This is a genomic window from Pseudonocardia yuanmonensis (assembly GCF_039542425.1).
Taxonomy (GTDB): Bacteria; Actinomycetota; Actinomycetes; order Mycobacteriales; family Pseudonocardiaceae; genus Pseudonocardia; species Pseudonocardia yuanmonensis.
In genome coordinates, this window is record NZ_BAABIC010000039.1 from 1 (window position 1) to 43,054 (window position 43,054).

Annotated in this window: 41 protein-coding genes and 1 tRNA gene; 12 read left to right on the forward strand and 30 right to left on the reverse strand. The window is 74.2% G+C overall.

All coding sequences use genetic code 11. The features are described from left to right. Nucleotides 1–301 precede the first annotated feature (301 nt). The 3 genes from ABD990_RS33010 to ABD990_RS33020 form a co-directional block, all read right to left on the reverse strand. Nucleotides 302–784 (reverse strand): SDR family oxidoreductase, encoded by a 483-nt coding sequence (locus ABD990_RS33010; protein ID WP_345384740.1) that lies wholly within the window; start codon nt 782–784, stop codon nt 302–304. 139 nt (nt 785–923) lie between these two features. Beyond that, nucleotides 924–3,356, reverse strand: coding sequence for an AAA family ATPase (locus ABD990_RS33015; RefSeq protein WP_345384741.1), 2,433 nt, complete (start codon nt 3,354–3,356; stop codon nt 924–926). Beyond that, entirely contained in the window at nt 3,353–4,048 is a 696-nt protein-coding gene (locus tag ABD990_RS33020; RefSeq protein ID WP_345384742.1) for a hypothetical protein, read from the reverse strand. The genes ABD990_RS33015 and ABD990_RS33020 overlap by 4 nt, the downstream gene beginning before the upstream one ends. A 425-nt stretch (nt 4,049–4,473) precedes the next feature. Here ABD990_RS33020 and ABD990_RS33025 point away from each other — a divergent pair, with 425 nt between their 5' ends. The 3 genes from ABD990_RS33025 (at nt 4,474) to ABD990_RS33035 (ending at nt 8,329) form a co-directional block, all read left to right on the forward strand. Beyond that, nucleotides 4,474–5,811: a ferredoxin reductase family protein gene (locus ABD990_RS33025; protein WP_345384743.1), complete on the forward strand. Its 1,338-nt coding sequence runs from the start codon at nt 4,474–4,476 to the stop codon at nt 5,809–5,811. 152 nt (nt 5,812–5,963) lie between these two features. Next, nucleotides 5,964–7,310, forward strand: coding sequence for a DUF4142 domain-containing protein (locus ABD990_RS33030; protein WP_345384744.1), 1,347 nt, complete (start codon nt 5,964–5,966; stop codon nt 7,308–7,310). Then, nucleotides 7,310–8,329: a hypothetical protein gene (locus ABD990_RS33035; RefSeq protein WP_345384745.1), complete on the forward strand. Its 1,020-nt coding sequence runs from the start codon at nt 7,310–7,312 to the stop codon at nt 8,327–8,329. The genes ABD990_RS33030 and ABD990_RS33035 overlap by 1 nt, the downstream gene beginning before the upstream one ends. A 90-nt stretch (nt 8,330–8,419) precedes the next feature. Here ABD990_RS33035 and pyrE read toward each other — a convergent pair whose 3' ends face one another. The 7 genes from pyrE to clpB form a co-directional block, all read right to left on the reverse strand. Beyond that, the gene (pyrE, locus tag ABD990_RS33040) at nt 8,420–9,004 is read right to left on the reverse strand and encodes an orotate phosphoribosyltransferase (protein WP_345384746.1); all 585 of its coding nucleotides are present in this window, start codon (nt 9,002–9,004) and stop codon (nt 8,420–8,422) included. Between the two features lie 3 nt (nt 9,005–9,007). After that, nucleotides 9,008–9,778: an SDR family NAD(P)-dependent oxidoreductase gene (locus ABD990_RS33045; RefSeq protein WP_345384747.1), complete on the reverse strand. Its 771-nt coding sequence runs from the start codon at nt 9,776–9,778 to the stop codon at nt 9,008–9,010. A gap of 27 nt (nt 9,779–9,805) precedes the next feature. Then, entirely contained in the window at nt 9,806–10,483 is a 678-nt protein-coding gene (locus tag ABD990_RS33050) for a type III secretion system chaperone family protein (RefSeq protein WP_345384748.1), read from the reverse strand. A gap of 120 nt (nt 10,484–10,603) precedes the next feature. Continuing rightward, nucleotides 10,604–11,524, reverse strand: coding sequence for a hypothetical protein (locus ABD990_RS33055; protein WP_345384749.1), 921 nt, complete (start codon nt 11,522–11,524; stop codon nt 10,604–10,606). Continuing rightward, nucleotides 11,521–11,844: a type VII secretion target gene (locus ABD990_RS33060; RefSeq protein ID WP_345384750.1), complete on the reverse strand. Its 324-nt coding sequence runs from the start codon at nt 11,842–11,844 to the stop codon at nt 11,521–11,523. Before ABD990_RS33060 ends, ABD990_RS33055 begins: the two co-directional genes overlap by 4 nt. Further along, a complete protein-coding gene (locus ABD990_RS33065; protein WP_345384751.1) occupies nt 11,841–12,167 on the reverse strand; it encodes a YbaB/EbfC family nucleoid-associated protein in 327 nt (108 codons plus the stop codon). The genes ABD990_RS33060 and ABD990_RS33065 overlap by 4 nt, the downstream gene beginning before the upstream one ends. A 78-nt stretch (nt 12,168–12,245) precedes the next feature. Then, nucleotides 12,246–14,858, reverse strand: coding sequence for an ATP-dependent chaperone ClpB (gene clpB, locus ABD990_RS33070; RefSeq protein ID WP_345384752.1), 2,613 nt, complete (start codon nt 14,856–14,858; stop codon nt 12,246–12,248). 184 nt (nt 14,859–15,042) lie between these two features. Between clpB and ABD990_RS33075 the strand changes: the two genes are divergently transcribed. Next, on the forward strand, nt 15,043–15,519 hold the full coding sequence (locus tag ABD990_RS33075; protein ID WP_345384753.1) for a hypothetical protein: 477 nt from the start codon (nt 15,043–15,045) through the stop codon (nt 15,517–15,519). A 38-nt stretch (nt 15,520–15,557) separates the two neighbouring features. Here ABD990_RS33075 and ABD990_RS33080 read toward each other — a convergent pair whose 3' ends face one another. The 11 genes from ABD990_RS33080 to ABD990_RS33130 all read right to left on the reverse strand — a co-directional run bounded on the left by ABD990_RS33080 (nt 15,558) and on the right by ABD990_RS33130 (nt 28,200). Continuing rightward, complete coding sequence (locus tag ABD990_RS33080; protein WP_345384754.1) at nt 15,558–16,037, reverse strand: heat shock protein transcriptional repressor HspR; 480 nt, start codon at nt 16,035–16,037, stop codon at nt 15,558–15,560. A gap of 16 nt (nt 16,038–16,053) precedes the next feature. After that, entirely contained in the window at nt 16,054–17,262 is a 1,209-nt protein-coding gene (gene dnaJ / locus ABD990_RS33085; RefSeq protein ID WP_345384755.1) for a molecular chaperone DnaJ, read from the reverse strand. A 46-nt stretch (nt 17,263–17,308) separates the two neighbouring features. Beyond that, nucleotides 17,309–18,043 carry a nucleotide exchange factor GrpE gene (grpE, locus tag ABD990_RS33090; protein WP_345384756.1) on the reverse strand — a complete coding sequence of 245 codons (735 nt, stop codon included), beginning with the start codon at nt 18,041–18,043 and terminating at the stop codon, nt 17,309–17,311. Beyond that, nucleotides 18,040–19,911, reverse strand: a complete 1,872-nt coding sequence (gene dnaK, locus ABD990_RS33095) for a molecular chaperone DnaK (RefSeq protein WP_345384757.1) — start codon at nt 19,909–19,911, stop codon at nt 18,040–18,042. Before dnaK ends, grpE begins: the two co-directional genes overlap by 4 nt. A 286-nt stretch (nt 19,912–20,197) precedes the next feature. Next, the gene (locus ABD990_RS33100) at nt 20,198–20,638 is read right to left on the reverse strand and encodes a hypothetical protein (protein WP_345384758.1); all 441 of its coding nucleotides are present in this window, start codon (nt 20,636–20,638) and stop codon (nt 20,198–20,200) included. Between the two features lie 22 nt (nt 20,639–20,660). Next, a complete protein-coding gene (locus ABD990_RS33105; RefSeq protein WP_345384759.1) occupies nt 20,661–21,671 on the reverse strand; it encodes a C40 family peptidase in 1,011 nt (336 codons plus the stop codon). A gap of 4 nt (nt 21,672–21,675) precedes the next feature. After that, nucleotides 21,676–22,266, reverse strand: coding sequence for a hypothetical protein (locus ABD990_RS33110; protein WP_345384760.1), 591 nt, complete (start codon nt 22,264–22,266; stop codon nt 21,676–21,678). Continuing rightward, nucleotides 22,256–24,142 carry a hypothetical protein gene (locus ABD990_RS33115; protein WP_345384761.1) on the reverse strand — a complete coding sequence of 629 codons (1,887 nt, stop codon included), beginning with the start codon at nt 24,140–24,142 and terminating at the stop codon, nt 22,256–22,258. Before ABD990_RS33115 ends, ABD990_RS33110 begins: the two co-directional genes overlap by 11 nt. Before the next feature lie 29 nt (nt 24,143–24,171). Continuing rightward, nucleotides 24,172–27,264 carry an ATP-binding protein gene (locus ABD990_RS33120; RefSeq protein ID WP_345384762.1) on the reverse strand — a complete coding sequence of 1,031 codons (3,093 nt, stop codon included), beginning with the start codon at nt 27,262–27,264 and terminating at the stop codon, nt 24,172–24,174. Then, nucleotides 27,251–27,934 (reverse strand): hypothetical protein, encoded by a 684-nt coding sequence (locus ABD990_RS33125; protein ID WP_345384763.1) that lies wholly within the window; start codon nt 27,932–27,934, stop codon nt 27,251–27,253. Before ABD990_RS33125 ends, ABD990_RS33120 begins: the two co-directional genes overlap by 14 nt. A 2-nt stretch (nt 27,935–27,936) precedes the next feature. Continuing rightward, nucleotides 27,937–28,200 (reverse strand): hypothetical protein, encoded by a 264-nt coding sequence (locus tag ABD990_RS33130; RefSeq protein WP_345384764.1) that lies wholly within the window; start codon nt 28,198–28,200, stop codon nt 27,937–27,939. 529 nt (nt 28,201–28,729) lie between these two features. Between ABD990_RS33130 and ABD990_RS33135 the strand changes: the two genes are divergently transcribed. After that, nucleotides 28,730–31,429, forward strand: coding sequence for a heterodisulfide reductase-related iron-sulfur binding cluster (locus ABD990_RS33135; protein WP_345384765.1), 2,700 nt, complete (start codon nt 28,730–28,732; stop codon nt 31,427–31,429). A 560-nt stretch (nt 31,430–31,989) separates the two neighbouring features. Here the strand turns inward: ABD990_RS33135 and ABD990_RS33140 are convergent. The 3 genes from ABD990_RS33140 to ABD990_RS33150 all read right to left on the reverse strand — a co-directional run bounded on the left by ABD990_RS33140 (nt 31,990) and on the right by ABD990_RS33150 (nt 35,256). Continuing rightward, a complete protein-coding gene (locus tag ABD990_RS33140; RefSeq protein ID WP_345384766.1) occupies nt 31,990–32,802 on the reverse strand; it encodes a hypothetical protein in 813 nt (270 codons plus the stop codon). 514 nt (nt 32,803–33,316) lie between these two features. Continuing rightward, nucleotides 33,317–33,931, reverse strand: coding sequence for a response regulator transcription factor (locus tag ABD990_RS33145; protein WP_345384767.1), 615 nt, complete (start codon nt 33,929–33,931; stop codon nt 33,317–33,319). Next, nucleotides 33,928–35,256 carry a sensor histidine kinase gene (locus tag ABD990_RS33150; RefSeq protein WP_345384768.1) on the reverse strand — a complete coding sequence of 443 codons (1,329 nt, stop codon included), beginning with the start codon at nt 35,254–35,256 and terminating at the stop codon, nt 33,928–33,930. Before ABD990_RS33150 ends, ABD990_RS33145 begins: the two co-directional genes overlap by 4 nt. A gap of 147 nt (nt 35,257–35,403) precedes the next feature. Here ABD990_RS33150 and ABD990_RS33155 point away from each other — a divergent pair, with 147 nt between their 5' ends. Together ABD990_RS33155 and ABD990_RS33160 are read left to right on the forward strand one after the other, a co-directional pair. After that, on the forward strand, nt 35,404–36,387 hold the full coding sequence (locus ABD990_RS33155; RefSeq protein WP_345384769.1) for an ABC transporter ATP-binding protein: 984 nt from the start codon (nt 35,404–35,406) through the stop codon (nt 36,385–36,387). Continuing rightward, nucleotides 36,387–37,100 carry an ABC transporter permease gene (locus tag ABD990_RS33160; protein ID WP_345384770.1) on the forward strand — a complete coding sequence of 238 codons (714 nt, stop codon included), beginning with the start codon at nt 36,387–36,389 and terminating at the stop codon, nt 37,098–37,100. The genes ABD990_RS33155 and ABD990_RS33160 overlap by 1 nt, the downstream gene beginning before the upstream one ends. Before the next feature lie 2 nt (nt 37,101–37,102). Here ABD990_RS33160 and dcd read toward each other — a convergent pair whose 3' ends face one another. Further along, complete coding sequence (gene dcd, locus ABD990_RS33165) at nt 37,103–37,684, reverse strand: dCTP deaminase (RefSeq protein WP_345384771.1); 582 nt, start codon at nt 37,682–37,684, stop codon at nt 37,103–37,105. Nucleotides 37,685–37,797: 113 nt separating this feature from the next. Here dcd and ABD990_RS33170 point away from each other — a divergent pair. From ABD990_RS33170 to ABD990_RS33185, 4 genes are all read left to right on the forward strand, one after another. Beyond that, nucleotides 37,798–37,868 (forward strand) — tRNA-Gly (locus ABD990_RS33170). A gap of 209 nt (nt 37,869–38,077) precedes the next feature. Next, a complete protein-coding gene (locus ABD990_RS33175; RefSeq protein ID WP_345384772.1) occupies nt 38,078–38,329 on the forward strand; it encodes a hypothetical protein in 252 nt (83 codons plus the stop codon). A 28-nt stretch (nt 38,330–38,357) separates the two neighbouring features. After that, a complete protein-coding gene (locus ABD990_RS33180) occupies nt 38,358–38,831 on the forward strand; it encodes a GNAT family N-acetyltransferase (protein ID WP_345384773.1) in 474 nt (157 codons plus the stop codon). Then, entirely contained in the window at nt 38,828–39,571 is a 744-nt protein-coding gene (locus ABD990_RS33185) for a MerR family transcriptional regulator (RefSeq protein WP_345384774.1), read from the forward strand. The genes ABD990_RS33180 and ABD990_RS33185 overlap by 4 nt, the downstream gene beginning before the upstream one ends. Nucleotides 39,572–39,575: 4 nt before the next feature. Here ABD990_RS33185 and ABD990_RS33190 read toward each other — a convergent pair whose 3' ends face one another. Next, complete coding sequence (locus tag ABD990_RS33190) at nt 39,576–39,869, reverse strand: hypothetical protein (RefSeq protein ID WP_345384775.1); 294 nt, start codon at nt 39,867–39,869, stop codon at nt 39,576–39,578. Nucleotides 39,870–39,959: 90 nt separating this feature from the next. Between ABD990_RS33190 and ABD990_RS33195 the strand changes: the two genes are divergently transcribed. Further along, nucleotides 39,960–40,511 (forward strand): dihydrofolate reductase family protein, encoded by a 552-nt coding sequence (locus ABD990_RS33195; protein ID WP_345384776.1) that lies wholly within the window; start codon nt 39,960–39,962, stop codon nt 40,509–40,511. Between the two features lie 36 nt (nt 40,512–40,547). Here ABD990_RS33195 and ABD990_RS33200 read toward each other — a convergent pair whose 3' ends face one another. The 4 genes from ABD990_RS33200 to ABD990_RS33215 all read right to left on the reverse strand — a co-directional run. Then, a complete protein-coding gene (locus ABD990_RS33200) occupies nt 40,548–41,261 on the reverse strand; it encodes an alpha/beta fold hydrolase (RefSeq protein WP_345384777.1) in 714 nt (237 codons plus the stop codon). Nucleotides 41,262–41,276: 15 nt separating this feature from the next. Then, the gene (locus ABD990_RS33205; RefSeq protein ID WP_345384778.1) at nt 41,277–42,110 is read right to left on the reverse strand and encodes a hypothetical protein; all 834 of its coding nucleotides are present in this window, start codon (nt 42,108–42,110) and stop codon (nt 41,277–41,279) included. Between the two features lie 56 nt (nt 42,111–42,166). Next, nucleotides 42,167–42,448: a hypothetical protein gene (locus ABD990_RS33210; RefSeq protein WP_345384779.1), complete on the reverse strand. Its 282-nt coding sequence runs from the start codon at nt 42,446–42,448 to the stop codon at nt 42,167–42,169. A gap of 212 nt (nt 42,449–42,660) precedes the next feature. Then, a partial coding sequence (locus ABD990_RS33215; RefSeq protein WP_345384780.1) for a hypothetical protein occupies nt 42,661–43,054 on the reverse strand: 394 nt, incomplete at its 5' end.

Below are 43,054 nucleotides of genomic sequence, written 5' to 3' on the forward strand. Positions count from 1 at the left end.
GCGGAGCAAGGCATGAACAGCACGTCCACCCTCAGAGCCGAACTCGACGCCACCCACCGGACCAGCCGGGATGCGCATGCAACCCGAGAACCCCGAGCCGATCAAGTCCCGGAGCTACTTACATGAGTCGCGAAGCCGGAGCGCGACTCGCGCTCTCGGCTTCGGGGCCCTCGGCTTCGGGAGTTTCCGCTTCGAGAGTTTCCGCGGAAGGCCGACGCGTTCTGCGCCGCCCAGTCCGCGAAGGTGGTGGCGGGCCGGCCGGTGATCTCCTCGACGGCCGGCGAGACCTGTACGGGCCAGGTCACCGAGCCGGCGAGGATCGTGTCGACGTACCACTCCGCCTCCGCGCCCATCGTCGGCGCGAGCGTCGAGACCGCCTCGTCCCGGCTGACCTTCTCGAACCGCACCGGGTGACCGAGGGCCGCGCCGATCCGCACGCCAGGTCGACGCGGGAGAGGACCTCCGGACCGGTGAGCGTGTACGACCGGCCCTCGTGGCCCTCGGAGGTCAGGGCCGCGGCGGCCACCCGCGCGATGTCGTCCATCGCGATCGGGGTGCTCCGGCCCTCCGGGTACGGCTCGTGCACCGCGCCCGTGGCGATGATCTCCGGCGCCCAGGTGAGCGTGTTCTCCATCGGCCTGCGCAGGTATCCCCGCACGACCTCGACCCCGGCCGGCAGCGCGGCCCTCGCCGGGTTCACGGTGAGTGCACGGACCTCCGGCGCCCCGGCCGCCACCAGGTGGTCGACGACCTTCCGCCCGATGTTCCCCGTCGCGCCCGTCACCAGGATCGTGATGACCTCCCCCAGTCTCGGTACGGCGGACGGAGATGTTTATCAGTACACCGTACGGAGTTCCACCCCCGAGAACGCGAACGGCACCCTGCCCGTCCGTGCGAGCGAGGGTGCCGTCCGTTCGTGCCGGTCAGGCGGGCGGGGGCGTGGCCGCCGCCGAGCTGCCCTCCTCCCGGTCCCGGATCGCCGGCAGCGCCAGCCGGACGGGTGCGTGGGCGCGGTGCGCGCCCGCCGCCGCGGCGTGGTACTCCTCCAGCTGGGCCAGGAAGTCCGGGTCGGCGTAGATGCGGCCGTCGATCGTGGGGCCCTGGCGCCCGGTCAGCACCGCCTCGACGTCCTCGCCGGTGAGCGTCTTGTGCGTCTCCAGCGCGTGCGCGATGGCGAGCACCGCCGAGCGGTTCTCGGCGAGGATCTCCGCGGCCTTGTCGAGCAGCGTGTCGAGGTGGTCCTCGATCCGGTCGGCGAGCGCCCGGCGGAGCACCTCCTCGGTGCTGCCGTCCTTGCCCGGGGCGCCCCTGCCGCCGCCCGGCGCGCCGACCTCGAGCCGCCGGGCCGAGGAGTACGACGACACCGTCGACCCCATGCCCCAGAAACCCTCCATGAACGAGGCCACCGTGGTCGCGGACTCGAGGTCGCCGGACACGCCCGACGAGCTGTCGCCGTCGAAGAACATCCGCTCGCCCGCCAGCGAGGCCAGGGACACGAGGATGTCGGCCTCGTACTCCGAGCGCCACCGGGTGAACTGGTCCTCCGGCGGGATGCTCGCGACCATGCCCAGGTAGTCGCTGCCCTTCTCGATCGTCGCCAGGTCGATCTCCATGTGCTCGCGCACCCGGAAGGCGACGACGGCGTGGCAGCCCTCGTGCACGGCGACGGCGTGCCGCTCCCGCTCGATGTACTCGACGTCCTCGGGCGGGCCGAGCTCCTTGAGCTGCTTGGCCTTCATCAGGTCGCGGTAGGTGATGACCTCGCGGCCGTCCCGGATCGCGGTGATCAGGGCCTCGTTGACCAGGTCCTTGATCGTGGCGCCGGTGGCGTACGGGGTGATCGTCGCGAGCTTGTCGAGGTGCTCGTCCGTGATCTCGTGCGGCACCCTGTCCAGGTAGCCCTGGTAGGTGCGGATCCGGCCGGCCTTCGACGGGTAGCCGACCCGGTAGATCCGGTCGATGCGGCCCGGCCGCAGCAGCGCCTCGTCGAGCGACTCCGGCATGTTCGTGGCCATCATGACCAGGATCCGGTACTTGGGCGGCGGCTTCGGCCGCATGCCCAGCGCCCGCCGGCCCCACCGGTTGAGCAGGCCGCGCGGCTTCTTCAGGCCGGAGAGCTCGGTGAGCAGCGCCTGCAGCGTGCCCATGCCGCCCCCGCCGCCGCCGTTCATCGCGCCGCCCATGACGAACCGGCTGCGCCGCTCCTCGACCGGGGGCGCCGACGCCAGTTCGGTCCGCAGGGACTCGCGGAACAGCATCGACCGGGTGTCCCGCGACAGGTAGGAGAAGCCGTGACAGCCCGTGCCGTGGAAGGGCGCCGGGCCGAACCCGCGCCCGCCGCCCCCGCCCGGACCGATCGACGCCAGCGTGCCGCGGTTGCCCAGCGCGTCGGCCTCGTCGAAGAAGACGATGACGCCGCCGTAGCGCAGCGAGAGCTTGCGCAGCTTCCGGAACAGCGACTTCACCTTGAGGATGCCGACGCCCATGAACATGTTGATGAAGGCGCCGGGGTCGACGAAGACGTAGGGCTTGCCGGTCTCGCCCGCGACCGCCTCGGCCATCAGTGTCTTACCGGTGCCGGGCGGGCCCCAGAGCAGGAGACCGCCGGGGACGTAGCCGCCCTTGGCCTCGATCTCGTCCGGCTTCTCCAGGAACATGATGTTCTCGCGGATCCGCTGGACCACGTGGTCCTGGCCCCAGACGTCGGAGAACCTGGTCTTGATGTCGTCCGGGTAGTAGGTGTCGACGCCGCCCCGGGACAGCAACCAGAACAGGCCGATGAACTGGAACGCGATGAAGAAGAACGCGAAGGCCAGCTGGAAGATGAACGGCAGCGCCTGCCAGATCAGCGCGGGCGCCTGGAAGATCGCGAGGAAGGGCGAGGTGCCCAGCGCGGCCCCGGCGACCAGGGCGACCAGCACGATCAGCGCGGCCCACTTGAGGACGCGCGCGAGCCGGAAGCGGGTCCAGTCCGAGAAGCGTCTCTTCAGTGCCCGGTCGGTGCCGCCGAAGACCTTCCGCGTCCAGAAGACGTGGTAGGCCGACCACCGCTCGGAGACGAGGTAGTGGAGCTGGCGCAGCAGCTCCAGCCCGGCGAGCCAGAGCAGCCACTGCGACTCGACGGTCTCGATGCGGAACGCGTCGGCGAAGGTGATCAGCGGGTTGTCCGCGACCTGCGACCACACGATCACCAGGAACGCGAGCACGAACAGCAGCAGCAGCTTGCCGCGGTCCCACAGCGCCATCTTCTTGCGGCGCGGCTCGACCCTCTCCGCCGGCGGCACGTGGGCCGCCGGCGGCTCCGGGGGCGGACCCTCCGGCTGCCCCGGTGACCCGAGGTCGTCGACGATGGTCATGGGCCCTCCCGAACCGTGAACGAGGAGACGACGCCGTCGATCTCGGACTGCCGCTTCTCGAAGCAGTCCGCCGAGCAGCGGGCCAGCGCGAGATACAGCTTGCTGGCGTCGTCGTTGAGGTAGCCGGTCTGGTCGAAGATCTGCGGCTCACCGCCGTTCACCCGGTACGAGAACACCGTGTGCACGCCGCGGATCCCGTCGCCCGGGGTGAGCACCTCGTCCCCGAGCAGCGTGAACCCGGTGAGGCCGCTCTGCTGGCCGCCCAGCTGCATCGTCTGGCGGGCCGTGTCGGAGACCGGGTAGATGAAGTCACGGACCGTGTCGAGGGAGATCTGCCCGCGCGACTTCTCCGGGATCGGCTGGACCGTCACCAGGATTGCCGGCGACTCCGCGGACTCGCCGATGATGTGGTCGAGCGAGGGGCGCGCGTCGGAGTCGTACGCCTGGATCCACACCCCCTCGGTGGAGTCCTTCGCGGGGGTGACCCCGAGCTGGCTCTCCAGCTCCGCGGGGTCGACCTGCTTCCACGACGTCGGCACCTTCAGATAGGTACGGTCGGTCGAGTTGGTGACGTAGGTCCAGGAGGGCGCCCCGCAGCCGGCGAGGAGTGCGACCACCATCCCCGTCGCCAGCAGCACCGGCGCGAGCAGCGCGGGACCACGCCGTGCCCGGCGCCCCGCTCGTCCTGACATGGAAGCCCTCCCCCCGCCGTGACTCTTCCGTGACCTTCGAGTATGCGGCACGAAACGTCCCCGACATTGCACCGTTCAGGTTGCGAAGACGTTTCCCCGCCGCCCGAAGTGTGACCTCTGCGTTCGTCGCGGGTCACGCTAGGGGCGGCATGGTCAACGGGCGGTGAGGGGGCGGGCGCACGGCCCGTCGCGCGCGCCCTGCGCCGTGTGGCCACGGTCGGTCTGCGAGCGGTGGCGGTGGGCGACCGTCCGGCCTGCGCGCGGCCCGAATCTGAGGGGGTTGCTCGGCGTTCGGAGCAATTGGGTCGGCGTTCGGGGCAACTTCGCGCCCGTCGTCGACCGCCGGGCCCGCACCGGGCGCCGTCGCCCGGCGGGCCCTTAAGCTTCCGTTTCCCTCGGGCGGGCCTTGCCTACCGTCCTTCGCCGTGGACAGGACGACGGTCTCGGCGGCCCCGGCGGCGGGCGCCCGCGCGGCATGGGTGACGGCACTGCTGGTGGTGCTGGCCGGACCCGCGCTCGCGCACCTGCTGACCTCCGAGCCCATGGGCATGTGGCGGCAGCTGTCCTCCGTGACCGGGATCGTGGCGGCCTCCGCACTCGTGTGCACCGCCGCGCTGCCCTCCCGGCTGCGCGGGCTGACCCGGGCCTTCGGCATCGAGACGGTCGTCGGGCTGCACCGCCAGCTCGGCGTCCTCTCCGCGGTCCTGATCCTCGTGCACCTGGCGGCCGTGATCGCCGCCAACCCCACCCAGGTCGCGCTGCTGATGGTGCCGACCGCGCCGAACCGGGCCCGCGCCGCCGTCGCCGCGACCGTGTCGATCGTCCTGCTGGTCGTGCTGGCGGTCTGGAAGCGGAAGTTCAACCTCCGCTACGAGGTCTGGCGCTGGCTGCACGTGATGCTGGCGGTGTTCGTGCTGGGCGGCACCACGCTGCACGTGCTCTGGCTGCAGCACCTGGTCCTCGACGCCGTGATGGGGCCGATCCTCACCGCGCTCGGCATGCTCGTGCTGGTCGTGTTCGCGATGCGGTGGTGGGGCCGGGCGGTCCTCGACCAGGGCGGCGAGTTCGCCGTCCAGGCGGTGCGCGCGGAGAACCCGACGGTGACCACGCTCGTGCTGTCCCCGCGCGACGGCGGCGAGGGGCTGCGTTTCTCGCCCGGCCAGTTCGCCTGGGTGCGGTTGCAGCGCTCGGCCGTCGAGGAACACCCCTTCACGATCGCCAGCAGCGCGCACGACCCGCGCTACACCGAGTTCACCATCCGCGGCACCGGCGACTTCGCGACCGGCGTGCGCGACCTGCGCCCCGGCGAGTCGGTGTGGGTCGACGGCCCGTACGGCTCGTTCACCTGCGACGACGTGCCCGCCGCCGGGCTGGTCCTGATCGCCGGCGGCGTGGGCATCACCCCGATGATGAGCATGCTGCGCACCGCCGCGGACCGCGGCGACCAGCGGCCCCACCGACTGATCTACGTCGCCCGCGACACCGGTGACCTGCTGTTCCGTGACGAGCTCGCGATGCTGCGCCGCTATCTCGACCTGGAGGTCACCGAGGTCCTCCGCCGGCCCTCCGCGACCTGGACGGGCGCGACCGGCGAGATCGACGTCGCGCTGCTGACCACCGTGCTGAACACCCTCGACGTGAGCGCGCGCAACGACTACTTCCTGTGCGGGCCACCGTCGATGGTCTCCGACGTGCACGGCGCCCTGACCGTCATGGGCGTCGACGACGAGCACATCCACACCGAGCAGTTCGACATGGCCTGACCCCGACCACCCGCCGGCCGGTGCCGCCCGGCGGAGAACCCACCCCGCACGACCCGCACGATCCGACGGTCGCTCCGCTCCACCCGGCCACGCTTCCCCTCGCAGCCGGCACGCACCCGCTCCCCACGGGCCGCTCCCCGAAAGGTCCACCGATGTTGCACCGCATCCCGCGCTCCGTGCGCTGGGCCCTGCTCGTCGCCGTCCTCGGCGCCGTCACGGTGTCCGTCCTGCAGTCCTGGACGACCGGCGCGCCCGGCACCGGCGGCTGGCAGCAGACCCAGTGGGGCCCGCTCGGGCCCGCCGACCGCGACCTGCTGATCAAGGTCCGGCAGGCCGGCCTCTGGGAGGCGCCGACCGGACAGCAGATGTCCCAGCAGGCGACCAACCAGCAGGTCCGCGAGACCGGGCAGCACCTGGCCGAGCAGCACGCCGTGCTGGACCAGATCGACCGCGAGACCGCGGACAAGCTGGGCGTGCAGCTGCCGAGCCGGCCGACGGACCAGCAGATCGGCTGGATGAACCAGATCACGAACACCACCGGCACGGACTACGACCGGGTCGCGGTGCAGATCGTGCGCGAGGCCCACGGGAACGTGCTGCCGGTCATCGCCGAGGTGCGGGTCAGCACCCGCAACGAGCTCGTCCGGCAGTTCGCCGACACCGCGTTCCAGTACGTGACCGGGCACATCGCGATGCTGGAGGCCACCGGCCTCGTCGACTACTCGGCCCTGCCCGAGCCCCCCTCGCCCGGCCTGCTGAGCGGCGCCACCTCGCCCGCCGACATGATCGTCCCCGCGATCGTGTTCGTGGCCTGCGCCGCCGCCGCGATCGGCCTGCTGATCACCCTCCGCCGCGGCCGGAAGAAGGCGCCCGCGCCCGCCGCCCCGGCCACCGGCCGTCAGCTCGCGGCCCTGCACTCCGCCCCGGTGCTCACGATCCCGGCCCCGCGGGAGGCGTCCTCGGGCCGGCGCGGCAAGCGCGCCCCGCTGCCGGTGGGCGGCGCCGCGCAGGCCGCGGGCGCGACCTCGACCGGCGGCCACCGCGCCGCCCGGCGCCGCGGCTCGAACAGCGGGGGGTTCCGGATCGACGACTCGGGCGGCTTCCGCACGGCCGACGCCGAGCAGGCCGACGCGTCCGACACCGGCGCCTTCCGCCGCGCCGACACGGGTGGGCACCGGCTCACCCGCTCGGCGTCCGCCACCGGTGGCCACCGCGCCCGCAACGCGGCCGACTCCGGTGGCTTCCCGACGGCCCGCACCGCGACCGCCGTCAGCGACTCCGGCGGCTACCCGTCCGTCTCGGACACCGGCCCGCACCGGCGGCGCCGCGCCGGTGACTCCGGCGGGTTCCGCTTCGACGACCTGCTCGGTTCCGACCGGGCCGACACGACCGGCGGCCACCGCGTGCCGCGCACGACCGACACCGGCGGCCACCGGCTCGACGAGTACGACCCGGCCGCCCGCTCCCCCCGCTCCACGACCCGAGGAATGACCCGCTGATGGCAACCCGGACCGACACCCCAGACACCCCCGAGACCCCGCGCGTCGGGCGCACCGCCCGGGCCGCCCGGCTCCGTCGCGTCCTGCTGACCACCGCGGCCGCCGCCCTGGTCATGGTCCCGACGGCCTGCGGGTACGCGGCTGCCGCGGACCGGATCACCACCGGTGGCAGCCAGGGCGCGCAGGCCGCCGCGCCGGTCGCCGACCAGGAGGACCAAGAGGACCAGCAGGGTTCGGCCGAGGCGACCGCCGAGGACGAGGCCGCCGGCGCCGAGGCCGAGGCCGAGGGCGGTGCCGGGGCCGGGGCGCCGCAGCAGGGCCGCGGCGGGGAGAACCGCGCGGACCAGGCCGAGGTCAACGCCCGCGACGGGCAGGACAACGCGCAGAACGGGAACGGGCAGGACGCGGCCCAGGAGGACGCTCCCGCCGAGGAGCAGGCCGCCGGCGAGGGCGACGCGGCCGGCGGCGAGAAGATCAACGGCCTGGACGTCCTGGCCCGCGACTGCTCGGAGAGCGACCTGCCGCCGCACGACGGGTTCCAGAAGGGCGACCGCTGCGTCTCCACGGCGTTCGGCGAGGTCGGCGACGCGAACCAGAACCCGTCCCTGCTGATCACCGAGTTCCCGCAGCAGGTGGCCGAGGGCCAGCCCTTCAGCATCGACGTGACCACCCGCAACCTGAAGCGCGACCGCTTCCTCGGCGCGGCGGCGGGCGGCTACTACCTGGAGAGCTCGCTGCTCGACGAGAACGGCATCCAGCGCGGCCACTTCCACACCGCCTGCCGGATGATCTCGGTCGACGGGGCGCCCGCCCCGGGCGACAAGCCGGCCTTCTTCGTGGCCACCCAGGACAACAAGGGCGGCGCCGGCGAGAGCACGGTGACCATCGACGTCACGGGGCTGCCCAAGGGCATCGCCCAGTGCAGCTCCTGGGCCGGTGACGGCTCGCACCGCATCCCGATGATGGAGCGGGCCGACCAGACCCCGGCCTTCGACTCGGTCCGCATCCGGGTCGTCTGACCCCGGCGGGGGCCGGTTCCGGTCCCCGGCCGACCCGAAGACCCGGTACGACGGCCGGGAATGGGGCGGGTCGGGCGGGGATCGGGACCTCTACAGCCCCAGGTCGGCGAGGCCGAGGAGCGCGCGGTACGGCGCGCCCTCGGCCTCGATCGCCTCCCGGGCCCCGGTGGCGCGGTCGACGACGGTCGCCACGCCGACGACGGTGGCCCCGGCCTCGCGCACCGCGCGCACGGCCTGCAGCACCGAGCCCCCGGTGGTGGAGGTGTCCTCGACGACGAGGACGGGCCGGCCCGTGATGTCCGGGCCCTCGATCAGCCGCTGGAGCCCGTGCTCCTTGGTCGACTTGCGGACCACGAACGCGTCGACCGGCGGGACCGCGGGATCGGCGGCCCGCTCGGCCGCGGCGGCGTGCAGCACCGCGTCGGCCACCGGGTCCGCGCCCAGGGTCAGCCCGCCGACGGCGTCGTACCCCCAGTCCGCGGTGAGCGTGCGCAGCAGCCGGCCGACCAACGGGGCGGCCTCGTGGTGCAGCGTGACCCGGCGCAGGTCGACGTAGTAGTCGGCCTCGCGGCCCGAGGACAGCACGACCTTCCCGTGCACGACCCCGAGCTCGCGCACGAGCTCGGCCAGCCGCAGGCGGTCGGTGTCGTCGGTGGGGTCGGTGGCGGTGCTCATGGTTCAGCGCTCCCGGTCGAAGGTGGCGACCAGCCGGCGGACGACGCGGCGCGGCAGCACGCCCACCACCGACGAGATCGCCTTGTACTGCAGGCTCGGGACGGACACGACGCGGCCGCCGGCGAGGTCGGCGAGGCACTCGTCGACCACCCGGGCGGCGTCGAGCCACAGCGGCCCGGTGCGCGCGCCGACGTCGATGCCGGCCCGCTCGTGGAACTCCGTGCGGACGAACCCGGGGCAGAGCGCGAGCGCCCGCACCCCGGTGCCGGCCAGCGACGCGGCCACGCCCTCGGTGAACGCCGTCACCCACGCCTTGTCCGCGGTGTAGGTCGAGCCGCTGCCCGGCAGGAACCCGGCCACGCTCGAGACGTTGACGACCGCGCCGCGGCCCCGGTCGACCATCCCCGGCACGACCGCGCGGGTCAGCTGCAGCACCGCGGTGACGTTGAGGTCGTGCTGGGTCTGCAGGTCCTCGGGCGAGGTGGCCAGGAAGCTCCCGCGCTGGCCCATGCCGGCGTTGTTGACCAGCAGGTCCACCGGCGAGCGGTCGGGGTCGGCGAGCCGGCGCACGACGCGGGCGCGCTCGTCCGGGGCGGTCAGGTCGGCGGGCAGGACCTCCACCGACACACCCGCCTCGCGGTACCGCGCGGCCGCCTCCTCGAGCCGGTCGACGGTGCGGGCGACGAGCACGAGGTCGCGCCCCTCGGCGGCGAGCCGGTCGGCGAACGCGGCACCGATGCCGGAGGTGGCGCCGGTGATCAGGACGGAGGGCACGCGGGCGACACTAGTCGGCCCGGGGGCTCAGCTGCCCGTCGTGTGGCGTGTGCCGTCGAGCGCGTGCTCGAGGGCGGTCGCGACCTCGGCGAGGTCGGCGAGCAGGTCCTGGCCGCGCTCCGGCGTGACGTCGGCCGGCGCCGCCGCGAGGACCCAGGTGTCCTCGGCCCAGAGCAGCTCGATGTCGTCGCCCACCGCGTCGGCGGCGTCGGCCACCCGGTCGGTGAGCAGCGGGCGGATGGCCTCGGCGTCGGAGACGAAGGAGTACCGCTCGCCGACGGGCTCGAGCAGGTCCAGGCCGGCGCCGTCGGCCTCGGGGAGCGGGGCCGACGGCAGCCGCAGCTCGACGGCCGCGGGCAGGGCCTCGCGCAGCTGCACCGCCACGACGACGGCGTTGACCCGGCCCTGCTGCTCGTGGTCGAAGATGAAGCCGTGCCGGCCGCCCTCCGGGGTGGGGACGGTGCCGCTGGCGAGGTTGCGGGCGATGCCCGGCCCGCCGTTCTGCACGGTCCCGTAGCGCCAGCGGCTCGGCAGCACGGGGTCGCTGTCGAGGTACTCCCAGTCGTGCAGCGCGGCCCACCGCCTGCGGTCCCGCACGCCCGGCTCCCGGGCTCCGCCGCCGCGGCGGTCGGCGAGGAGCAGCGCGGCGCCGGCGAGCAGCGCGACCACGGCGATCACGAACCAGACCCACGACGGAACACCCACGTGGTGACCCTAGCGCCGCGGTCCCGGAACGCGCGGGAACGCCACGATCACCCGTCCGGGGAAGACGGGCGAACGTGGCCGGACGGGCGCCGAACGGTGGGCGCACCCACCGGACGCCGATCACGCGGGCGGGCGCGTCGGACCCGCCGCCCAGCCCGCCCGCACGCCGTCGGCCTTCGCGCCCTCCTTGCCGGTCTCGACGACGGCGTCCCGCCCGAGGCCGAGCAGCGCGTCCCCCGGTCCGCCCAGGGGGTCGAGGGCCCGGGTCGCCGCCGGTACGGCGTACCACCTCGTGACCTGCGACAACGAGGCGAGCAGCGCGCCGAGGCCGGCCCCTGCCTCGTTCAACCACGCGAGCAGTGCGCGGACCCGCTCCGCGATCCGGGTGGCGAGCGTGGCGGCCTCGCCGATGGCGGAGGCCGCGGCGAGCGGGGTGAGGACGCCCGCACTCGCGATCGAGGCGAGCGCCCACCGGGCGAGGTCCCAGAGGAAGGCCGCCACCGTGTCGCGGATCAGCGCCCGCTCCGCGCCGACCGTCGCGCCGACCTCCAGCAGCCGGTCGGCCACGGACGCGCAGTCGGTGGCGACACCGGCGAGCGCAGCGGCGTCCCACCCGGCGGCGGCGCGGGCGGCCCCGGCGGCCGGGCCGGTCCATGCCCCGAGGTCCGGGCGGGCCCGGGCGGCCGCCTCGGCGGCGACGGCCGTGGCCCCGCGGTGCCAGTCGGTCGCCCGCGCGACGATCTCGGCCGGGTTCCCGGCGAGCCGGTCGAGGGGCTCGCGCAGGAACCCGACGTGCTCGATCAGCGCACCGATTCCGGCCGTTGCGATCTCGCCGAAGGGATCGGCGAGGAAGCCCAGCGCGTCGAGCCCCGCACCCGCCGCGGTCCACGCCAGGGCCGCCGGGTCGGGCCGGTCCGCCCCGGCCGCCGCGGCGGCGAGGTCGGCGACGCTCGACGCCAGGCCCGCGCCGTCGAACGTCCCCGGCGGCTGGGCGGGGGTGGGGACGAAGGCCGGATCGGGTGCGCCCGCCGGGCCGGTCACGACGATCCGGGCCCGGCCGCCCGCTCCAGCTCCAGGGCCGCCGCCAGGTCCGCCTCCCGGTAGGCCGCGGCCGCCTCCCGGGCGCTCGCGGCGGCGGCGACCAGCCTCCGCCGGGCCGCCTCCAGGGCGGCGACCCCGGCGCCCGCGGCCTCGGTCGCCGCGGCCGCGAACAGCCGCCCGACCAGCCCGAACGCGTCCGCGGACAGGGCTGCGGGCCCCGGCGCGCCGCCCGCGAGCCGGCGCTCGGCCGCGTCGAGCGCGGCGGCGTGCGCCTCCAGCGCCGCCGGGTCCACCGCGAACCCCTCGACCACGCTGCTCACCGCTGCTCCAGCAGCGGACCGAGGGCCGCCGTGGCCCGGCGGGAGACCTCGGCGGCGGCGCTCGCGGTCGTCGCCACCACCAGCTCGGCCAGCAGGCCGCGGCCCAGGCCGTCCGCGGCCGGCCCGAACGCCAGCCCGGTCAGCGTGCCGGTGCTGTCCACCGTGGCCCGCACGGCTCCGTCGGGACTCGCGGCGGTGGCGCTCAAGGCCGCGATCTCGGCCTGCGCACGCTCGGCGCGCCCGCGCAGCTCCTCGATGCGGCGGCGGTAGTCGGCGAGCCAGACCTGCCCGTCGCTGAGCACACGGCTGCTGGGAACACTCATGGGCGCGGACCGTAGGGACCACGGTCCGCGCCCACGGCGCTTCGGACGATCACTTCACGATCGTCAACGGTGTGCCCGTCAGACGGCGGCGGGCACACCCCGCCCGACGATCAGGCCGCCGGTGCCGCCCTCGGCCGTCGGGTCGAGGTCGACGCGCACGACGTCGCCCTCGCGCACCGCGCCCGACAGCAGCTCCTTCGCGAGCTGGTCGCCGATGGCCGACTGCACCAGCCGGCGCAGCGGACGGGCGCCGAACACCGGGTCGAACCCGTTCAGCGCCAGCCACTCGCGGGCGCCGTCGGACACCTCCAGGGTGAGCCGGCGCCTCGCCAGCCGCCGCCGCAGCACGTCGAGCTGGATGTCGACGATGTGCGTGAGCTCCTCGGTCGACAGCGCGTGGAAGACCACCACGTCGTCGAGCCGGTTGAGGAACTCGGGCTTGAAGTGCCCGCGCACCACCGACATGACGGCGTCCTTGCGGCCCTGGTCGTCGAGCGCCGGGTTCGCGATCGCCTGGCTGCCCAGGTTCGAGGTCAGCACCAGGATGGTGTTCCGGAAGTCGACGGTCCGGCCCTGGCCGTCCGTCAGCCGCCCGTCGTCGAGCACCTGCAGCAGGGTGTCGAAGACGTCCGGGTGGGCCTTCTCCACCTCGTCGAGCAGCACCACCGTGTAGGGGCGGCGCCGCACGGCCTCGGTGAGCTGGCCGCCCTGGTCGTAACCGACGTAGCCGGGCGGGGCACCGACGAGCCGGGCCACGGAGTGCTTCTCCGAGTACTCGCTCATGTCGATACGGACCATGGCCCGCTCGTCGTCGAACAGGAACTCGGCCAGCGCCTTGGCCAGCTCGGTCTTGCCGACGCCGGTGGGGCCGAGGAACAGGAACGAGCCGGTGGGCCGGTTCTCGTCCGCGATCCCCGCCCGGGCCCGACGCACCGCGTCCGACACCGCGCGCACTGCCTCGGACTGCCCGACGACCCGCTTGCCCAGCTCGTCCTCCATGCGCAGGAGCTTGGCGGTCTCGCCCTCGAGCATCCGGCCGGCGGGGATGCCGGTCCAGGCGCTCACGACGTCCGCGACGTCGTCCGGCCCGACCTCCTCCTTGAGCATGACCTCCTCGTGGCGCTCCACGACGGCGGTCTTCTCGGCGAGCTCCTTCTCCAGCTGCGGGATGCGGCCGTAGCGCAGCTCGGCGGCCCGGCCGAGGTCGCCGTCCCGCTCGGCGCGCTCCGACTCGCCCTTCAGCTGCTCCAGCTGCTCCTTGAGCTCGCGGGTGGCCTCGATGGCGTTCTTCTCGTTCTGCCAGCGGGCGGTCAGCGCGGAGAGCTCCTCGCGCTGCTCGGCGAGCTCGGCGCGCAGGGCCGACAGCCGCTCCTTGGACGCCTCGTCGGACTCCTTGGCCAGCGCCATCTCCTCGATCTCCAGCCGGCGCACCGAGCGCTCGACGGTGTCGATCTCGACGGGGCGGGAGTCGATCTCCATCCGGAGCCGGGACGCGGCCTCGTCGACCAGGTCGATGGCCTTGTCCGGGAGGAAGCGGGCGGTGATGTAGCGGTCCGAGAGCGTGGCCGCGGCGACGAGGGCGGCGTCCGTGATCCGCACGCCGTGGTGCACCTCGTAGCGCTCCTTGAGGCCGCGCAGGATTCCGACGGTGTCCTCGACGCTCGGCTCGCCCACCAGCACCTGCTGGAAGCGGCGCTCCAGGGCCGGGTCCTTCTCGATGTGCTGGCGGTACTCGTCCAGCGTGGTGGCGCCGACCATCCGCAGCTCGCCGCGGGCGAGCATCGGCTTGATCATGTTGCCGGCGTCCATCGCGCCCTCGCCGGTCGCGCCGGCGCCGACGATGGTGTGCAGCTCGTCGATGAAGGTGATGATCTCGCCGGCCGAGTCCGTGATCTCCTTCAGGACGGCCTTGAGCCGCTCCTCGAACTCACCGCGGTACTTCGCGCCGGCGACCATCGAGCCCAGGTCCAGGGCCACGACGCGCTTGCCGCGCAGCGACTCCGGGACGTCGCCCGCCACGATCCGCTGGGCCAGGCCCTCGACGATCGCGGTCTTGCCGACGCCGGGCTCGCCGATCAGCACCGGGTTGTTCTTGGTGCGCCGGGACAGCACCTGCACCACGCGGCGGATCTCGGTGTCCCGCCCGATGACGGGGTCGAGCTTGCCCTCTCGGGCGCGCGCGGTCAGGTCCTGGCCGTACTTCTCCAGCGCCTGGTAGGTGCCCTCGGGGTCCGGGCTGGTCACCCGCGACGTGCCGCGGACCTTGCCGAACGCGTCGCGCAGCGCCTCGGGGGTGGCGCCGTGCCGGCGCAGCAGCTGGGCCACCGGGCCGCCCTTGTCGGCCAGGCCGACGAGGAGGTGCTCGGTGGAGACGTACTCGTCGCCCATCTCGGTGGCGAGCTGCTGGGCCGCGGTGATCGCGGCCATGGCCTCGCGGTTGAGCTGGGGCGCGGCGACCGTCGAGCCGGAGGCCGACGGGAGCCGGTTGCCGAGCTGGGTCAGCTCGGTGCGCACGGCCGCGGCGTCGGCGCCGACGGCGGCGAGCAGCGGAGCGGCGATCCCGTCCCCCTGGGCCAGCAAGGCGCCGAGCAGGTGGGTGGGACCGACGTCCGGGTTGCCGGCCAGCGCGGCGGCCTGCGCGGCGGCCGAGATCGCCTGCTGGGTCTTGGTGGTGGGGTTGAAGGAATCCATCCCCGTGTCTCCTCGGATCGTGCGGTCTCCGGGCACTCACCGTGCCCTGTCGTACTCCTCAACGGCAGGAAAGTTGAGTCTGTTCCACTCAATACGCAGAAGTTTACGCATCGCGGTCCCGGCGCTGCCCGGCGGGCCGTCGCGACGGGGGCGCGACCATGATCGGCGCGCTAGCGTGCAGCGCATGGCAGAGAACGTCGTGGTGGTGACCGGTGCCGAGCCCCGGGAGGTGCTCGACGTGCTCGGCGCGCTCGACGGCGCGGGCTCGCTGGAGCTGCGCGCGGCGGCGATCGTGCACCGCGGCGCCGAGGGAAAGCTGTCCCTCGACCACGAGACGGGCGACGCGGTGTCCTTCACCGACAAGCACCCCCGCCTCGGCGCCCTGGTCACGCTCCTCCTCGGCCCGATCGACACGCTGCTGTTCGGCAACCAGCTGGTCTCCCTCTACGGCGCCGCCGAGCAGACCCCGGAGGAGCTCGCGATCGGGCACCTCGCGCGGCGGGTGCCGGCCGGCGGCACCGCCGTGATCGCCGACGTCGACGAGCCGGACCCCGGGCTGCTCGAGGCGAGGCTGCCGGGCGCGACCGTGGCGCGGCGCCCGTACGAGGACGTCGAGCGGGAGATCGAGGCCTCCCGCGAGGGCGCCCCCGAGAACGGCTGAACCCCGCACCACCCGGTACGGGGTCCGGCACATCTCCCTCAGTCCTGCGGGTCGGTACGGCGGCGCGGGGCCCGCGGCTTCCACACCACGACCTGCGCCCCCCGCTCCGTGGGGACCAGGTCGCGGCGGTAGCTCTGGTGCACCATCGCGGCCGCCTGCTCGGCCGCCGCGTGCGCGGCCGCCAGCTCCTCGGTCAGCTCCTCGATCCGGGAACGCAGCTGGTCGACCAGCTGCTCCAGCTCGATGATCCGCTTGACCCCGGCGAGGTTCACGCCCTCCTCCTGGGAGAGCCGCTGCACCTCGCGCAGCAGCGCGATGTCGCGGGCCGAGTAGCGCCGGCCGCCACCGGGCGACCGGCCGGGGCTCACCAGCCCCAGCCGGTCGTAGCTGCGCAGGGTCTGCGCGTGCAGCCCCGACAGCTCGGCGGCGATGGAGATGACGAAGACGGGGGTGTCCTGCCCCGCGCCGGGCGGCAGCGCGCCCTCGGGGCCGCCGCCCCGGTCGTCACGGTTCGGCATGTCCCCTCACCTCATCTCACCGGTCGCCCGCGAGCAGCTCGGCCCGCGGGTCGATCGCCTTCGTCGCGTCCGCGTACTCCTGCAGCGCCGTCGCCGCGGCCTCGTCCAGCCGCTGCGGGATCGCGACCTCGACCGTGACCAGGAGGTCGCCGGCGCCCTTCTTCGCCTGCACGCCGCGCCCGCGGACCCGGAAGGTCCGGCCGCTCTGCGTCCCCGCGGGGATCTTGAGCGACACCGTCGAGTCGAGCGTCGGCACGGTCAGCGTCGCACCCTGGACGAGCTCGGGGAAGGTCACCGGCACCTTCAGGGTGAGATCGTTCGGGTTCTTCGCCGAGCGCCCGAAGATCCGGTGCGGCGTGACGCTCATCCGCACGTAGAGGTCCCCGGGCGGACCGCCGAAGCGGCCCGGCTCGCCCTTGCCGGGCAACCGGATGCGCTGCCCGTCGTCGACCCCCGCCGGCACGCGGACGGTCAGCGTGCGAACCTTCGTGCTCACGCCGTCGCCCCCGCACTCCGGGCAGGGCTCGTCGACGACCCGGCCGGTGCCGCGGCAGTCGCGGCAGGGCTCGGAGAAGGCGAACGCCCCCTGGCTCCGGCTGACCACGCCCGCGCCGCCGCAGATGGGGCACGTGTGGGAGCCGGTGCCGGGCCTCGCCCCGGAGCCGTGGCAGGTGTCGCAGGTCCCGGGCGAGGAGATGTTCAGCGTCATCGTGGTGCCGCGCACCGCGTCCTCGAACGGGATCGTCAGCCTGCTCTCGACGTCCGCACCCTTCTGCGGGCGCTGGCCGCCGGAGAAGCCCCCGGCGCCGCCGCCCCCGCCGCGGGTGCCGAACAGGTTGCCGAACAGGTCGCCGAGACCACCGGCGCCCCCCGAGCCGGTCCCCTGCCCGAACAGGTCGCCCAGGTCGAACCCCTGGGCGCCGCCCGTGCCGGAGAACCCGCCCGGGAAGCCCTGGCCGCCCGGGAAGCCACCGGCGAACCCGCCGCCGGCGAACAGCTTGCGGGTCTCGTCGTACTCCGTGCGCTTCTCCGGGTCGGAGAGCACGCCGTAGGCCTCGGAGACGGCCTTGAACCGGGCCTCGGCCGCGGCGTCCCCCGGGTTGGCGTCCGGGTGCAGCTCACGGGCGAGCTTGCGGTACGCCTTCTTGATGTCCGAGTCCGACGCCGTGGACGAGACGCCCAGCTCACGGTAGAAATCCTTTTCGATCCAGTCGCGCTGGGTCATCCCGCCTCCTTCCGGTGTGTCTCTTCGTGGTGCCCGAGCGCCCGGCTCAGGCGGGGTTGGTCGGCTCGTCCGGCGACGGCGCCGGGCCCGGCTCGCCGGCCGGCGCCTGCGGCACCTCGCCGGCCGCCGGCACCTCGGACTCCGGCCGGTCCGCGACGGTGACCATCGCGGGCCGCAGCACGCGGTCCGCCATGCGGTAGCCGCGCCGCAGCACCGCCGTGAGCACGGTGACCGTCCGGCCGGGGGCGTCGGCCGGCTCGTGCTGGACGGCCTCGTGCATCGCCGGGTCGAACAGCTCGCCGGTGGTGCCGAAGGCCTCGAGCCCGAGGCCGGTCGCCACGCCGACGACCTTGTCCGCCACCGACTTGAACGGGCCGTTCAGGTCGCCGTGCTGCTCGGCGCGCTCGATGTCGTCGAGAACGGTCAGCAGGTCGGACACGAACGAGACCCGGGCGGCCACGACCACGCCCTCCCGGTCCCGGTCCACCCGGCGCCGGTAGTTGGCGTACTCGGCCGAGACGCGCTGCAGGTCCGCCGTGCGCTCCTCGAGCTGCTTCTCGAGATCGGCGATCCGCGGGTCGTCCAGCTGGATCTCGGGCTCGGGCTCACCCGCGGGGGCGGCCCCGGCCGGGGCGCCGGCAGCCTGCTGGCTGCCGACGTCGGCCGAGGACCGGACCTCCCCCGTCAGGGGGTCGATCCGGCGCCGGTCGCGCACGCGGACCGGCTCCTCCTGCTCCCCCTCCGGGCCCGGCCTACGGTCGGATCCGTACGGGGTGCTCACTTGTCCTTCTTCTCCTCGTCGTCGACGATCTCGGCGTCCACCACGTCGTCCGCGCCGGCCTGCTGGCCCGTGGCGCCGGTGCCCGGGTTCCCACCGGTCGCGCCGCCGGGGGCACCGTCGGCGCCCGGCTGCTGGTAGAGGGCCTGGCCGAGCTTCTGCGACTCGGTGGCCAGCTTCTCCATCGCGGACTTGATCGCGGCGGTGTCGGTGCCCTTGAGGGCCTCCTGCACCTCGCCGACGGCGGCGTTCACCGAGTCCTTGACGTCCGCCGGGACCTTGTCCTCGTTGTCCTTGACGAACTTCTCCGTCTGGTAGACGAGGGTCTCGGCCTGGTTGCGGACCTCGGCCTCCTCACGCCGCTTCTTGTCCTCCTCGGCGTGCTGCTCGGCCTCGCGCATCATCCGGTCGATCTCGTCCTTGGACAGGGCCGACCCACCGGTGATGGTCATGTCCTGGCTCTTGCCGGTGCCCTTGTCGACCGCGGAGACCTTCACGATGCCGTTGGCGTCGATGTCGAAGGAGACCTCGATCTGCGGCACGCCGCGCGGGGCCGGCGGGAGCCCGGTCAGCTCGAACATGCCGAGCTTCTTGTTGTAGGCCGCGATCTCGCGCTCGCCCTGGTAGACCTGGATCTGCACGGACGGCTGGTTGTCGTCCGCCGTCGTGAAGATCTCGGACTTCTTGGTCGGGATCGTGGTGTTGCGCTCGATCAGCTTGGTCATCACGCCGCCCTTGGTCTCGATGCCCAGGGACAGCGGGGTGACGTCGAGCAGCAGGACGTCCTTGACCTCACCGCGCAGGACACCGGCCTGCAGCGCGGCGCCGACGGCGACGACCTCGTCCGGGTTGACGCCCTTGTTCGGCTCCTTGCCGCCGGTCAGCTCCTTGACGAGCTCGGTGACGGCCGGCATGCGGGTCGAGCCGCCGACGAGCACCACGTGGTCGATGTCGCCGAGCGAGATGCCGGCGTCCTTGATCACCTGGTTGAACGGCGCGCGGGTGCGGTCGAGCAGGTCCGAGGTGATGCGCTGGAACTCGGCGCGGGACAGCGTCTCGTCGAGGAACAGCGGGTTCTTGTCGGCGTCGACGGTGATGTAGGGCAGGTTGATCGTGGCGCTCGAGGAGCTCGAGAGCTCGATCTTGGCCTTCTCCGCGGCCTCGCGGAGCCGCTGCATCGCCATCTTGTCCTTGGTCAGGTCGATGCCGTGGCTGCCCTTGAACTTGTCGACGAGCCAGGTCACGATCCGCTCGTCCCAGTCGTCGCCACCGAGGTGGTTGTCGCCGTTGGTGGCCTTGACCTCCACGACGCCGTCGCCGATCTCCAGCAGCGAGACGTCGAAGGTGCCGCCGCCGAGGTCGAAGACGAGGATCGTCTGCTCGGTCTCGCCCTTGTCGAGCCCGTAGGCCAGCGCGGCCGCGGTGGGCTCGTTGACGATGCGCAGGACGTTGAGGCCCGCGATCTGACCGGCCTCCTTGGTGGCCTGGCGCTGCGCGTCCTCGAAGTACGCCGGGACGGTGACGACCGCGTCGGTGACGGGCTCGCCCAGGTACGCCTCCGCGTCCCGCTTGAGCTTCTGCAGCACGCGGGCGCTGATCTCCTGCGCGGCGTAGGTCTTCCCGTCGATCTCGGGGGTCGTCCAGTCCGAGCCGATGAACCGCTTCACCGAGCGGAACGTGCGGTCCGCGTTGGTGACGGCCTGGTTCTTGGCGGACTGGCCGACGAGGACCTCGCCGTTGCGCGCGAACGCCACCACCGAGGGCGTGGTGCGGGAGCCCTCGGAGTTGGCGATCACCGTCGGCTCCCCGCCCTCCAGGACGGAGACGACGGAGTTGGTGGTCCCGAGGTCGATACCGACCGCACGAGCCATGGTGTGTGCCTCCGTGTCGAACACTGTGTAGAACTGTCGGGTTCCGTACCGCCGTTGAGCGGATCCGGCTCAAGTTTGGGCGATCGAGGCGTCCGCCGTCAACCCGGCCTTGAGCCTGGCTCACTCAACTTGCTGCCCGGTCCAACGGGTGGCGTACCCGACTTGTTCCCGGTCGACTCAACTTTCCGCGGGTTGCGGAGGCCACACCGCGACTCGCGGGAACCGACAGCCCGACTCGCGGGATATCCCGGTGTCTAGCGGAGGGACGAGAAACGGGTAGAGGCCCCTACAACGCTGGTGCCGGGCGCGGCGGCGGGATCTCGTCCCCCGGACGCGGGAGCGTCTCCGCCACCGGCGCCAGGGCCCGGTGGTGCTCCGGGTCGGCGACCGCCTCGCCGGTGGCGTCCCGGTACTCCAGCCGGCCCTCGGGATCGAGGTCGGCGACGTACCCGGCCGCAGCCAGCTGCTCCTCGTCGAGGTCCCGCAGCAGCTCCCAGCGGCTCGGGACCACGCGGTAGTCCGGCCAGTCCAGGTGGCCGTAGGCGTCGTGCAGGTCGGCGAGCAGCCCGGCGAACACCTGCTGCCAGCGCAGCGGCATGGCCTCGGCGAGCCCGCGCGGCACCACCAGGTAGTCCGGCCCCGACCCCGGGGCCGGGCGGTCGAGGTAGTCGGCCAGCGGCGTGGTCGAGCGCGGGCGGGACGGACGGGACGCGTCCGGGCGGGCCATCGTGCGTGCTCCCGGGGAGGGTTCAGGCGGTGTTGGACGGGGTGCCCGGGCGGGTCGCGAGGGGCACGAGCTCCTTGTAGTCCCAGTTTACGGGCTGCACCCGGACGTTCTGCCCGCTGTAGGGGGCCTCGACCATCTGGTCGTTGCCCAGGTAGAGGAACACGTGGTGGATCGTCCGCGGGTCGCTGCGGTCGTAGGCGTAGAACATCAGGTCGCCGGGCTGGGCCTGGCGGACCGGCAGATGCCCCCCGGCCCTGTACTGGTCCCGGGACACGCGCGGGAGCTTGATCCCGGCCCTCTCGAACGCCCGCAGCATCAGGCCCGAGCAGTCGTAGGTGTTCGGGCCGGTCGCGCCCCACACGTACGGCTTGCCGACCTCGCCGAGCGCGAACTCGATGGCCGTGCGCGCGACCCCGGCCGGCAGCTCCGCCGAGCCGCTGCCGCAGCCGGTCGGGTCGGTGACGTCCCCGAGCTGCTCGACGAGGTCCGCCGCGAGCCCCTCCCACTTGGCGTAGGCGTTGGGGAACGCGGAGCGCTGCACGGTCTGGGCGGCCACGGTGACCGGCTGGTCCTCCCAGTCCGGCACCTTCAGCAGCCGTTCGTAGAAGATGCGCGCGCTGTAGTTCGGGTCGGTGACCTGGGCCGGCGTCCCCCAGCCCTGCGAGGGCCGCTGCTGGAACAGCCCGAGCGAGTCCCGGTCGCCGTAGTTGATGTTCCGGAGCGTCGACTCCTGCATCGCCGTCGCCAGCGCCACCAGCCAGGCCCGCGGCGGCGTCTGCAGCTCCTTGCCGACGCCGATGATCGCGGCGGCGTTCTGCCGCTGCTCGTCCGTCAGCGTGTCGATGGTGGCCCCGGCCGCGCCCCCGCGGCCGACCGTCCCGATCGGCCCGATGCCGGCGTCGCACCCGCTGTCGGGGCGCTGCTGGCCGGCGTTGGGCGCGAAGGCGAGGAAACCGAGCGTCAGGAAGACGACGAGCGCGACGCCGATCGCCACGAAGGGCAGCAGCAGCCGCAGCGGCCGGAGCAGGCGCACGGCGTCAGGCCCGGTCGTAGCCGGCGACGCGCCAGCCCGCCTCGGTGTCGACGACCGTGACCTGCAGGGTCAGCGCGTCCGTCGGCACGTCGACGGTGACCGACGCCGGGGAGACCTGCGTGGCCTGCGCCGCACCCGTCACCCGGGTCGCCGGGATGTTGGCCGGGTCGACGCCGGTGAGCGTGCCCACGTACTCCGGGGTGGTGTACGGGACGAGCGAGGCCACCCACTGCTGGTTGGTGGTGCCCTCCGGGTGGGTGGCCCAGGCGGTGGCCCAGTTCTGCGCCACCTGCAGCGCCTCGGGCGGGGCGGCGGAGAGCGGCAGCGTGGTCGGGGTCAGCGCCGCCACCGGCGGGAGGGCCGTCGGGGTCGGGGAGGCCGAGGCACGGGCGCCCGTCGTGGTGGTCGCGGCGCCGGACCGGCCGGGGGCCGGGTCCTGGGCGGGCGGGCGCAGCGCGCCGGCGGCGAGGCTGACCAGCACGGCCAGGCCCAGCACCACGACGACCGTGACCGCGAGGCGCAGCGGGGTGCGCAGGGGCCACGCCCACAGCGCCCGGTAGGCGGCCGCGCGCCCGCGCGGGGACCTAATCGGCATCGCGGCCGCTCCGGGCGGGGCGGTAGATGCGGTAGACCGGGACGCCGTCGACGAGCTCGGCGTCGACCGGGCGGGCCTGGACGGCGCGGGCCGCGCCGGCGTCGGACCGGCGGTAGATCACGCGCTCGTCGATCTCGCTCGGGTCGGTCCGGCCCGGCAACCCGCCGGTCGTCGCGGGGGTGGCCGACCCGCCCGCCGGCAGCGCCGGACGTCGTGCGGCGCCGAGGGCCGCGGCGTCGGCGACCTCGGCATGCCGGCGCGGCGTGCGGGCCCCCGGCCCGGCCGGTGTGACGGTGGCCTGCACCGGGGCGACCCGGGAGTACTCGGCCTCGGGGCGCACGGCGTCGGGGTCGGCGCCCGCGCCGGACGCCCGGCGCTCGTCCCACCAGCGCCCCTGCCGGTCCTCGGGGTCGGCCCCGCGGACCCGCTGCCACACCCGCGACATCGGCCCACCGCCGACCGCCGGCACGATGCCGCCGAACTGCTCCCGGGTCAGCGACACCATCGACACCAGCCGTCTGAAGGGTCGCGCGACGGCCCACAGCACCACCGTGACCACGCCCGTGACCAGCAGCGCGAGCCACAGGTCGATACCCGCGCCGGGCCGGAACAGCGACACCACCAGCAGCGCGTGCAGCCCGGCGAGCGCGCCCACGATGATCGTGTTGACGATGGCGGCGCCGGCCACCCGCAGCAACGCGGGCAGGATCTCCGGCTTCAGCACCGCCACCACGGCGATCGCGGGCGCGGTCATCACCATCAGCCGCAGCAGCAGCATCGCGACCAGCACCAGCACCTTCGACAGCAGCTGGAACAGCGCGATGCACGCGGCCTGCACCACCGAGAGCACGCCGACGCCCACCCTGCTGCCGGACTCGCCCTGGAAGTAGCTGTACCGGTCGCCCATCTGCCCGGCGAGCGTGGCGAAGTCGTTCTTCTTCTGCTCCGCCAGCTGCGGGGTGTCCTGCCCCTCGGCGACCTCGTTGATCGTGAACGTCGACGCCCGCAGCAGCGGCCGGCCGAGGTCCGTGGCCTGCGGGACGTCCGGCGAGCCGAAGTTGCCGCGCAGCCAGTTCGTGTAGATCACCTGGTCGACAAGCACGGTCGGCAGGGTGTCCCGGTCGCCCAGCCCGACCTGGGAGAGGAAGCCCTCCTGCATCTGCGTGACGCCGTCGAGCAGCAGCGTGTCCGCGGCCCGCGCCCAGTTCACCGGGGCGAGGTAGGCCGCGCCGGCGAGCATCAGGGCGCCGAGCGCGAAGGCCGCCCGCTGGGTCTGCCGGGCCAGGTCGCCGCGCAGCGCCAGGACCAGCAGGATCACCGCGAGGACCACCAGCGCGACGCCGATCCAGATCGTGAAGACCGAGTCGTACATGGCCCGGGTGGCCGAGGTGACGACGGCGTCCAACGGGTCGAGCAGCGCGCCGCCGTCCGCGATCAGGTAGTGCGCCCAGTTCACGCCGCCCACGGCGAACTTGGCGACGTTGAAGGTCTGGTTGCCCAGCCAGGTGTCCGTGGTCGTCGACGGGTTGAGGACGCCGCCGGCGCAGCCCAGGTCGTAGTTGTGCCAGGTCATCCCGGCGTAGCCGACCTCGCGGTACACCGAGCCGGGCTCGCCGCCGTCCGGCCGGGGCGGGTCCAGCGAGCCGACGAGGCCGGTGCCGGGCCGGTCCGGCTCCGGGCTCTGCTTGCAGTCGAAGCCCTGCGCGACGGCCGGGCTGCCGACGAGCGCGCTGCCCGCCACCACGGCCAGGACCACCAGGAGGGCGGCACCGCGACGCCGCCCGGGCACGCCGGCCCGCTCGCGGGCGCGCCGGCGGCGCACCGCGACCACCACGGCGGCGGCCAGGACCAGGAGCACCGCCAGGAGCCCCGTCATGCCCCCGGTCGACGCGGACGCCGCGGGGGTCACCGCCCGCCCTCGCCGGGGGCGCCCGACCGGGCGCGCTCGGCGGCGACGTCGCCGGGATCCTCGGTGACCGGGTGCCCGTTCGGGCCGTGGCCGTCGCCGGCCGGGTGCTCGCCGACCTGGTGCCCGCCGACCGAGGTCGGCTCCGCGATGTCCTCGTCGCCGAGGTCCGCCCAGCCCTCCTCCAGGTCGTCGAGCAGGTCGAGCTGCTCGTCGTCGAGGGAGTCGAGCTCCTCCGGCGAGCCGGGCACCACCTGGACGCCGGTGTCCCACCCCGGCCGTCCGGGGCCGACGCGCGTGGCCTCGCCGGTGCGGATCTCGGGGGCGGAGAGGTCGACGGGGTCCAGGTCCTCGTCCAGGTCGATCCCGCCCGGCGGCACGACCACCTGGCGCGCCCCGACGGGACGCGGCTCGTCGGGCGCCCGCCCGGAGTCCGCGGCCAGGACCGGCGCCCCGCTGACGGCGACCCGGCTGGCGTCGGGGTTGGTGTCGAGGGCCTCGCGGACGTGGTCGAGGTGCGGCGCCTCGAGGTCGATCCGGATCTTCTCGACGCCGCCGTGCCCGTCGGCGAACACGAACTGGCGCGGGGTGTCGTCCGGCCGGTCGTCGTGCCGCGGGCGCGGGGAGAGCGTGCTGAGCATCTGCTCGTAGCCGACGCCGGTGGGGACCCGCAGCAGGCGCAGCGCGTCCGTCTGGGCCTCCTCGTCGTCCGTGCGGCCGACGAACACGGCGTTGACCAGGGACGCGAAGCCGGAGACCCGCAGCAGGTCGCCGGCCAGCTGCGAGGCGAACAGCGCCCGGACGTTGAACTTGCGGGAGTCGCGGGCGAGCCGGTCGATGAGCACCTTGCCGGTGGGCACCTGGGACAGGAAGTGCGTCTCGTCGAGCGCGACACCCTTGCGCAGGTTCCGGTCGGCGTCGTAGATCGTCCGCTGGGTCAACCAGGAGGCCAGGTTGAGCAGCTCGACGGCCAGTGCCTCGTTGTCCGTCCACTCCTCGCGCGGGCTGCCCGGCCGCGGCAGCGTCATGCCCTGCATGGTGAGCACGGTCAGCCGGTAGTCGCGGTCGGCGGCCCACGGGTCGTCCCGGCTGGTGTCCGGGAACAGCAGCGCGGCCTGCGGGAGCTCGCGGCGCTCCTCGAGGAAGTCCGCGACCACCCCGGCGTGGTCCTCGCCCTCGCGCTGGTGCCGGCGCAGCGCGTCGATGACCAGCCCGGGGTGCCGGTCCGGGGCGCCGCCGACCTCGCGCACCGCGCGGAGCAGCACGATCCGGGTGTGCGGCAGCCGGGCGACGTCGTAGGGCAGCAGGCCGGTGAGCACGTCGAGCACCAGCCGCCGGCGGGTGGCCGCCGCCAGGGACCGCTCGCGGCGCCAGGAGCGCTCGGGGTCCTCGTCGTCCGCGAAGTGCTCGGGCCGCGGCTCGGCGACCACCCGGTAAGGGTTGAGGATGCCCGGGTCGGCGCGCAGCAGGTTGATGTGCCGGGAGAAGGACGCCAGCTCGGGCAGCCGGGTCAGCTCCGCCAGCGGGCCCGACGGGTCCAGCACCGTCCATCGTGCACCCGCGCGCAGTGTCTTGTAGACGATCAGGCCGGTGAGGAAGGACTTGCCGGACCCCAGCCCGCCGACGACGGCGGTGAGACCCGAGGCCCGCCGGACCTCCTGGGCGAGCCACGGGTCCCAGGCCACCGGCCGTCGGGTCGCCGTGCAGGTCTCGCCGAGCATGATCCCGCGCCGGTCGCCCACGCTGGCCGTGGCGGCGGGCACCGCGGCCGCCGCCCACGTCACCGACCCGCGACGGCGGTAGGCCGTGGACGCGAGCCCCTCGCCGGGGATGAACTCGCGGGCGTAGCGGTACTGCGCCTCCGGGTGCTCGATCTGCACCTTCGGCGAGTACAGGTCCAGCACCTGCTGGGCGCGCTGGATCGCCTCGGACTCGTCCGGCCCGGAGACGGCGATCCGCCACCAGCCGTACAGCCGGGTGTTGAGCTGGGTCAGGCCGCTGGTGAGCTCGTCCTCGACCTCGAGCACGCGGTCGGCCTGGCGGGCCAGCGACATCGGCGGCTCGAGGTCGTGGTCGTGGGTGTAGTGCCGGATCTGGCTGCGCACCTTGCCCATCTGGCGCTGCAGCTCGCCGGTCACCTCCTCCGGCCGGCGAACGTACATCCGCGCCGACCACTCCACGGGGAAGGGCAGCCGGTCCGAGTGCTGCATCCAGGGGTCGTCGATCTCCGGGATGCGCAGCCCCTCCATCAGGCCGAGCGAGAGCACCGCGACGTCCCGCGTGACGGTTTGCCCGCGCACGCGGCCGGTCACCTTCACCGTGGGCGCGTAGGGCTCCTGGTGCAGCTCCACACCGTCCGTGAAGGCGGCGAGATCCTCCTCGTCCCAGCGCGTCACGCCCACCGGCACGGACGACAGGCTGCGCGGCGCGGGCAGGCCGAGGGCGACCGAGCGGTGCATCAGCCAGGCCATGTCCGACGCCGACGCGGGCACGCCGTCCAGCCCCGAGCCCGCCACCAGCGCGTCGAGGTGGCTGAGCTCGGACTCCAGCGCGGACAGCTCGGCACGCACCGCCGCGGGGACGACCCTGCCCAGGACCGGCGCCGCGCGCTCGACCCAGCGGTCGATCATGCTGCGGCCGGACACCTCGACGCCGAGGAAGACCTCCTTGTCGCTCATGGACAGACCCATGAGGTGGCGCTGCTCGCCCTCCAGGAAGCCGTCCCAGCCCAGCGCGCCCGGCACGTCCGGCATGCGGCCGAGGGCGTTCTTGTCGAAGGACTCCGCCCACATGTGCACCGGGTAGGGGCGGGTGGTCACCCGCAGGTGCAGCCACCGGCCCTGCAGCTCGCCGAGCTGCGCGGCGATCTGCCGGATGAGGATCTCCCGCTGGCCGTCGCTGCGGAAGCTCCACGCCTGCGGGGAGAGCCGGTACCAGGCCATGACCTGGGTGGCGGTGCGCGTGACGTGCCCGTCGATGCTGCGCAACGCGATCGTGGGGCTGAACTTGGGGAGCTTGGACTCGCCCTGCAGGGCCCGGCCGGCGGGTCGGCGTCCGTCGCGGAAGGGATCGCGCTTCTCACGCGCGGCCACGGCCCGCCCCCTTCCACCCGTTCGCCGCCGATGTCCCCGTGCTCTTCCCCGTGCTCTTTCCCGTGCCCTCCCGCCGCTGGGCCGACGTGGCCCAGGGCTGCGGCGCGGCGGCCTTGCGCCCGATGCGGCGCGGTGCCTTCGGGACCGGCACCGGGGTGATGTCCCGCAGCTCGCGACGGGGTGCGGGCTCGTCCGCGGGTCGCGGATCCCGATCCGCCCGACGGGCCACGGGCTCGAGGACGGCCGGGTCCGGGGTCGGGGCGACCGCGGGCCGCGGCTCGGCCGCGGGTGCCGCCGGGTGGCGTGGCCGGGGCAGGGCCCGGTGGGTCCGGACGTGCGCGAACCGGACCGGCCCGCCGGCCCCGTGCCGCCGTCTCCGCGGCCCCGTCACCTCGTGCCGGAACAGCTCCGCCACCTGGCTCAGCGGGCGCTCGTAGTCGATCTTCTTCCCGAGGAACCGGGTGGCGACCACGGTGAGCACGAGCGCCCACGCCACGGAGAAGAAGTCCAGCCCGATGCCGATGCGGCGCTGCACGAACATGATCACGATCATCACGAGGAGGCCGACACCGTAGGAGACGTACCGCGCGCGCCACGGGAAGGTCGCGCGCGGCGGACCCAGCCAGACGGAGTCGACCCGGTAGACCTCGTCGTCGGTGCGGACCAGCACGGCTAACCGGTGATCAGGCTGGCGAGGAAGCTGCCGACCTCCGGCCCGTTGCCGGACACGGCGATGCCCAGCGCGACGAGGCCGACGAGGAGCCCGACGCTGCGGCGGGCCACGCCGGCGTTGTCACCCTTGCCGCCGATCCACAACAGGATGATGGCGATGCCCAGCAGGATGAGCGGGACGATGTTGTCCTGGATCCACCCCTGCAGGCCGTTCGTGGTGAGGTTCTGGGCGTACCAGAGGGTGCGGGCCCCTGGTCCGGTCATCAGTCGTCTCCTGCCGTGATCGAGCGGGCACCCTGCGTGCGGGAAAGGGGGAGCACGGGCCGCCAGCGGACCAGGGTAGCCACGATGGCCGGAATACCTGGAGTGACCACGCCAAGGCCACCCGTTCGCACGTGTTCCGGCGCGCCGAACGGCACCCGTTCGCCCCAGACCTCCCACCGACGGTGAAGCGACGACCGCCGACCGGGTGAGCGGCCCTCCGCCGCCGACGGTCCGTCACCGCTGGTCCAGCACAGTGGGCCGCCGCCCGGGCCTGCGGTGATTCCGCTCTCAGAAGGCTACCCTGACCTCGCCGCCCTGACCGGGGGACGGACGGTTGCGGAGCGCGTCCGACCAGCCCGATCGTCGCAGCGTGACGTGCCCGTCACAGGGCACGGGCCCACTCCGGTGACCTATTCTCCCGCTCACGCGATTGTCGTCGCGGACCGCAACGAGGCCGTTCAGGTTGCTACTCGTCAGTAACCACGCGTATAGCCTTCTTGCCGGGACCACGACAGGGAGGTTCGTCCACATGACCTGGGTGCAGTACGTGCTCGGCATCGTCACGGTGTTGTCCGCCGTGGTGGCCGTGGCGCTGGTGTGGCGCACGGTGGCGAGCATGGTGAGCATCATCCGCCTGGGCCAGCCCGACGGGACGCGCAACGGCCCGTTCGGGCCGCGGTTCGCCACCATGCTCAAGGAGACCCTGGGCCACACCCGGATGCTCAAGTGGAGCCATGTCGGGGTGTTCCACTGGCTGGTGATGGTCGGCTTCGGCGGGCTGTTCCTGGCGCTGATCGAGGCGTTCGTCGAGGTGTGGAACCCGACCTGGCACCTGCCGCTGATCGGCGAGTGGGGCCCGTACTCGCTGTGGGTGGAGATCCTCGGCGTGGGCACCGTGGTCGGCATCCTCCCGCTGATCGTCTACCGGCAGGTGCGCCACCCGCGCCGGCTCGGCCGGGCGTCGCGGTTCTACGGCTCGTACATGGGCCGGGCCTACTTCGTCGAGGCCATCGTGTTCCTCGAGGGCGTGGGCATCCTGGTGGTGCGCGCCTCGAAGATGGCCCTGGGCGCGTTCGACGCCCCCGGCTGGTCGACCTTCGTCTCCGGCCCGCTGTCCACGATCTTGCCCGGCAGCCCCACGCTGATCTCGGTGTTCGCCGCGGTCAAGGTGCTCTCCGCGACGCTGTGGCTGATCGTGATCGCCGCCAAGCCCACCATGGGGGTGGCCTGGCACCGGTTCACCGCGTTCCCGAACATCTACTTCAAGCGCGAGGACGACGGGCGCAAGGCGCTCGGCAACGTCAAGCCGATGACCAGCCAGGGCAAGGTGCTGGACCTGGAGGAGGCCGACCCGGACACCGACACCTTCGGCGCCGGCAAGGTCGAGGACTTCACCTGGAAGGGCCTGCTGGACTTCACCACCTGCACCGAGTGCGGCCGCTGCCAGTCCCAGTGCCCGGCGTGGAACACGGAGAAGCCGCTCTCGCCGAAGCTGCTGGTCAACGCCCTGCGTGACCACGCCTACGCCAAGGCCCCCTACCTGCTCGCCGGCGGGCGCAAGGACATGACCGGCGACGAGGTCGGCATCACCGGCGACGACGCCGAGGCCCGCCTGGCCGCGATCCCCGAGACCGCGGTCAAGGAGGCCGAGCGTCCGCTCGTCGGCGGCGAGGACGTGCTGGGCGTCATCGACCCGGACATCCTGTGGTCCTGCACCACCTGCGGGGCGTGCGTGGAGCAGTGCCCGGTCGACATCGAGCACGTCGACCACATCGTCGACATGCGCCGCTACCAGGTCATGATCGAGACCGAGTTCCCCACCGAGCTGTCCGGGCTGTTCAAGAACCTGGAGAACAAGGGCAACCCCTGGGGCTCCAACCAGAAGGACCGGCTGGCCTGGACCCAGGACCTGCCCTTCGAGGTCCCGGTGTTCGACGGCGAGCTCTCCCCGGACACCGAGTACATCTTCTGGGTCGGCTGCGCCGGCGCGTTCGACGACAACGCCAAGAAGACCACCCGCGCCACCGCCGAGCTGCTGCACCGGGCCGGGGTGAACTACGTGGTCCTGGGCACCGAGGAGACCTGCACCGGGGACCCGGCGCGGCGCGCGGGCAACGAGTTCCTGTTCCAGATGATGGCCCAGCAGACCGCCGAGATGCTCAACGCGGTGTTCGAGGGCCGCGAGCCGGGCACCCGCAAGATGGTCACCACCTGCCCGCACTGCCTCAACTCGCTCTCCCGCGAGTACCCGCAGCTCGACGGGCACTACGAGGTCATCCACCACACCCAGCTGCTCAACAAGCTGGTCCGCACCGGCAAGCTCGTCCCGGTCGCCGACCCGGACGCGTCGAAGAAGGTCACCTACCACGACCCGTGCTACTTGGGCCGGCACAACGAGGTCTACGAGGAGCCCCGCGAGCTGGTCTCCGCGGTCGGCACGCTGACCGAGATGCCCCGGCACGGCGACCGCTCCATGTGCTGCGGCGCCGGCGGGGCGCGGATGTGGATGGAGGAGCGGATCGGGCAGCGGATCAACGTCACCCGCACCACCGAGGCGCTCGAGACCCTCTCGCCCGCCGGTGGCGACGGCGCCGCCGCGAACACCGCCGCCGCGGCCGGCACGATCGCGGTCGGCTGCCCGTTCTGCCGCACCATGATCGGCGACGGGCTGACCCAGAAGCAGGCCGGTGGCGAGGGCGGGCAGGTCCAGGTCCAGGACGTCGCCCAGATGCTGCTCGCGTCCGTCCGGCGCGGCGACTCGAAGGTCCCCACGCCGGCCGACACCGAGGCCACCGAGGGCGACGTCGAGCAGACGACTGCCGCCCCGCTCACCGAGAACACCCCGGCGGGGGCCGCGGACTCCGGCGCCGCCAACGTCTCCACCTCCTCGGAGGCCGCGGCCGAGACGGTGAAGCCGGCCGAGGCGCCGGGCGACGCGGTCGCGACCAAGGCCGAGGCGGTCGAGCCCGGGGCGAAGGAAGGCCCGGACGCCGACAAGTCCGAGGTCACGACCGGGATGAACGACGCCGCGGTCGAGGGCTCCACCAAGAAGCCCGTGGCGGAGACGCCCGCCGAGACCGCGGGGCCGGAGGAAGGGCCGACCGGGTCGACGGAGGCCTCGAAGTCGGAGGTGGGCACCAACGGCTCGGCCCCGAAGCCGGAGACGAACGGGCACGCCCGGTCGGACGCCTCCTCGGGCACCGGCGAGAAGGGCGAGTCCGGCTCCTGACGCAGTCCCGCACCCGGCCCCGCGAGTCCGCTCGCGGGGCCGGTGCCGTTCTCGGGGCCGGTGGCGTGGTGGGAGTCCGGCCGGATGGCGGGATGACTCGCCCGTGATCGGCCCTGCGGTTCCTCACGGCCGCCGATGGCCGCGCTGCACCGCACGCGATGACCACTGCGTCTCGTAGAACACCGACGGAGCCGTGCTCGCTCCTGCGGTACACCACGGCCGCCAGTAGCCGCGATGCACCGCAGGTAGTGATCACCACGTCTCGTGGAGCACCGGCGGCGCCGTGATCGGCTCCTGCGTTACGCCGCGGCCGCCGGTAGCCGCGCTGTACCGCGTGCGGTGATCACCGCGTCCGTGGGAGCGCTCCGTAGGCGGCAGCTCGCGAAGCACCGCCGCAGCCCGACCCGCGGAAGCCCACAGCCCGACTCGCGGAAGCACGGAGCGCGACTCGCGGAAGCCCACAGCGCGACTCGCGGCCCGCCCGGTGGGTTCGGCCGTGATCTCGCCTTGCCGTTCGTGGGTGGCGATGGTCGCTCCGGCAGCTGTCGGCACTCGCGGAGTCAGGGGCAGGGGCGGAAGCTCGCGACCCGCCAGGTGGCCTTGGCGGTGTTGTCCGTGCGCACGACCTCGACCGTGCCGAGGGCGGGGACGGCCCGGCCCCAGGCGGTGGTGCAGCCGTCGAGGGCGACGACCGTGCCCGGCGGCGGGACCGGGGTCGGCGACGTCGAGGCGCGGGGGGCGGCGGTCGGGCTGTCCGCCGGGACCCGGCCGGCGGCGGCCCTGACGCCCGCGGCGCAGTCGGCCGCGCCCGTGGCCCGGGTCAGCTGGGTCTGCGCCGCCGGGTCCAGGAGCCGGCAGACGGCCTCGGGATCGGCCGGCGTGAGCCCCTCGCCGAGCTTGGTCAGGACGAGGTCGGGGCGGTCGTAGCCGAAGCCCTGCCGCATCTGCGTCCCGGCCTGCTGCGCGATCTGGGCCTCCTGGTCGCGGACCTCGGCGGCGCGGAACTGGTGGCCCACGAACGACACCGCGCACAGCGCGGCCCCGACGGCGGCGAGCTGCCACCGCGGCAGGCGCAGCAGGCCGGCGACCAGCACGCCGATGCTCGCGGCGAAGGCCCAGGACCAGGGGTTGCCGGCCGTCTCGTGGACGAGCCCGGCCAGCAGCGCGACCCCGGCGACGTGCCAGGTCCAGCCCTTGAGCAGTCGGTCCAGGCGCAGCAGCGACAGCAGTACGAGGACCACGAGTCCGGCCGCGACCGGCACCCACCAGCGGGCCTGGTCGTCGAACGCCACGAAGAGGAACAGCAGCGCCGCGGCGACCACGATGCCGAGGCCGATCGCCCCGCGCCAGCTCCACGGGCGGAACCTGCGCACGGCCGACGCGCCCGGAGCCCGGGTCCCGCGCTCTTCCCGGTCGGTTCCGCGGGCAGAGCGCGACGTGCTCCTCTCCCACCGGTCGTCCGGTGCGCGCCGGTCCTCCCGGACCCGCTCGCCGTCGCCCCGCTCAGCTCGGTCCTGCTCGTGTCGGTCCCGCTCGGCCCGGTGACGATCGTGCTCGGCGCGGCTCTGTGCCGGAGGGTCCTGCTCGAGCCACTCCAGGGCGGCGGCCCACTCCTGTTCGGGCCGGTTCCGGTCACCGGCGTCCCGCCGCTCCGGAGCCTCTTCGGTCCGCCGGACGACCTGCGCCCCGGACCGTGCGCGCTCGTCCTCAGCGCCCACGGGATCGCCGTGGACACGCGTCTCCTCGGAGCCCGCCGTAGACCGCGGGGAAGGCGCGTGCCGCCCACTGCGCCACGCCCCCGTCCCGGCGGACGGGTCGGGGCGGGGTGCGGGGTCGCGGCGCTCCATCGCGGTCCAGCCTAGCGAGCCGACGCGCCAGGTAGCGGTCTCACAACCAGCCGTGGTCGCGCGCCCGCTCCAACGCCTCCATCCGGGTCGCGACGCCGAGCTTCTGCATCGCCGAGGACAGGTAGTTGCGGACCGTGCCGGCCGACAGGTGCACCCGCCGGGCGATGTCGCTCGCCGTGCCCGCCGGCCCCACCTGCCCGACGCTGCGCAGGACCTGCAGCTCCCGTTCGGTGAGCGGGCAGTCCTCGGCGGTCAGGGCGGTCATGGCGAGGTCGGGGTCGACGTACCGCCCGCCACCGTGCACCCGTCGGATCACGTCGGCGAGCTGCGAGGCCGGCGCGCTCTTGGTCACGAACCCCGAAGCACCGGCCGCCAGCGCCCGCCGCAGCACCCCGGGCCGGGCGTGACGGGTGAGGATGATGCAGCGGACGCCGGGCGCGTGGGTCCGGACCCAGTGGGCGACCTCGGCGCCGTCGAGGCCGGGCATCTCGACGTCGAGCACCGCGACGTCGGGTTCCTGCGCGGCGATCGCCGCCACCGCCTCGTCGCCCGAGGCCGCCTCGCCGACCACGGTCAGGTCGGGTTCGAGGTTCAGCAGTGCACCGACGGCCCCGCGGGTGAGCGACTCGTCGTCCGCGAGGACCAGCCGGATCACCGGCCGCCCCCGAGGACGGCCTCGAGCCGGTAGCCGCCCCGACCGTCGGAGCCGGCGGTGAGCCGCCCGGCGTGCTCCTCCAGGTAGCGCTCCAGCCCGGCGAGGCCGGTGCCCGCGCCGTCGCCGGGGCCGGACACGCCGTCGTTGCACACGACCAACCGGTCCGGTGCGATCTCGATCGTGCAGCGGCTGGGCTGGGCGTGCCGCAGGACGTTGGTCATGGCCTCGCGGAGCACCCGGCCGAGGACGTTGCGCACGGCCGGCGCGACCGACGCCGGGTCGCCGTGCACCTCGAGGGCCACCCCGGCCGACCCGAGCACTGCCCGGGCCCCGGCGAGCTCGACGGCGAGGTCGGTGTCCCGGGTGCTCCGGACCAGGGCCCTGACCTCGGTCAGCGACTCGCGCGCCACCCGTTGGACCTCGTCCATCTCCGTCCGCGCGCGGGCCGGGTCGACCTCGAGCAGCCGGGCGGCCAGCTCGCTCTTGAAGGCGACGACCTCGAGCGCGTGCCCGAGGATGTCGTGCAGGTCGTCGGCGAGCCGGAGCCGCTCGCGGGCGGTGGCGAGCTCGGCGGCGGTGCGGCGCGAGTCGTCGAGGTCGGTGACGGCCTTGAACCACCAGAGCCGCTCGACGTCCAGGCACCACATGCTCGCCACGTAGAACCCGGCAATCCCGGCCGCGTACCACGGGGAGACCGGGAGATCGGCCTGGGTGACGCGGCCGACGGCGTACGTCAGCCCGAGCACCAGCACAGCGGACGCCACCACCCACAGGGCGATGACCCGCGCGCGCCGACCCGCGACGACGTCGCCCAGCAGGATCCCGGCGACCAGCGCCCACGTCCACCCGGCCCAGGACGACGCGACCCCGACCAGCGTGATCGCCAGGCCCAGCACACAGGCGGCGACCACGAACACGGGCCGGGCCGGGGTGCCGAGCGACCGCACGTACTGCCGGATCCGGATCAGGTGCAGGACGATCGACGCCAGGTACAGCGGCACGAGCGCCGCCAGCCAGGCCGGGTCGGGCAGCCCGGTCCACACGACGAACGCCGGCACGAGCAGCAGCCAGCCGACGGTCATGACCAGCCCGATCCGGCTGAACCGGCGGGCGGCCCGGACCTGCCGCTCCTCGGCGGCGAGCCGTCCCGTCGGCGCGGCAGCGAACCGCCCCGTCGGCGCGGCGGCGAACCGGCCGGTCGATGCTGCGGCGAGCCACCCGGTCGGCCCTGCGGCGAACCGCCCCGTCGACCCCGCGGCGCACCGCCCGGTCGGAGCGGCGCCGAGCCCCTTCGGCCCGGGTGTCGGCGGGCGGTCGGTCGTCACAGGACGACCGTATCCGAGCGACGGGCCCCGGTTCCGGCCTGCGGCGGGAGGCATGACAGCTGTCATGGCCGCCGGTGCGGGGTGTCAGCGGGACCGGTGATGCGCGGTCCTACCGCGGGGGTGCGGCGGCCGGGCACCGTGGTGGTCATGACGGAGACGGTGAGCGAGCCGGCGGTGACCGGCACGGGGGGACGCGACACGGCGATCCGGGTGCGGGGGCTGCGCGTGCGGTACGGGGCGTTCGAGGCCGTCCGGGGGGTCGACCTCGAGGTCCTGCGCGGCGAGGTGTTCGCGCTGCTGGGCACCAACGGCGCGGGCAAGACGACCACGCTCGAGGTGCTGGAGGGGTTCCAGCGGCGCAGCGGGGGCGAGGTGTCGGTGCTCGGCCTCGACCCGGGCGGCGAGCGGGACCGGCTGCGCGCCCGGATGGGGATCCAGCTGCAGGAGGGCGGGTTCGTCGAGGAGCTGACGGTCCGGGAGACGCTCGAGCTGTGGGGGAGGCTGGCGGTCCGGCCCGACCGGCCCGACCGGCTGCTCGAGCGCTTCGACCTCGTGCACCGCCGGGACGTCCGGGTGGGGGCCCTGTCCGGCGGGGAGAAGCGGCGTCTCGACCTGGCGACGGCGGTGTGGGGCTCGCCCGAGCTGGTCGTCCTCGACGAGCCGACCACCGGGCTGGACCCGGGGTCCCGGCGCCGCACGTGGGACGCGATCCAGGAGCTGCAGGAGGCCGGCCGCACGGTCGTCCTCACCACGCACTACCTGGAGGAGGCCGAGGCGCTGGCCGATCGCGTCGCGATCATGCACGAGGGGCGGCTGGCGGTGTCCGGCACGCTCGAGCAGATCCTCGCGAGCCGGCCCGCCGGGTTCTCGGCGACGCTGCCCGAGGGCGTCACCCCGCCGGACGGTGTGGAGCTGGAGGGCCGGACGGTCCGGCTGGCCACCACGGACCTGCAGCGCGACCTCACCGCGTTCCTGACCTGGGCGGCCGACCGCGGGGTGCGGCTGTCCGACCTGCGGGCCGCGCCGGCGTCGCTCGCCGACATCTACCACTCGATCCGTTCGGACTCGGAGACGGACGGCACGGTCGAGGACGCCGCGTCGCGTACGGCGTCGCACCGGAAGGAGGCGTGATGGACCGCATCACCGCGCTGGTCTCGTCCGAGCTGAGGCTGATCCTGCGCAACCGGACGACGCTGACGTCCGTCCTGGTCGTCCCGCTCGGCCTCGGCGTGTTCCTGACCTTCAGCCAGATCGGGTCGCCGGCCTACGTCGTCGCGATGCAGCTGATCTTCGCGCTCGGCATGGGCGTGTACGTCGGCGGGACGCAGACGCTGGTCGCGCGCCGACAGTCCCGCGTGCTCAAGCGGTTCCGGACCAGCGGGATCTCCGACACCGGGCTGCTCGTCGGGACCGTCGGGCCCGCGGCCGTGCTCGCCCTGGGGCAGCTGGTGCTGTTCGGGCTGTTCGACGTCGTCGCCGGCCTTCCCGTGCCCACCGCGCCGCTCGCGCTGCCGCTCGCCGTGGTGGGCGGGCTCGCGCTGGTCTCGACGGCGGCGCTCGCGACCTCGATCGTGACGCCGACGGCCGAGCGCGCGCAGATCACCACCCTGCCGCTGTTCTTCGTGATGGTCGCCGCCGCCGTGATCATCGCGGTGCTGCCCGCGGGCGGCTGGCTCGACGCGCTGGCCCTGCTGCCCGGCGGCGCGCTCGGTGCGCTGAGCCGGATCGCCTACGGGGCGCCCTGGTCGCCGTACGTTCTGGTCTCGCTGGTCGTGTGGCCGGTGCTCTTCGGCTGGCTGGCCACGCGGAACTTCCGCTGGGACGCGCGGGTGGCCGTGGCCTGAGGTCAGCGCCGGGTGTCGGCGCGGTGGAAGTTCTTCCACGCGCGCGAGGGCGTCGGGCCCCGCTGCCCCTGGTAGCGGGAGCCGACGCCCTCGCTGCCGTAGGGCCGCTCCGCCGGGCTGGACAGCCGGAACAGGCACAGCTGGCCGATCTTCATGCCCGGCCAGAGCGTGATCGGCAGGTTCGCGACGTTCGACAGCTCGAGCGTGATGTGGCCGGTGAAGCCGGGGTCGATGAACCCGGCCGTGGAGTGGGTGAGCAGGCCCAGCCGGCCGAGGCTCGACTTGCCCTCGAGCCGCCCGGCCAGGTCGTCCGGCAGGGCGACCTGCTCGAACGTCGACCCCAGGACGAACTCCCCGGGGTGCAGCACGAAGCTGTCCCCCTCCGGCGTCTCGACCGGCGTGGTCAGCTCGTCCTGCTGGATCGACGGGTCGATGTGCGTGTAGCGGGAGTTCTGGAAGACCCGGAAGAAGCGGTCCAGCCGCACGTCGATGCTCGACGGCTGCAGCATCGCCTCGTCCCACGGGTCCAGCCCGAGGCGCCCGGACTCGAGCTCCTTGCGCAGGTCGCGGTCGGACAGCAGCACCGGGGAGCCCTCCTCTGGTCGGCGAAGGCAAACCCTAGGCGACCTGACGGACGCCACAGCCGGGAGGGTGGATCGAGGCCGCGAGCGGGATGCTAGAGTCGCTCTCACGCACTGCGGATGTAGTTCAATGGTAGAACATCAGCTTCCCAAGCTGAATACGCGGGTTCGATTCCCGTCATCCGCTCTCATGACGAAGGCCCAGCTCAGTCGGTGTCCACACCGGAGCTGGGCCTTCGTCGTCACCGGGCTCCGGTGGCGCCGCGCGCCCCCTGGGCACCGCCGCCGCTGTCGTCTGGGCAGTGCCCCCGCCGGGGGTGGGCAGCGCTCGCCGACGCGGGCGGTCCCGCCGGTCCGCGACCCTCGTCGCGTCCAGCACCGACCCCGGAGGGCACCGTGTCCACTCCCGCCCGCTTCACCCCCGCCCGGTACCTCGACCCGTCGCGGACCGTCCAGGGCGCGACCGATCGTTTCGACTGCCCCGACCTCGCCAGCCTCGACCGGCACCTCGACCGGCTGCGCCGCCGCATCGCCCGCGACGGCGGCCGGACCTCCGCCGCCGTCGAGACCTGCCGCGCCGACATCGACCGGCTGCTCGACCGCCGCCGCTGGCTCACCCTGCCGGTGGTCGATCCGGTGGCTGCGTGACCGGCGTGCCGGCGGGCACGATGGCCTGATGGCCCACCTGCGCCCCTACACCGCCGAGGACCGCGACGCCGTGGTCGCGCTGTCGCTGCGGGCATGGGAACCCGTGTTCGCGTCGATGCGGCGGGTGCTGGCCGGGTCGGGGGTGTACGAGGCCTTCTACCCGGACTGGCGGCGCGCCCAGGCCGAGGCCGTCGCCCGGGCCTGCACCGAGCTGGAGGCCTGGGTGGCCGAGGTCGACGGCCGGGTCGCCGGGTTCGTCGCCCTGCACTCGCTCGACGAGACGACCGGGGAGATCCACATGGTCGCCGTCGATCCCGAGCTGCAGCGGCACGGCGTCGGCAGGGCCCTCACCGAGCACGCGACGACGCGACTGCGCGCGCGGGGCAGCACGGTCGCGATGGTCGAGACCGGCGGCGACCCGGGGCACGCGCCGGCCCGGGCCCTGTACGAGGACTGCGGCTACACACCGCTGCCCTCGGTGCGGTACTTCCGCACCCTGTGAGGCAGCAGCACGACGGCATCGCCTGCGGGGCCCCGGCGGGGCGGCGCCTGCGCCCCGTGGACCTCGCGCGAGCCGCGGGCATCTCGACGCAGCAGGTCCGCAACCACGAGGCCGCCGGGGTGCTGCCCCCGGTCCCGCGCACCGCGTCGGGCTACCGGACCTACGACGAGGCCCACCTCCGGGCGCTGCTCGCCTACCGGGCGCTGGCCGCGGGCCACGGCTCCCCGACCGCGACGGCCGTGATGCTCGCGGTGCACGCCGGCGACACCGCCCGGGCCTTCCGGCTGCTCGACGAGAGCCATGCGGGCCTGCACGGTCAGCGGCTGGCGACGGACGAGGCCGCCGCCGCGCTGGAGGCGCTCGCCGGCGCGGAACCGCAGGCGCCGCCGGGGCCGCCCCTCTCGGTCGGCGAGCTCGCCCGGCGGCTGGGGGTGCGGCCGTCGGCGCTGCGGGTGTGGGAGGCCGCGGGGCTGCTCGCGCCGCACCGCGAGCGGGTCGGGCGCGCTCGCCGGTACGGGGCGGCCGACATCCGCGACGCACAGATCGTCCGGCTGCTCCGGCAGGGCCACTACCCGTTCGCGCGGATCCGTCCGGTGCTCGACGGGCTGCACCGCACCGGCGGCCCCGAGGCGCTGCGGGCCGCCGTGGCCGAGCGGCGGGCGGCCCACGACGCCCGGGCGCGGGCGATGCTCCGCGGCGCCGCGCGCCTGCACGACTTCCTGGAGCTGGGCGGGACGTGACGGCTCAGGGCAGGCGCGCGGCCAGCCCGTCCAGCACGCCGACGTACGAGTCGGGGACCCGGACGTCGAGCACGGTCCCGTCGAGCCGGAAGTCGAAGAAGGAGCAGCAGGAGCTCTCCCGCGCGGCCAGGTCCGCGGCGTCGGCGACGCGGTCCGGCCGCAGCATGAGCCGCAGGTGGCGGGCGTCGACGCGGACCGAGCCGGTGACGCCGGCGGACAGGAGCTCGTCGAACTCCGCCACCCGCAGCGGTCGTTCGGCGGTCGGCAGCGTGCAGGCGTCGGGAACCCAGCTGGTCATGCCACCACGGTAGGCGCGGCGCGCGGCCGATGAGTTCCCCTGCGCCGGGCGGTCGGAGGAGGGACATCGACACACGGGAGGACGGCACCCATGCGCGAGATCGTGGTCTCCGAGTTCGTGACGCTCGACGGCGTGATGGAGGCACCCGGCGGCGAGCCGACGCACCCGCACACGAACTGGGTCCCCGGGTACGCCACGCCCGAGTTCTTCGAGTTCAAGTACCGGGAGGTCGTCGAGGCGGGCGCGCTCCTGCTCGGCAGGACGACCTACGAGAGCTTCGTCGGCGCCTGGCCGCAGCGTGAGGGCGACTTCGCCGAGCGGATGACGGAGCTGCCCAAGTACGTCGCCACCTCGCGCCCCGAGGAGCTGACCTGGAACGCGCGCCCCCTGGTGGGCGACGTCGTCGACGCGGTCGGCGGGCTCAGGAAGGGGGACGGCGGACCGCTGCTGGTCAACGGCAGCGCCACGCTCGTGCGCACCCTGCTCGCCGCCGGGCTGGTCGACGAGCTGCGGCTGCAGGTGTTCCCGGTCGTGATCGGCGGCGGCCTGCGGTTCTGGCCGGAGGACCGGGGCAAGGTCTCCCTGCACCTGGCCGACGTCACGCGCTACGGGGACGTCCTGGTCCAGACCTACCGCGCCTGACCGGCGGCGGGCCGCGCGTCGTGGAGGGGACGGGCCTCAGGCCGGGGTGTGCGCGGCCAGGAACTCGGCGACTGCCTTCTGCGCCATCGGGATGCTGTCCGGGTCCTTCCAGGTCTCGAGCAACGACGCGTTGGGCGCGAGCCGGGCCAGGGTCCGCGAGGCGGCCTGCGGGTGGAACTCGTCGTCGCCCATGAGCACGAGGATCGGGTTCGCGAAGCGCTCGACGTCCGCGTCGGAGACGCTCCACAGCACGTCGTCGCCGCCGTAGAGGTTGTCCCGGAACCCGGCGAGGTCCTCCTCGGGCACCTCGCGCTCCCGGCCCCAGCCCTCGACCATCTCGTGGAACCGCCCGCGGTTGCCGGCCAGGCCGATCGGCTGCAGCGCGACGGCGGCCGCGATCCGGTCCGGCGCCGTGCGGAGCAGGTTCGCGATGAACGCGCCGCCGATGCACATGCCCATGACGTGTGCCCGCTCGACGCCGGCGTGGTCGAGCACGGCGAGCTGGTCGGCGGTGTAGGTGTCCCAGCCGTCCGAGCCGGAGACCGGGGCCGAGGAGCCCCCGCCGGCGTTGCGCTGGTCCATCGCGATGACCCGGTAGAGCGGCGCGAGCTCGTCGACCGGGTTCCACGGGGCGCGCTGCCAGGCGTCGATCGTCGACCGCAGCCCGCCGGGGGCCAGCAGGAGCACGGGGAAGCCGGAGCCGTGCTCCTCGTAGTGCAGCGTGGCGCCGTCACGGGTGAAGGTCGGCATCGGTGCTCCTCTCGCTCAGCGGACGTGCCGGCGCCGACGATGCCCTGTCGTCTGGACCGGCGCATTCGCGAGGGCCACCACGCCGGCGACCGCCACCACGAGGCCCGCCGCGAACGGGATCAGCCACCCGTGCCGGATCGGGTCGCCGAGCAGCACGATGCCCACGAGGCCGGGCACGATCACCTCGGTCACCGAGAACACCGCCGTGACCCCCGAGAGGCTGCCGATCGTCAGCGCGCGCGAGTAGGTGGTGATCCCGACGACCCAGAAGAGCCCGATCAGGTAGGTCGCGGGCTGCCCGGCGAGCTGGCCGACGTCGAAGCCGGAGTCCGGCTGGACGTGCACCGCCCGGACGGCGAGCGAGGTGCCGCCGAAGCCCAGCCCCGCGATCAACGCGAGGGGCCACGCGGCGGTCAGCCGCCAGACCCCGATCGCCGCGACGGCCAGCGCCGCGACCGCCGAGACCAGCACGACGATCGCGGTGCCGGAGAAGTCCGCGGGCGCCTCACCGCCCGCGGAGCCCGCAACCACGCCGAGCCCCAGGACGCAGGCCCCGACGCCCAACCGGTCCACCACCCGCAGCCGGACGCCGTAGATCCCCCACGTCGCGACGGCCGTCAGGGCGATGGACAGGCCGAGCGCGGCCTGCACCGCGAAGACCGGCAGGTGCCGCAGCGCCACCACCGTGCAGATCCAGCCGAGCCCGTCGACCACCAGGCCGAACACGTACAGCGGGCGCAGGGCCAGGTGGGTGCGGGAGGTGCTCTGCTGTGCCGCCGCCGACTGCAAGAGCCCCGCCCCGCTGTTCAGGACGGTCGCGCAGAACGCGAACAGCAGGCCGGTCAGCACGGATGAACGCCTCGGGCCACCTCACCACCGTGGCACGGCGGCGGACGGCCGGCAGCTCACGCCCGGGTGTGGTCCACCTCGACGACCCCGCGCGGGGCCGGGACCTCGAAGAAGCCGCTCATCAGCCCGCCGGGGACCGGGGCCTCCTCGTAACGGGCGGCACGGACCTCCTGCAGACGCGCCCGGGGCTTCTCGGACAGGTGCACGAACAGCAGGACGAACGCGGTTCCGACGAGCGCGGGGATCCCGATCAGCAGCACCGGCCACCCGAAGGCGAGATACGCGACGACGACCGCCGCGGCCTCGAGACCGATCACCAACCCTGCCAGCCGACCCACTACGGCTCCCTCCTCGTGCTCGTCCCGTGCGCCTCGTCCGCGACGCCGCACACGACTATCGGTCGCGGGCGCGAGGACGTCACGCCGAGTACGGGAGCCGAGACGCAACCGAGACCCGGATCGGGTGACGGTCAGCGCAGGACGACTGCCGGCCACCCGGACGACACCGCCCCGGCACGGCGTGGAGCCCGATGCCGGCGACCGACGGCACCTCAGGCGGTCGTACCGACCGGGGCGGCGCTGGTCGGCGGGGCGGGGGCGGCGCTGCTGGTCGGGGCGCCGTCGGTCGCGGGGGGCGTGCTGCCGGTGCCCGTTCCCGCGCCGGTCCCCGTCCCGCTGCCCGAGCCCGCGCCGGTGCCGCCACCCGTGTCGCCGGTGCCGCTGCCCGTTCCGGTCCCGGTCCCGGTCCCGGTCCCGGTGCCGGTCCCCGTGTCACCGCCGGTGCCGGTCCCGGTGTCGCCGGGGGTGGGCTCGGCGGGGCTCGACGGGTCCGGAGCCGGAGCAGCGGGGCCAGGAGCAGCGGGGCCAGGAGCAGCGGGGCCGGGCGCGGCCTGGCCGGGCGCGGCCTGGCCGGGCGCGGCCTGGCCGGGCGCGGCCTGGCCGGGC

Coding starts and splice junctions, on each gene's coding strand:
- ABD990_RS33015 (WP_345384741.1), bottom strand. CDS start 3,356: ATGACCATCGTCGACGACCTCGGGTCACCGGGGCAGCCGGAGGGTCCG.
- ABD990_RS33020 (WP_345384742.1), bottom strand. CDS start 4,048: ATGTCAGGACGAGCGGGGCGCCGGGCACGGCGTGGTCCCGCGCTGCTC.
- ABD990_RS33030 (WP_345384744.1), top strand. CDS start 5,964: ATGTTGCACCGCATCCCGCGCTCCGTGCGCTGGGCCCTGCTCGTCGCC.
- ABD990_RS33035 (WP_345384745.1), top strand. CDS start 7,310: ATGGCAACCCGGACCGACACCCCAGACACCCCCGAGACCCCGCGCGTC.
- pyrE (WP_345384746.1), bottom strand. CDS start 9,004: ATGAGCACCGCCACCGACCCCACCGACGACACCGACCGCCTGCGGCTG.
- ABD990_RS33065 (WP_345384751.1), bottom strand. CDS start 12,167: ATGAGTGTTCCCAGCAGCCGTGTGCTCAGCGACGGGCAGGTCTGGCTC.
- clpB (WP_345384752.1), bottom strand. CDS start 14,858: ATGGATTCCTTCAACCCCACCACCAAGACCCAGCAGGCGATCTCGGCC.
- ABD990_RS33075 (WP_345384753.1), top strand. CDS start 15,043: ATGGCAGAGAACGTCGTGGTGGTGACCGGTGCCGAGCCCCGGGAGGTG.
- ABD990_RS33080 (WP_345384754.1), bottom strand. CDS start 16,037: ATGCCGAACCGTGACGACCGGGGCGGCGGCCCCGAGGGCGCGCTGCCG.
- dnaJ (WP_345384755.1), bottom strand. CDS start 17,262: ATGACCCAGCGCGACTGGATCGAAAAGGATTTCTACCGTGAGCTGGGC.
- dnaK (WP_345384757.1), bottom strand. CDS start 19,911: ATGGCTCGTGCGGTCGGTATCGACCTCGGGACCACCAACTCCGTCGTC.
- ABD990_RS33100 (WP_345384758.1), bottom strand. CDS start 20,638: ATGGCCCGCCCGGACGCGTCCCGTCCGTCCCGCCCGCGCTCGACCACG.
- ABD990_RS33110 (WP_345384760.1), bottom strand. CDS start 22,266: ATGCCGATTAGGTCCCCGCGCGGGCGCGCGGCCGCCTACCGGGCGCTG.
- ABD990_RS33115 (WP_345384761.1), bottom strand. CDS start 24,142: ATGACGGGGCTCCTGGCGGTGCTCCTGGTCCTGGCCGCCGCCGTGGTG.
- ABD990_RS33130 (WP_345384764.1), bottom strand. CDS start 28,200: ATGACCGGACCAGGGGCCCGCACCCTCTGGTACGCCCAGAACCTCACC.
- ABD990_RS33135 (WP_345384765.1), top strand. CDS start 28,730: ATGACCTGGGTGCAGTACGTGCTCGGCATCGTCACGGTGTTGTCCGCC.
- ABD990_RS33155 (WP_345384769.1), top strand. CDS start 35,404: ATGACGGAGACGGTGAGCGAGCCGGCGGTGACCGGCACGGGGGGACGC.
- ABD990_RS33160 (WP_345384770.1), top strand. CDS start 36,387: ATGGACCGCATCACCGCGCTGGTCTCGTCCGAGCTGAGGCTGATCCTG.
- ABD990_RS33180 (WP_345384773.1), top strand. CDS start 38,358: ATGGCCCACCTGCGCCCCTACACCGCCGAGGACCGCGACGCCGTGGTC.
- ABD990_RS33190 (WP_345384775.1), bottom strand. CDS start 39,869: ATGACCAGCTGGGTTCCCGACGCCTGCACGCTGCCGACCGCCGAACGA.
- ABD990_RS33195 (WP_345384776.1), top strand. CDS start 39,960: ATGCGCGAGATCGTGGTCTCCGAGTTCGTGACGCTCGACGGCGTGATG.
- ABD990_RS33200 (WP_345384777.1), bottom strand. CDS start 41,261: ATGCCGACCTTCACCCGTGACGGCGCCACGCTGCACTACGAGGAGCAC.